The 57,671-nt window shown below is 68.8% G+C and carries 43 protein-coding genes and 1 pseudogene (1 of these 44 running past the window's edge); 18 read left to right on the top strand and 26 right to left on the bottom strand.

Going from position 1 to position 57,671, the window contains the following annotated elements; genetic code table 11:
• Positions 1-556 carry the 3' portion of a 2,3,4,5-tetrahydropyridine-2,6-dicarboxylate N-succinyltransferase gene (dapD, locus tag DQP57_RS11290; protein WP_112633057.1) on the top strand. The gene continues 398 nt to the left of window position 1, outside the view, so 556 of the gene's 954 nt are visible here — the last part of the coding sequence; the start codon falls outside the window, past its left edge; it ends in the stop codon at positions 554-556.
• Between the two features lie 9 nt (positions 557-565).
• Here the strand turns inward: dapD and DQP57_RS11285 are convergent, their stop codons facing one another.
• From DQP57_RS11285 to DQP57_RS11265, 5 genes are all read right to left on the bottom strand, one after another.
• The gene (locus tag DQP57_RS11285; protein ID WP_430918876.1) at positions 566-1,861 is read right to left on the bottom strand and encodes an MFS transporter; all 1,296 of its coding nucleotides are present in this window, start codon (positions 1,859-1,861) and stop codon (positions 566-568) included.
• 197 nt (positions 1,862-2,058) lie between these two features.
• Entirely contained in the window at positions 2,059-3,474 is a 1,416-nt protein-coding gene (locus DQP57_RS11280) for an acyl-CoA synthetase (protein ID WP_112633055.1), read from the bottom strand.
• A 29-nt stretch (positions 3,475-3,503) separates the two neighbouring features.
• Positions 3,504-4,412, bottom strand: a complete 909-nt coding sequence (locus tag DQP57_RS11275) for an alpha/beta fold hydrolase (RefSeq protein ID WP_112633054.1) — start codon at positions 4,410-4,412, stop codon at positions 3,504-3,506.
• 43 nt (positions 4,413-4,455) lie between these two features.
• Complete coding sequence (locus tag DQP57_RS11270; protein ID WP_112633053.1) at positions 4,456-6,747, bottom strand: CaiB/BaiF CoA transferase family protein; 2,292 nt, start codon at positions 6,745-6,747, stop codon at positions 4,456-4,458.
• Positions 6,744-8,204 carry an aldehyde dehydrogenase family protein gene (locus tag DQP57_RS11265; protein WP_112633052.1) on the bottom strand — a complete coding sequence of 487 codons (1,461 nt, stop codon included), beginning with the start codon at positions 8,202-8,204 and terminating at the stop codon, positions 6,744-6,746. Before DQP57_RS11265 ends, DQP57_RS11270 begins: the two co-directional genes overlap by 4 nt.
• A 194-nt stretch (positions 8,205-8,398) precedes the next feature.
• On the opposite strand from DQP57_RS11265, the gene DQP57_RS11260 reads away from it, so the two are divergent.
• From DQP57_RS11260 to DQP57_RS11220, 9 genes are read left to right on the top strand one after another with little or no spacing between them, the layout of a single operon-like run.
• Positions 8,399-9,595 carry a cytochrome P450 gene (locus DQP57_RS11260; protein ID WP_112633051.1) on the top strand — a complete coding sequence of 399 codons (1,197 nt, stop codon included), beginning with the start codon at positions 8,399-8,401 and terminating at the stop codon, positions 9,593-9,595.
• 4 nt (positions 9,596-9,599) lie between these two features.
• Positions 9,600-10,784: an acyl-CoA dehydrogenase family protein gene (locus DQP57_RS11255; RefSeq protein ID WP_112633050.1), complete on the top strand. Its 1,185-nt coding sequence runs from the start codon at positions 9,600-9,602 to the stop codon at positions 10,782-10,784.
• An 18-nt stretch (positions 10,785-10,802) separates the two neighbouring features.
• On the top strand, positions 10,803-11,348 hold the full coding sequence (locus DQP57_RS11250; protein ID WP_112633049.1) for an FAS1-like dehydratase domain-containing protein: 546 nt from the start codon (positions 10,803-10,805) through the stop codon (positions 11,346-11,348).
• Positions 11,348-11,758, top strand: coding sequence for a Zn-ribbon domain-containing OB-fold protein (locus tag DQP57_RS11245; protein ID WP_112633048.1), 411 nt, complete (start codon positions 11,348-11,350; stop codon positions 11,756-11,758). The genes DQP57_RS11250 and DQP57_RS11245 overlap by 1 nt, the downstream gene beginning before the upstream one ends.
• A 7-nt stretch (positions 11,759-11,765) precedes the next feature.
• Positions 11,766-12,887, top strand: a complete 1,122-nt coding sequence (locus DQP57_RS11240; RefSeq protein WP_112633047.1) for an acyl-CoA dehydrogenase family protein — start codon at positions 11,766-11,768, stop codon at positions 12,885-12,887.
• Entirely contained in the window at positions 12,884-13,339 is a 456-nt protein-coding gene (locus tag DQP57_RS11235) for a MaoC family dehydratase (RefSeq protein ID WP_112633046.1), read from the top strand. The genes DQP57_RS11240 and DQP57_RS11235 overlap by 4 nt, the downstream gene beginning before the upstream one ends.
• Positions 13,336-14,502, top strand: a complete 1,167-nt coding sequence (locus tag DQP57_RS11230) for a lipid-transfer protein (RefSeq protein WP_112633045.1) — start codon at positions 13,336-13,338, stop codon at positions 14,500-14,502. Before DQP57_RS11235 ends, DQP57_RS11230 begins: the two co-directional genes overlap by 4 nt.
• A gap of 10 nt (positions 14,503-14,512) precedes the next feature.
• A complete protein-coding gene (locus tag DQP57_RS11225; protein ID WP_112633044.1) occupies positions 14,513-15,583 on the top strand; it encodes a zinc-binding dehydrogenase in 1,071 nt (356 codons plus the stop codon).
• Positions 15,580-16,182: a TetR/AcrR family transcriptional regulator gene (locus DQP57_RS11220; RefSeq protein ID WP_112633043.1), complete on the top strand. Its 603-nt coding sequence runs from the start codon at positions 15,580-15,582 to the stop codon at positions 16,180-16,182. The genes DQP57_RS11225 and DQP57_RS11220 overlap by 4 nt, the downstream gene beginning before the upstream one ends.
• 163 nt (positions 16,183-16,345) lie before the next feature.
• Here the strand turns inward: DQP57_RS11220 and DQP57_RS11215 are convergent, their stop codons facing one another.
• Together DQP57_RS11215 and pruA are read right to left on the bottom strand one after the other, a co-directional pair.
• Positions 16,346-17,305, bottom strand: a complete 960-nt coding sequence (locus DQP57_RS11215; RefSeq protein WP_112633042.1) for a proline dehydrogenase family protein — start codon at positions 17,303-17,305, stop codon at positions 16,346-16,348.
• The gene (gene pruA / locus DQP57_RS11210; RefSeq protein ID WP_112633041.1) at positions 17,305-18,936 is read right to left on the bottom strand and encodes an L-glutamate gamma-semialdehyde dehydrogenase; all 1,632 of its coding nucleotides are present in this window, start codon (positions 18,934-18,936) and stop codon (positions 17,305-17,307) included. The genes DQP57_RS11215 and pruA overlap by 1 nt, the downstream gene beginning before the upstream one ends.
• Before the next feature lie 83 nt (positions 18,937-19,019).
• Between pruA and DQP57_RS11205 the strand changes: the two genes are divergently transcribed.
• Positions 19,020-20,615 (top strand): PucR family transcriptional regulator, encoded by a 1,596-nt coding sequence (locus DQP57_RS11205; RefSeq protein WP_112633040.1) that lies wholly within the window; start codon positions 19,020-19,022, stop codon positions 20,613-20,615.
• Positions 20,616-20,681: 66 nt separating this feature from the next.
• A complete protein-coding gene (fadD21, locus tag DQP57_RS11200) occupies positions 20,682-22,424 on the top strand; it encodes a fatty-acid--AMP ligase FAAL21/FadD21 (protein ID WP_112633039.1) in 1,743 nt (580 codons plus the stop codon).
• Positions 22,425-22,426: 2 nt separating this feature from the next.
• Here fadD21 and DQP57_RS11195 read toward each other — a convergent pair whose 3' ends face one another.
• The 7 genes from DQP57_RS11195 to fdxA all read right to left on the bottom strand — a co-directional run bounded on the left by DQP57_RS11195 (position 22,427) and on the right by fdxA (position 35,609).
• The gene (locus DQP57_RS11195; protein ID WP_112633038.1) at positions 22,427-22,756 is read right to left on the bottom strand and encodes a DUF6955 family protein; all 330 of its coding nucleotides are present in this window, start codon (positions 22,754-22,756) and stop codon (positions 22,427-22,429) included.
• A complete protein-coding gene (gene sat, locus DQP57_RS11190; RefSeq protein WP_112633037.1) occupies positions 22,753-24,012 on the bottom strand; it encodes a sulfate adenylyltransferase in 1,260 nt (419 codons plus the stop codon). Before sat ends, DQP57_RS11195 begins: the two co-directional genes overlap by 4 nt.
• An 80-nt stretch (positions 24,013-24,092) precedes the next feature.
• The gene (gene cysC / locus DQP57_RS11185) at positions 24,093-24,758 is read right to left on the bottom strand and encodes an adenylyl-sulfate kinase (protein ID WP_112633079.1); all 666 of its coding nucleotides are present in this window, start codon (positions 24,756-24,758) and stop codon (positions 24,093-24,095) included.
• Between the two features lie 279 nt (positions 24,759-25,037).
• Positions 25,038-31,415: a sulfolipid-1 biosynthesis phthioceranic/hydroxyphthioceranic acid synthase gene (gene pks2 / locus DQP57_RS11180; RefSeq protein WP_112633036.1), complete on the bottom strand. Its 6,378-nt coding sequence runs from the start codon at positions 31,413-31,415 to the stop codon at positions 25,038-25,040.
• Between the two features lie 330 nt (positions 31,416-31,745).
• A complete protein-coding gene (locus DQP57_RS11175) occupies positions 31,746-34,118 on the bottom strand; it encodes an amino acid permease (RefSeq protein WP_430918841.1) in 2,373 nt (790 codons plus the stop codon).
• Between the two features lie 37 nt (positions 34,119-34,155).
• The gene (dapC, locus tag DQP57_RS11170) at positions 34,156-35,241 is read right to left on the bottom strand and encodes a succinyldiaminopimelate transaminase (RefSeq protein WP_112633077.1); all 1,086 of its coding nucleotides are present in this window, start codon (positions 35,239-35,241) and stop codon (positions 34,156-34,158) included.
• Between the two features lie 41 nt (positions 35,242-35,282).
• Positions 35,283-35,609, bottom strand: a complete 327-nt coding sequence (gene fdxA / locus DQP57_RS11165; RefSeq protein WP_007773662.1) for a ferredoxin — start codon at positions 35,607-35,609, stop codon at positions 35,283-35,285.
• Positions 35,610-35,996: 387 nt separating this feature from the next.
• On the opposite strand from fdxA, the gene DQP57_RS11160 reads away from it, so the two are divergent.
• Positions 35,997-36,329, top strand: a complete 333-nt coding sequence (locus tag DQP57_RS11160) for a hemophore-related protein (protein ID WP_112633035.1) — start codon at positions 35,997-35,999, stop codon at positions 36,327-36,329.
• A gap of 24 nt (positions 36,330-36,353) precedes the next feature.
• Here DQP57_RS11160 and DQP57_RS11155 read toward each other — a convergent pair whose 3' ends face one another.
• From DQP57_RS11155 to mshB, 4 genes are all read right to left on the bottom strand, one after another.
• Entirely contained in the window at positions 36,354-37,118 is a 765-nt protein-coding gene (locus DQP57_RS11155; RefSeq protein ID WP_112633034.1) for a maleylpyruvate isomerase N-terminal domain-containing protein, read from the bottom strand.
• Positions 37,119-37,157: 39 nt separating this feature from the next.
• Positions 37,158-39,809, bottom strand: a complete 2,652-nt coding sequence (locus DQP57_RS11150; RefSeq protein ID WP_112633076.1) for a bifunctional FO biosynthesis protein CofGH — start codon at positions 39,807-39,809, stop codon at positions 37,158-37,160.
• Between the two features lie 96 nt (positions 39,810-39,905).
• Entirely contained in the window at positions 39,906-40,367 is a 462-nt protein-coding gene (locus tag DQP57_RS11145; protein WP_112633033.1) for a hypothetical protein, read from the bottom strand.
• Positions 40,368-40,459: 92 nt separating this feature from the next.
• Entirely contained in the window at positions 40,460-41,365 is a 906-nt protein-coding gene (gene mshB, locus DQP57_RS11140) for an N-acetyl-1-D-myo-inositol-2-amino-2-deoxy-alpha-D-glucopyranoside deacetylase (RefSeq protein WP_112633032.1), read from the bottom strand.
• A 96-nt stretch (positions 41,366-41,461) separates the two neighbouring features.
• Between mshB and DQP57_RS11135 the strand changes: the two genes are divergently transcribed.
• Positions 41,462-42,073, top strand: coding sequence for a TetR/AcrR family transcriptional regulator (locus DQP57_RS11135; RefSeq protein WP_112633031.1), 612 nt, complete (start codon positions 41,462-41,464; stop codon positions 42,071-42,073).
• 11 nt (positions 42,074-42,084) lie between these two features.
• Here the strand turns inward: DQP57_RS11135 and DQP57_RS11130 are convergent, their stop codons facing one another.
• The 7 genes from DQP57_RS11130 to DQP57_RS11100 form a co-directional block, all read right to left on the bottom strand.
• Positions 42,085-43,989 (bottom strand): ABC transporter family substrate-binding protein, encoded by a 1,905-nt coding sequence (locus DQP57_RS11130; protein ID WP_165821802.1) that lies wholly within the window; start codon positions 43,987-43,989, stop codon positions 42,085-42,087.
• A 45-nt stretch (positions 43,990-44,034) separates the two neighbouring features.
• A complete protein-coding gene (gene typA, locus DQP57_RS11125) occupies positions 44,035-45,924 on the bottom strand; it encodes a translational GTPase TypA (RefSeq protein WP_112633029.1) in 1,890 nt (629 codons plus the stop codon).
• Between the two features lie 59 nt (positions 45,925-45,983).
• Complete coding sequence (gene narI / locus DQP57_RS11120; RefSeq protein WP_112633028.1) at positions 45,984-46,715, bottom strand: respiratory nitrate reductase subunit gamma; 732 nt, start codon at positions 46,713-46,715, stop codon at positions 45,984-45,986.
• A complete protein-coding gene (narJ, locus tag DQP57_RS11115; RefSeq protein WP_112633027.1) occupies positions 46,708-47,376 on the bottom strand; it encodes a nitrate reductase molybdenum cofactor assembly chaperone in 669 nt (222 codons plus the stop codon). The genes narI and narJ overlap by 8 nt, the downstream gene beginning before the upstream one ends.
• Positions 47,373-48,992, bottom strand: coding sequence for a nitrate reductase subunit beta (gene narH, locus DQP57_RS11110; RefSeq protein ID WP_112633026.1), 1,620 nt, complete (start codon positions 48,990-48,992; stop codon positions 47,373-47,375). The genes narJ and narH overlap by 4 nt, the downstream gene beginning before the upstream one ends.
• 1 nt (position 48,993) lies before the next feature.
• Positions 48,994-52,692 (bottom strand): nitrate reductase subunit alpha, encoded by a 3,699-nt coding sequence (locus tag DQP57_RS11105; protein WP_112633025.1) that lies wholly within the window; start codon positions 52,690-52,692, stop codon positions 48,994-48,996.
• 460 nt (positions 52,693-53,152) lie between these two features.
• A complete protein-coding gene (locus DQP57_RS11100; protein WP_112633024.1) occupies positions 53,153-53,545 on the bottom strand; it encodes a (deoxy)nucleoside triphosphate pyrophosphohydrolase in 393 nt (130 codons plus the stop codon).
• Between the two features lie 302 nt (positions 53,546-53,847).
• Between DQP57_RS11100 and DQP57_RS11095 the strand changes: the two genes are divergently transcribed.
• Positions 53,848-54,624, top strand: coding sequence for a cell division protein DivIVA (locus DQP57_RS11095; RefSeq protein ID WP_112633023.1), 777 nt, complete (start codon positions 53,848-53,850; stop codon positions 54,622-54,624).
• An 80-nt stretch (positions 54,625-54,704) separates the two neighbouring features.
• The gene (locus tag DQP57_RS11090; RefSeq protein WP_066868689.1) at positions 54,705-54,989 is read left to right on the top strand and encodes a 4a-hydroxytetrahydrobiopterin dehydratase; all 285 of its coding nucleotides are present in this window, start codon (positions 54,705-54,707) and stop codon (positions 54,987-54,989) included.
• On the opposite strand, the gene DQP57_RS11085 is transcribed toward DQP57_RS11090, so the two are convergent.
• Positions 54,986-56,362 (bottom strand): mannosyltransferase, encoded by a 1,377-nt coding sequence (locus DQP57_RS11085; RefSeq protein ID WP_112633022.1) that lies wholly within the window; start codon positions 56,360-56,362, stop codon positions 54,986-54,988. The genes DQP57_RS11090 and DQP57_RS11085 overlap by 4 nt on opposite strands.
• A gap of 130 nt (positions 56,363-56,492) precedes the next feature.
• Between DQP57_RS11085 and DQP57_RS11080 the strand changes: the two genes are divergently transcribed.
• On the top strand, positions 56,493-57,245 hold the full coding sequence (locus DQP57_RS11080; RefSeq protein ID WP_205869095.1) for a hypothetical protein: 753 nt from the start codon (positions 56,493-56,495) through the stop codon (positions 57,243-57,245).
• Between the two features lie 45 nt (positions 57,246-57,290).
• A pseudogene (locus DQP57_RS11075) lies at positions 57,291-57,671 on the top strand (hypothetical protein); the annotation flags it as partial.

Genomic DNA, 57,671 nt, shown 5'->3' with positions numbered 1-57,671 from the left:
GTTGCGCCGGCACGGACCGGTGACCGTCTACGGCGTCGACAAGTTCCCCCGCATGGTCGACTACGTCCTGCCTGCCGGGGTGCGCATCGCCGACGCCGACCGGGTGCGCCTGGGCGCCCACCTGGCCCCGGGCACGACGGTGATGCACGAGGGCTTCGTCAACTACAACGCCGGCACGCTGGGTGCGTCGATGGTCGAGGGCCGCATCTCCGCGGGCGTGGTGGTGGGCGACGGCTCCGACGTCGGCGGTGGGGCCTCGATCATGGGCACGCTGTCCGGCGGCGGCACCGAGGTGATCTCGATCGGCAAGCGGTGCCTGCTCGGCGCCAATGCGGGCCTGGGCATCTCCTTGGGCGACGACTGCGTCGTCGAAGCCGGCCTGTATGTCACCGCGGGCACCAAAGTCATTACGCCCGAAGGCAAAACGATGAAGGCCCTGGAGCTCTCCGGCGGCAACAACCTGTTGTTCCGCCGCAATTCGGTGAGCGGGGCGGTCGAAGTGGTGGCCCGCGGCGGTCAAGGCATCGCGCTCAACGAGGACCTGCACGCCAACTGACGCGCGCACCTACAAGTCGGCGGAAACCTTCTCGGCGGCCGGAACGGCGCGCAGCGCGGTTCCCTTGGTTTCGGGCAGCAGGTAGACGGACACGAAACTGGCCACCACCAGGGTCGCCATCATGAGCCCGATCGCCCAGCTGCCGTAGGTCGCCAGCAGGGTGCCCGCCAGCAGCGGTGGCACGGCCGCGCCGAGGATGCCGGCCAGGTTCATCGCCACGGCGGCGCCGCTGTACCGGTAGCGCGTGGCGAACAGTTCGGGAACGAACGCCCCGGTGGGGCCATTGGTCACCGCCGCGCAGGCGAACGAGCCCAGGACGGCCACCACGTACATGACGGGGTTGCCGGTATCCATCAACGGGATGACGACGAACGACCACGGCAGACACGCGGCCAGCCCGCACAGCATCACGCGGCGGCGCCCGACCCGATCGGACAGCCAGGCGCCGAACGACACGAACGCGATGCTCGTCAGCCCGGCCAGCGCGCCGACCGCCCAGATGAAGCTGCGCGAGTACCCCAATTGCGAGTGGGCGTACATGACCAGAAACGTGTTGCCCAGGTAGACCAACCCCATGCCGCCCAGGAAGCAGCCGGCGACGAGCACGATCTCGCGCCGCTGCAACCGGACCAGCTCGGCCAGCGGCGCTTTGGGCACCAGGTTGCGGGCCTTCTCCTCCACGAACAGCGGGGTCTCGTCGATGTTCAACCGCACGTAGAGGGCGATGCCGATCAGCCCGCTGCTGATCAGGAACGGCACCCGCCATCCCCACTGCATGAACGCGGGGCTGCTCTCGCCCATGGTGAGGCTGACCGCGAGAAAGGTCAGGCTGGCCAGAATCCCCGCCGTCCCACCGCCCAGCGAGGTGAACATGCCGTACCAGCCGCGCCTGCCCGCGGGCGCGTATTCGGCGCTCAGCAGGACGGATCCGGCCCATTCGCCGCCGACGGCGAACCCTTGAAACAGCCGCAGGACGACCAGGATCAGGGGCGCGGCGATCCCGATCGACGCCGTGCTGGGCACCAGGCCCACGCTGACGGTCGAGGCGCCCATGATGAGCAGGGTGGCCACCAGCGTCTTCTTCCGGCCCAGCCGGTCGCCGAAGTACCCGAAGACGGCGGCCCCCAACGGCCGGGACAGGAACGCCGTCGCGAACGTCGCCATCGAGGCGATGGTGGCCACGGTCGGACCGAGGCCCGGGAAGAACACCGCGGGGAACACCAGCGCCGCCGCGGTCCCGTAGATCAGAAAGTCGTAGAACTCGATCGCCGAGCCCACCAGGCAGGCGACCGCGATGCGGCGCATGGGGGTAGGAGCGGGCGCGGCGGCGGTGACCACGGGCCGGGTGGGCTCACCCATGCCGGCCGCTCACCGTGCGGTTGCATCGATACACGGATACGACGGTAGGTGACGCTTCGCGACGACGCCCGGCGCCGAAGCTGGCAACTTGCTGCGTGTCTTGGCGCCCGGCCGATCGGGCGCCCAGTCGGCTGAGCGGGCGCTCAGCCGTCGGTCAGCAGCTGTTTTTTGAGGACCTTGCCCATGGCGTTGCGGGGCAGGGCGTCCACGATGCGCACCTCGCGGGGGCGCTTGTGCACCGAAAGTTGCTGGGCGACATGGTCGATCAGCTCGTCGCCGGACGCCGATCCGACGACGAACGCGACGATGCGCTGGCCCAGGTCCGCGTCGGGCATCCCGACGACCGCCGCCTCGTGGACGCCCGGATGCCCGAGCAGCACCGTCTCGATCTCACCCGCGCCGATGCGGTAGCCGCCGGACTTGATCAGGTCGACCGATTCGCGCCCGACGATGCGGTGCATCCCGTCGGCGTCGATCACCGCGACGTCGCCGGTGCGATACCAGCCGTCGGCGTCGAAGGCCTCGGCGGTCGCGTCCGGGCGGTTGAGGTAGCCGTCGAACATCATCGGCCCGCGCACGTGCAGCTTGCCGACGGTCTCCCCGTCGTGCGGCACCAGCCCGCCGTCGTCGTCGAGCACCCGGGTCTGCACACCGGCCAGCGGCAGTCCCACCCAGCCGGGGCGCCGCTCGCCGTCGGCGCGGGTGGACAGCGTGATCAGCGATTCCGAGGCGCCGTAGCGTTCGATGGGCTGGTGGCCGGTGAGTTCGGCCAGCCGGTCGAACACCGGAACCGGCAGGGGCGCGCTTCCGGACACCAGTAGCCGCGCCGGCCGCAGCGCTCGGGCGGCCGCCTCGTCGGTCCCCACCCGCGACCACACGGTGGGCACCCCGAAGTACAGCGTGCCGCCGTGGTCGGTGCCGGCTTGGGCGTAGCCCGCCGGTGTCGGCTTGCCGGTGTGGATGAAGCGATTCCCGATCCGCAGCGACCCGAGCAGCCCCAGCACCAGCCCGTGCACGTGAAACAGCGGCAGGCCGTGCACCAGGACGTCGTCGGCGGTCCACTGCCAGGCTTCCGCCAGGGCGTCGAGGTCGGCGGCGATCGCGCGCCGGCTCAGCACGACGCCCTTGGGCAGCCCGGTCGTCCCCGAGGTGTAGATGATCATCGCGGTGGCGTCGGGTGACGGCTCGGCGTAGCGGTGCCAGGACCGGGCGTGCAGGCGCACCGGGATGTGCGGCAGCCCCTCGGGCTGGTCGGGCGCCGGGCCCAGCCAGGCCCGCACGCCGGAGTCGGTGAGCATGTGCCGGCGCTCGGCCGCGCCGACGTCGGCGGGCACCGGGACGAAGGGCACCCCGGCGATCAGGCAGCCGGTGACCGCGAGCACCGTCGCGGCGGTCGGGGCGGCCAGGATGGCGACGCGGCCCGCGCCGCCGACCCGTTCGGCCACCGAGGTGGCGGCGCCGACCAGGTCGCTGCGGCTGAGCACGGCGCCGTCGATGCGCACCGCGTCGCCGATATCGGTGGCGGTCAGGGAGGAGGGATCCAGGGACGCCAGCAGCACGTCAGCAGGCTACCCGGCGTCCGGAACGGTCAGCCTTTCTCGTCCCAGATCTTCGTCAGGGTCGACAGGATCTCCTCGCCGCGGCCCAGCCCGCCGAGATGGCTCTCGCCGGGGAGCACGATGAGCTCGCAGTCGGGCAGCAGGGACACCACGTGCTGACCGTGGGCGAACGGCACGATGTGATCGCTGTCGCCGTGCCACCACCGGACCGGGACCTTGACCTCCTCGAGCCGGAATCCCCAGTCGCGGGTGAACAGGATGATGTCGTTGAACGGGGCCGCTAGCTGCTTGCGGCTGCCGTTGAGCAGGTCGTCGAGGAACATGGCGCCGAACTCGGGCCGGGTCAGCAGGCGCCGGTCACCCTCGGGCGATATGGCGGCATACAGATACAGCGCGGGATTGGCGACCGGGCGGATCGCCCGGACGACGAGGCTCGCGCCGATCCGCAGCGGGTCACCGCCCAGCCGCAGCAATGGCGCCACCCGCTTGCCCAGGTTCATCAGCCCGCTGGTGATGCCCTCGTCGCCGAGGAACGGCGCGACGCCGCCGAGCACGCCGCAGGCGACGACCCGATCGGACAGCACCGCGGCGGACGCGAGCGCGTACGGGCCGCCGCCGGACAGGCCGATGACGGCCATTTTGTCGATGCCGAGCGTGTCCGCGATGGTCCGCAGGTCGTCGGCGAACGCCCGGATGTTCTTGTAACGATGCGGCGTCGACGAACCGATCCCGGGCCGGTCGAGGCCGATCAACCGGATGCCGTGCTGCTCCGCGTAGACCCGGGCCTCGACCGGGATCTGCCGGCGGGCGCCGGGGGTGCCATGCAGCCAGAACATCGCGCGTCCCTGGGGGTCGCCGAACTCGGCGAAGCCGATCTGGCGGTCTTCGCCGACGGCGACGTTTCCTTCGAGTTTGGGGCGGGCGATCTCGATGACCATGTCGAGCAGCTTGGCATGGGACGCGCGGTTTACAAAAGGGCGCCTAGGCGTTAAGCACCCGTTCGCCGATCACCCGCTGGTGGCGCAGGTCGGCCACCTCCGCCTCGGACAAACCCAGCCCGCGCAGGATCTCGTCGTTGTGCTGGCCGAGCGTCGGCGGCGGGCTGCGGTGGTGGCGCCGCGGCCCGGGGGTGATGTGAAAGGGCCAGCCGGGATAGCGGTGCGGGCCGGTGATCGGGTGTTCGAGCTCCTGGTAGTAACCGCGGGCGTCGAGCTGGGCCCCGATGAGTTCGGGGTCATACATCCGGTCCCCGGTGATCACCCGCTCCGCCGCGATGCCCTGCGCTTGCAGCGTCGCGACGACCGCGGCGGCGGTCTGCGTGCGGGTCCAGGCGGCGACGAGCTCGTCGAACACGTCATGATCGATCGCCTGATCGGGCACGGACAGCGCCACCCACACGTCGTCCTCGCTGGTCGGGTAGACCCCCTGCAGGTAGCCGCGCCGGCGGTTGCCCTCCCGCGGGCGCACCACACCGTTCATCGAGTACTCGATCACCGGTTCGGCGGTCACCGCCGCGGCGACCTCGATCTGGGCGATCTCGATGAGTTGGCCGGCGCCGGTGCGGTGCCGGTGCTCGAGGGCGGCCAGCAGCGCCACCCCGGCATGGACGCCGACGATCGGGTCGGCGGGCCCCTGCGGGTTGCACGGCGGCCCGTCGGCGTATCCGGTCGCCGCCGACATCCCCGAGGTCTGTTCGAAGTTCAGCGCCCAGCCGACATAGTCGCGCCACGGACCCTGCAGGCCGTACCCGGGCATCCGGACCACGATCACGTCGGGCTTCAGCGATATCAGCGACTCGTAATCCAGGCCGAACTGCTCGACCACTCGCGGTGAGAAGTTCTCCACCACGACGTCGGCCTGCGCGGCCAGCCGCCGGGCGATGTCGAGGCCCCGCCGCGAAGTCAGGTCGAGCGTGAGGTCGCGCTTGTTCAGGTTGGTGCCCTGCCAGATGGGGCTGCGCTCGTACCAGTCGTCGCCCTCGTAGGCGAAGGCGCCCGAATAGCGGTGCCCGTCGGGCCGCTGGATCGACTCGACCTTGACGATGTCGGCGCCGAACGCCCCGAGGTAGCAGGTCAGATACGCCCCGGCCCAGAACGTGGTCAGGTCCAGCACCCGCAGACCGGTGAAGGGCAGCGGCTCCGGCGCGGCCCGCAGCGATCGACCTTCACCGGCCCACGTCAGGGGCCGCCTCTGCAAGGCCGGTGCCGGACGGGGCTGCGCCACAGGGGTTTTCGAGAACCGAAACGGTGGACCGGGGCGCCGAGCCGCCCCGGTGTGAACGAAGAACCCCCGCGCCGCGTACTGCGGACACTCAAGCACGGTCGCGCCGTCGTTGACGGGCGCGGCCGGGATGCGCAGGGCCTGAGCGAGTTCCACGAGCTCGGCGACGGTCTGGCCGGCCAGCGCGGGCTCGGCCTTGGCGAGGAAGTCGTCGCGCTCCGGCCCGCCCATCATGATCGCGATCTGGTGCTCGCCGAACTCGGGCAGGCCCAGCATGGCGCAGACGTCGAGCCAGTGCTGACCCGTCAGGCAGTTGATGCCCACCCAGCCGTCGGCGGCCCGGACGACACCCAGCATGGGCGCCGACCGCAGGTTGGCGGGCAGGCCGAGGCGCTGCATCCGCTGTGCCATCAACATCGGATAGGGCAGCGTCGAGAGCAACGATTCGGATTGTGCGACATCGACTTCCGTGACCCTGCCGTCGGGTCGCCGTCGCAGCGCGGTCAACGCGCCCAGCGCACCGTAGGCACCCGCGACGTACTCGGCGATCCGCGCGCCGACCTGAACGGGCGGGCGCTGCGGGTCCCGGGAGCTGACCCAGCCCGATGCCGCCTGCAGGGTGAGCGCCGTGGCGGGGCGATGACGGGATGGACCACACTGACCGAACGCGGTGATGCGTAGTACCACCAGGTTTGGGCTGATGCGCTGCAGGTCGCCGGCGCCCAGCCCCCAGCCCTCCAGCGTGGCGGGCGGGCAGTCTTCGATCAGAAGATGCGCCCGCGCGATGAGCTCGCGCGCGGCTGCCAGGTCCTGTCCATCCGAGAGATCAAGTGCGACACCGCGTTTGCCCGCATTGAGGTACTCGAACAAACCGCACCGATCCGGGTCGAGGACGCCGTCGGGGAACGGGCCCCAGCGCCGCAGCGGGTCTCCGGTGGGCGGCTCGATCTTGATGACCTCGGCGCCCAGGTCGACCAAAAGCTTTGCCGCGTACGGACCCGAGATCTCGCTCGCGATGTCGACGACGTGCAGCCCCGCAAGGGGTCCCGTCACGCGGGGACCCCGATGGCCATCGGTTCCATGTATTGATACAAGCCGCCGATCCCGCCCCCCTCGCGGCCCAGCCCGCTGAGTTTGAAGCCGCCGAACGGCGCGCCACCGGGACTGACACCGTTGACCGCGATCTGACCGGTACGGATGCGGCGCGCCACGCCGACGGCCCGGTCCACGTCGCCGCCCCACACCGCACCGGAGAGCCCATATTGCGAGTTGTTCGCGATGGCGACCGCGTCGTCGTCGTCGCGGTAGCGCAACACGGCCAACACCGGACCGAACACTTCCTCTTGCGCGAGAGTCGAATTCGGGTCCACTTCGGACAGGATCGTCGGTTCGAAATAGAACCCGGCGTCCAACCCGGCCGGCCGGCCCCCGCCGGTCACCAGCCTCGCCCCGTCACTGCGCGCGCCGGCGACATGTGATTCCACCCGGTCGCGCTGGGCCGCACTGATCAGCGGACCCATCTGCACCTCGGGGTCGGTGGGGTCGCCCACCTTGACCTCACGGGCCAGGGCGGCGAGCCGGTCCACGACGTCGTCGTGCAGCGAGTCGGGAAGCAGCAGCCGGCTGTGCAGGATGCAGGCCTGCCCGGCATGCAGCGAACAGGATTCGAACAGCATCTGGCGCAGCATGTCGTCGGTGACCTGCGCGTCGTCCAGGACGATGCTGGCGGACTTGCCGCCCAGCTCCAACAGGATCCGCTTCATCGTGTCCCCCGCGGCGGACATCACCTGGCGGCCCACGACCGAGCTGCCGGTGAAGCTCACCATGTCGATGCGCGGATCGGTGGTCAAGAGCTTGGCCGCCTCGACGCCCGAGGGCGTGACGACGTTGACCACCCCGGGCGGGATGTCGGTGTGCTCGTCGATCAGCCGTGCCAACGCCAGACCGGCCAGCGGTGTCAGCGGTGACGGCTTGAGCACGACCGTATTGCCTGCCGCCAGAGCGTGATTCAGCTTCATCACGTTGAGGCAGTGCGGGAAGTTCCACGGCGTCAGCACCGACACCACACCCAGCGGGGCGTGCCGCAACACGGTGGTTCCGGCGCTGATGCCGGACACCTCCTGGTCGACCAGCTGGGTGGCGAGCTGTGCGGCGTGCATGGACATGAACCCGGCGCCGTCGATCTGCATGATGCGCTCGTTGGCGATGCAGCCCCACTCCGCCTGGGACAGCGCGAAGAAGTCGTCGGCGTGCTTGGTCAGTGCCTCGCCCAACTGGTTCAGGCACCCGGCGCGCTGCTCGGCGGTCATCGTGCCCCACGGTCCGCTGTCGAAGGCGCGGCGCGCGGCCGCGATGGCGTCGCCGACCTGGGCGACGCTGGCGTCCGGGGCGGTGGCCAGGACGGCCTCGGTGGATGGGGACACGTCGTCGTAGCGGCCGTCGGCCGGCTCGACCCAGTTGCCGTCGATGTAGAGCTGGTAGGTCTGGACAAGAGCGGGCGAATCGGCCATGTGCTTCCTCCGGTCATCTGATCACTTGGTGTACACCCCCGCGTCGCCCTCGTCAATCATCAATCGCGTGAATTACGAGCTCTAGCAATATGTACGTGTCGTATTGACAGCGTGCGACGGCACGGAGTAGACACAGTCCGCAGGACAGATTGCGTCAATCTGTCGGATCGGGTGTCCTGCGAGAGGGGCTTGCCGTGCAGACTCATCCGCCGCTGCGCCCGCCGAGCTTCCCGCTGCACTCCCCCGACTTCTACGCCGGCGATCCCTACCCGGCCTACCGGGAGCTGCGCGCCACCACACCGGTGCGCTGGAACGACGTCACCAACTTTTGGGCGCTGCTGAAGTACGAGGACATCCGGTTCGTGTCGAGCAACCCGGCGCTGTTCTCGTCGACGAAGGGCATCACCATTCCGGACCCGGCGAATCCGAACCCCGTGCAGGCGGGCAACCTGATCTTCAGCGACCCGCCCCGGCATCGCCAATTGCGCAAGCTGATCAATTCGGGCTTCACCCGGCGGCGGGTTGCCGTGTTGGAGCCGAAGATTCGCGAGATCGTGCGCGGGATTCTGGACGGCATCGAACCCGGCTCGGTGCACGAGTTCGCCGAGGAGGTGGCGGCGCCGCTGCCCACCCGGATGATCGCCGAACTCATCGGCGCCCCGCCCGACGACTGGGAGCAGTTCCGGGCGTGGTCGGATGCGGCCACCGGGACCGCCGACCCCGAGATCGAGCTCGACTCGTTGGTGGCGATGGGACAGCTCTTCGAGTACTTCCAGGCGCTGATCGCCGATCGGCGGGTGCACCCACGCGACGACCTGCTGTCCGTCCTGGCCGAGGCCGAGATCGACGAGCACCGGCTGACCGATGAAGACCTGCTCAACTTCGCCTTCCTGCTGCTGGTGGCCGGCAACGAAACCACCCGCAACCTCATCGCCCTGGGCACGTGCGCGTTGATCGCGCATCCCGACCAACGCCGCCTGCTGGTCGAGGACCCCGCCCGCATCCCGCTCGCCGTCGAAGAGATGTTGCGGTGGAACAGCCCGGTGGTGCACATGGCCCGCACCGCGACGGCCGATGTCGAGATCCGCGGCCAGCGGATCCGGGCCGGCGAGGTGGTGGTGATGCTGTACGGGTCGGCCAACCGCGACGAGGACGTGTTCGGTCCCGACTCCGAGGAGTTCATCGTGAGCCGCCACCCGAACCCGCACATCGCCTTCGGCTGCGGTGAACACTCCTGCGTCGGTGCGCAGTTGGCGCGCCTGGAGGCGACGGTGCTGTTCGACGAGCTGCTGCGCCGCTTCCCCACCATGGAGCTGGTGGGCGACGTGGACAGGATGCGGGCCACCATGGTGCCCGGCGTGAAACGCATGCCGGTGCGGATGGGCGGGTGAGCCGATGGACCTCGAATACACGCCAGAGCAGTGCAAGCTGCGCGCCGAGATCCGCGTGAGCCTGGAAACCGTGATGACGCCCGAACGCGTCGCCGCGGTCAGCGAGCACATGGAGGGCGGGCCCGCGGTGCGCGAATGCGTCCGCGCCCTGGCCGCGGCCAATCTACTCGGCGTCGGCTGGCCTAAAGAATATGGCGGACAAGGGTTCTCGGCCATCGAGCAGTTCATCTTCTCCGAAGAGGCGCGCCGGGTCAGCGCGCCCATCCCGCTGGTGACACTCAACACCGTCGGGCCGACGCTGATGCACTACGGCACCGACGAGCAAAAGCGGCGGTTCCTGCCGGCGATCTTGGACGGCACCGTGGAGTTCGCCATCGGATACTCCGAACCCGGCGCGGGCAGCGACCTCGCCTCGGTGCGGACGACGGCCGTCCGTGTCGGTGACGAGTATGTGATCAACGGCCAGAAGATGTTCACCAGCGGCGCGGCCTACGCCGACTACATCTGGCTGGCCGTGCGCACCGATCCGGAGGCCAAGAAGCACAAGGGCATTTCGATCCTCATCGTGCCGACCTCGTCGCCGGGATTCTCCTGGCAGCCGCTGCACACCATGCCGGGCATCTCGACGTTCTACACGTTCTACGACGACGTTCGGGTGCCGGTCAGCGCGCTGGTGGGTGCCGAAAACCAGGGCTGGCAGCTGGTCACCACGCAGCTGAACTTTGAACGCGCGGCGCTTGGCAACCTGGGCGCGCTCGAGCCGCTGTTCGAAAAGACCCTGCACTGGGCGCTTTCCACCGAACTCGACGGCGGCCGGGTCATCGACCGGCCGTGGGTGCAGCAGGCCCTGGCCCGCGTCGAAGCGCAAGTCGCCGCGTACAAACTGATCAATTTGCGGGTGAACGCGGCGATGACCAAGGGCGCGCTCAGCATGGGAGAGGCGTCGGCGGCCAAGGTGTTCGGCACCGAGCTCACCGGACAGGTCGCCCGGGAACTGCTCGAAGTGCTCGACGGCAACGGAGTGCGGCGCGGCGGCGACGCTCCGCTGCGCGGCGCGCTGGAATCGGCCTACCGGCAGGCCGTCATCAACACCTTCGGGGGCGGGGCCAACGAAATTCAGCGTGACATCATCGCCATGGCCGGGTTGGGCATGCCCCGGGCACCGCGCGACCTGCGGGCCGCGAAATAGTCAGGAGGACAGTATTCAGTGAGCGACTCAGACACGGTCAGCGCCAAAGTGCGGGCCCTCGTCGGGCAGCCGACCGGTGGCACCGGGAAACCTTCGGTGGCTCCAGACCCGGTGAACCAGCCGATGATCCGGCACTGGGCGTACGCCATGGCCGACATGAACCCCGTCTATATCGACCCGGAGTTCGCCGCCTCGTCACGGTTCGGCGGCATCGTGTCGCCGCCGGTGATGCTGCAGTCCTGGACCATGCCTTCGCCGAAGCTGGAGGGAATCGGGGAACGGGGCGGGGCGCCGATCGAGATCACCAGCAACCCGACGGCATTCCTCGACGAGGCCGGATACACCAGCACGGTGGCGACCAATTCGGAGTTCGAGATCGAGCGTTACCCCAGGCTGGGCGACGTGATCAGCGCGACGACGGTCTACGAGTCGGTCTCCGACGAGAAGAAGACGGCGCTGGGCAGCGGCTTCTTCCTGACCTGGCTGACGACCTACACCGATCAGCACGGTGAGGTGTTGGGGCGGCAGCGATTCCGGGTCCTGCGATTCAGGCCGGCAAGCTGATGGCGGCCCGTCTGGCACCGGCGATCACCAAGGACACCGAGTTCTTCTGGAACGGCTTGCGGGAGAACAAGCTTTTGATCCAGCGTTGTGGCGGCTGTGGGCAGCTGCGTCACCCGCCCCGGCCGATGTGCCCGCACTGTCGCTCGCTGGAATGGGAGGCGATCGAGTCGTCGGGTCGTGGCACCGTCTACAGCTACGTCATGCCGCACGAGCCGAAGTTTCCGTTCTTCGAATACCCCTACGTCGTCGCACTGGTGGAACTCGAGGAAGGGGTGCGAATAGTCTCCAACCTGACCGGCATCGATCCGGCCGACGTGACAACCGGAATGCCGGTCGAGGTCTACTACCAGGCGTTCGACGGTTCCGGCCCCGAGGACCTGGTGTTGCATCAGTTCCGGCCGAGCGCGTAGGCCTGCCATGGATTTCAGCTTCACCGAAGAGCAGGAGACGATCGCCACGCTGGCCCGCGACCTGTTGCAGCGCCGCGCCACGCCGGAACGGCTGGCCGAACTGGAAGCCGGCGATGTCCGCTACGACGCCGAGCTCTGGGATGAGCTGGCCGCCGCCGACCTGCTCGGCACCGCCCTGTCCGAGTCGGTGGGCGGCAACGGGGGCGGCTTCGTGGAACTCGGGGTGCTGCTGGCCGAGGTCGGCTACAGCGTCGCGCCCGTGCCGGTGTACGCCACGCTGGTGCTGGGCGCCGACCCGATCGCCCGGCACGGCAACGACGAACAGCGACGGCGGTTCCTGCCGGCCGTGGTCAGCGGATCTTGCATCCTGACAACGGGATTGGCCGAGCCCGGCCGCTCGTGCCCGGCTCACCCGGGCACCACGGCACGCCGCGACGGTCCGAATTGGCGCCTCGACGGCGTCAAGGAGCTGGTGCCGGCCGCGCAGCTCGCCGACACCATCCTGATCCCGGCCGCCCTCGACGACGGCACAGTGCGCCTGTTCCTGCTCGGCGCTGACGCCGCCGGCGTCGAAATCCGCTCCGCCCCGACCACCAATCGTGAACCGCACGCGGACGTATTCCTGGACGGCGCAATCGTTTCCGAGAAAGACACGATCGCCGGCGACGGACTGGTCGAGTCACTGCACACCCGGGCACTGGTGGCGCTGTGCGCGATCCAGCTCGGCGTCACCGAGCGGGCCCTGCGCATCGCCGCCGAATACACCACGGGCCGCGAGCAATTCGGCCGGCCGATCGGCAGCTTCCAGGCGGTGCAGCAGCGGATGGCCGACGCCTTCATCGACGTCGAGGCCATTCGGTGGACCACCTGGCAGGCGGCCTGGCTGATCGCGCGGGAAAGGCCCCCCGAGGAGGCCCAGCGGGCGGCGCGCATCGCGAAGTTCTGGGCCGCCGAGGCCGGCGCCCGCGTGGCCGCCACCGCCCAGCACGTCCACGGCGGCATCGGCATCGACGTCACCTATCCGCTGCACCGCTATTTCCTGTGGGCCAAACACAACGAGCTGACCCTCGGCCCGGCATCGGCGCAGCTGGCCCACCTCGGCGCAACCTATTCGGAAGGATCCGCATGACGACCACCTCCAGCCGGACCGCGACCCTGCGCTGGCGCGACATCGCGGAGGGCGACGAGGTCACGCCGCTCGAAATCCCGATCACCACAACGATGATCGTCGCCGGCGCGATCGCCACCCGGGACTTCATGCCCGTGCACCACGACCGCGACTACGCCAAGCAGCAGGGTTCGCCCAACCTGTTCATGAACATCCTGACCACCAACGGCTACTGCGTGCGGTTCCTCACCGACTGGGCCGGGCCCGAAGCGATGGTGAAGAACCTGTCGATCCGCCTCGGGGTGCCGTGTTTTCCAGACGACCCGCTGCGGTTCACCGGCAGCGTCACCGGCAAGACGGAAGGATCGGGCGGTGAGAACTTCGTCGAGGTGACGTTCAAGGGCTCCAACAGCCTGGGCGACCACGTCTCGGGCACCGCGGTGCTCAGCCTGCTCGACGGGGTGGGCGCGTGAGTCGGCTCCCCGGTAGTTGCGCCATCGTCGGGATCGGCCAGACGGAGTTCTCCAAGGAATCCGGGCGCAGCGAGCTGCAATTGGCGTGCGAGGCGGTCAGTGCGGCGCTCGACGACGCGGGCCTGGCGCCCGGCGACGTCGACGGCATGGTCACGTTCACCATGGATTCCAGCGACGAGATCGACATCGCCCGCAACGTGGGCATCGGGGACCTGAGCTTCTTTTCCCGGGTACACCACGGCGGTGGCGCGGCCGCCGGCACCGTCGTGCACGCGGCGATGGCGGTCGCCACCGGCGTCGCCGACGTGGTGGTGTGCTGGCGCGCCTTCAACGAGCGCTCCGGCTTCCGGTTCGGCGGCAGCGGCCGCAGCATGGCCGAAACACCGTTGTTCATGGCGCATTACGCCCCGTTCGGACTGCTGACCCCGGCGTCCTGGGTCGCGGTGCACGCCCAGCGCTACATGTCGACGTACGGCGTCACCAACGAGGACTTCGGCAGGGTCGCGGTCGTCGACCGCAAGCACGCGGCGACCAATCCGGATGCCTGGTTTTATCAGCGACCGATCACCCTGGAGGATCACCAGAACTCGCGCTGGATCGTCGAACCCGTACTGCGCCTGCTGGATTGCTGCCAGGAGAGCGACGGCGGCGTCGCGCTGGTGATCACCAGCGCCGAACGCGCCCGGGATCTGCGGCAACCGCCTGCCATCATCGCCGCGGCCGCCCAGGGCGCGGCCCACAACGGCGAGATGATGACCAGCTATTACCGCGACGAGATCACCGGGCTGCCGGAGATGGGTGTGGTGGGCCGTCAGCTGTGGCGCGACTCGGGCCTCAAACCGCAAGACATCCAAACCGCCTTCATCTACGACCATTTCACGCCGTTCGTGTTCGCCCAGCTCGAGGAGCTCGGGTTCTGCGGGCGGGGTGAGGCCAAGGATTTCGCGACCATCGAACGGCTGTCGCTGGGTGGCGAGTTCCCGATCAACACCAACGGCGGACTGCTCGGCGAGGCCTATATCCATGGCATGAACGGCATCACCGAGGGGGTGCGCCAGGTGCGCGGCACGTCGTACAACCAGGTCGACAACGTCGAGCACGTGCTGGTCACGTCCGGAACCGGGGTGCCGACCAGCGGCCTGATTCTGGCGCCGGCCGGCTGAGGGGACCGTCATGCCCAGGCTCGCGCTCCTGACCGCCCACGGCGGACCCATCGAACTGGCCGAATTCCCGTTGTCCACACCGGCGCCGGGCACCGCGGCGCTGCGGTTGCGGATGGCCGGTATCTGCGGATCCGACCTGCACATCTTTCGCGGCGAACTGCCGCTGCCGTGCCCGTTCGCCATGGGCCACGAAATGGTCGGTGAGATCGCCGAACTCGGCGAGGGCCTGACCACCGACGCGACCGGTAAGCCGTTGGCGGTCGGCGATCGGGTGGTGGCGCCGTATTTCTGGTTTTGCGGCAGTTGTCACGCGTGCGCGCGCGGACGCTCGTATGCCTGCCAGAACCTGATGGCCGGCGAGTACCGCAGCCACGAGCAGGCGCCGCATTTCGTCGCCGCCTACGGTGAGTACTACTACACCAGCCGCCGGCAGCCGCTGTACAAGGTGCCCGACGAGCTGCCCGACGAGGCGGTCGCCCCGTTGAATTGCGCGCTGGCTCAAGTGCTTTTCGCCCTGCGCGACGTGCGTCTCGGGGACACCGTCGTCATTCAGGGCGCCGGCGGGCTGGGCATCAACGCCGCGGCCGTAGCCCGGACGACGGGCGCCGCGGCGGTCATCGTCATCGACAAGATCGCCGAACGACTCGACGTCGCCGCCGACTTCGGCGCCACCCACTGCATCGATGCCGGCGCGATCTCGGCGGCCGAGGTCAGCGAGCACGTACGCACACACACCGACGGCATCGGTGCGGACTGGGTGCTCGAGGTCGTCGGCGTGCCGGGCGTCATCCCGGAGGGGATCGGGTTTCTCAACAATGGCGGGACGCTGCTCGAAGTCGGCAACGTCGGGATGGGGCGCACCTTCGAGCTCGACCCCAGCGCGCTGGTCTACGGCAACAAGTCCGTGCGCGGCGTGATGCTCTATGACCCGGTCACCCTGGCCACCGGACTGAAGTTCCTGCAGCACACCAGCTTTCCGTTCGAGCGGCTGATGCCCACACCGTTCCATCTGGCCGACGTCAACGCGGCGTTCGCCTCGGCCGATGCCGGGCTGGTGCCGCGGGGGGCGCTGATCCCGTGACGACTCAGGCGACCGCGGTGACCGACACCCGCGAGCTCATCGTGGAGTCGGCGTTCGCGTGCTTCGGCAAGCAGGGTTTGCAGAAGGCGACCATCGTCGACATCGCCAAACACGCCGGCGTGTCCCGCAGCACCATCTACGAATATTTCTCCGACAAGGCCTCGATCGTCGAGGCGTGCGCCGAGCACGCGTCGCAGCGGTTCTACCGCGAGATGACCAAGGCCATGGACCCCAGCGGCACGCTGGAGGACAAGCTGTGTGCCGCGGCGGTTTTCGTGACCCAGGCGCGCCGGGTCATCGCCTCGGAGAAGTATTTCGACGAGGATGCCATCAGCCTGCTGCTGACCAAGGACGCCGCCGTGCTGCTGCGCGAGTGCGTCGAGTTCTTCGCCCCCTACCTGTCGGCCGCCCGGCTCACCGGTGAGGTGCGCAAGGACCTCGACATCGAGGCCGCCGGCGAGTGGTTCGCGCGCATCCTGTTCTCATTGTTCAGCACGCCGTCCTCGACGCTGGACATGGACGATCCCGAGGTCGCGGCGGAATTCGTTCGGGCCCACGTGGTGCGCGGCTTCGCCAGCGACCGCCCCCGGCGGCGTTGAGGACGGCGTCGGTGGTGAATCCTGGGTTTCGCGCGTGAATCCTCGGCGGTAATTATCGGCGTGTCACCGCCCGGCGTTCACACTGGCCGCCGACGATTCCCACTCAGTGACGGCGGCAGTAATCACCGGGCCGCCGCGCCCCGCTTCGCCGCGCTTGCGACCGTCACGGCCGCGCCAGAGCCCGCAGGAAGAACGCTAAATTGGCGGGCCGCTCGGCGAGTCGGCGCATGAAGTAGCCGTACCACTGGCCGCCGAACGGGACGTAGACCCGCAGCTGGTTGCCGGCGGCCGCGAGACGCCGCTGCTCGTCGTCGCGAATGCCATAGAGCATCTGGTATTCGAATTCGTCGCTGCGACGCCCTGTTTCACGCGCCATGGCGGGCACCGCGCCGACGATCTCGGGATCGTGGGAGGCCACCATCGGGTAGCCGGACCCGGCCATCAGCACCCGCAGGCACGCCAGATAGGAGTCGGTGACCTCGACGGGTTTCGGGTAGGCCCTCGAGGCGGGTTCGTCGTAGGCGCCCTTGCACAGCCTGACCCGGGCGCCGGCGGCCGCGAACTCCTCGCAGTCGTCCAGGGTGCGCCGCAGGTAGGCCTGCAAAACCAGGCCCAGCCAGGGAAATTCGGCCCGCAGGTCGCGCACGATGGACAGCGTCGACTCGGTGGTGGTGTGGTTCTCGGCGTCCACGGTCACCCACACGCCGGCCCGCCGGGCGGCGTCGCAGATCGACCACGCGTTCTCCCGGGCGATCTTGTCGCCATCGCGCTCGAGCGCCTGCCCCAGCGCCGACAGCTTGACCGACACTTCCAGCGGCCGGACCGCCTCGCCCGCCGTAGCGAGCCCACCCAACGCGTCGATCACATCCAGGTAGGTCCGCACGGCCGCGTCGGCGCCGTCGGCGTCGACGACGTCCTCGCCCAGATAGTCGACGCTGACGAAGCGTCCCGAACCCCGCAGCAAGGCAACGCTGTTCAGCGCCGAATCGATCGTCTCGCCGGGGACGAAGCGTCGCACCACGCGACGGGTGACCGGTAAGCGCTCGGCGGTGCGGCGCAGGGCTTCGCGGCGGCTGGCGGCCATGATCGCCGGGCGCAGGGTGCTGGCGAACAGCCCGGCCATCAGTCGGCGCCCATGTGGGGATAGGTGTGGTCGGTTGCCGGGACGAAGGTCTCCTTGATGGTGCGCGCCGACGTCCAGCGCAACATGTTCAGCATCGACCCGGCCTTGTCGTTGGTGCCCGAACCGCGTGAGCCGCCGAACGGTTGGCGCCCGACCACCGCGCCGGTCGGCTTGTCGTTGACGTAGAAGTTTCCGGCGGCGAATCGCAGCCGGTGCTGGGCGGTCAGCACGGCGTCGCGGTCGTCGGCGATGACCGCGCCGGTGAGCGCGTAGCGGGATCCGGTGTCGACGACGTCGAGGATCCGCTCGTAGTCGCCATCGGGGTACACGTGCACCGACAGCAGCGGGCCGAAGTATTCCGTCGCGAACGACTCGTCGGTCGGATCGTCGGACAGCAGCACCGTGGGGCGCACGAAATAGCCTTCGCCGTCGTCGTATTCGCCGCCGACCGCGACGGTGACGTGCGGCGCGCCCTTGGCCCGCTCGATGGCGTCGACGTTCTTGATGAAGGCGCGCCGGTCGATCAGCGCTCCCCCGTAGTTGGTGAGGTCGGTGACATCGCCGTAGCGCAGGGTGGCGGTTTTCCCCAGGAAGTCGTCGCCCATGCGCCGCCACACGGACTGCGCGATGAAGGCCCGTGACGCCGCCGAGCATTTCTGGCCCTGGTAGTCGAACGCGCTGCGAATCAAGGCCGTGCACAACACCTCCGGTCGCGCCGAGGCGTGGGCGACGACGAAGTCCTTGCCGCCGGTCTCGCCGACCAGGCGCGGATAGCTCTGGTAGCGACCGACGTTGGCGCCCACCCGCTGCCACAGGTGCTGGAACGTCGCCGTCGACCCGGTGAAGTGGATGCCGGCCAGCCGCGGATCGGCCAGCGCCACATCGGAGACGGCGAGCCCGTCGCCGGTCACCAGGTTGATCACCCCGGGCGGCAACCCCGCCGCCTCGAGCAGTTGCATGGTCAGGTAGGCCGACAACGTCTGGGTGATCGACGGCTTCCATACCACGGTGTTGCCCATCAGCGCCGGCGCGGTCGGCAGATTGCCGGCGATGGAGGTGAAGTTGAACGGCGTGATCGCATACACGAAGCCATCCAGTGGGCGGTAGTCGCTGCGATTCCACTCACCCGGCCCGCTGATCGGCTGCTGGGCCAGGATCCGTTGCGCGAACGCCACATTGAAGCGCCAGAAATCGATCTGCTCGCACGGCGAGTCGATCTCGGCCTGGTAGACCGACTTGGACTGGCCGAGCATCGTGGCGGCGGCGATTTTCTCCCGCCATGGCCCGGCGAGCAGGTCGGCGGCGCGCAGGAAGATCGCCGCCCGCTCGTCGAACGGCATTGCCGCCCAGGCGCTTTTCGCAGCCATCGCGGCGCCGATCGCCGCCGCCGCGTCGGCGTGCGACGCGTTGGTCAGGGTGCCCAGCGTCGCGGCATGCCGGTGCGGTTGAACCACATCGATGCGTTCACCGTCGCCCATCCGGTGGGTATCGCCGATGACATGCGGCAGATCGATCGGGTTATCGGCCAGCAGGGCCAGCTCGGCGAACAGTCGGGCGCGTTCCGGGGAGCGTGGCGCATAGTCGTGGACCGGCTCGTTGGCCGGCATCGGGACCTGGGTGATCGCGTCCATGTCGCCAGGATCCTCGCCGTGGCGGCGCAGAGAATTAGCCGATCGGACAAGGTAGAGCGGGATCGATAGTAAAATCGGACAACATGGCCGGTGTGGGGCTGGGGCAGCTGCTACTCGCGCTGGACGCGACCCTGGTGAGCCTGGTCGACGCGCCCCGGGGCCTGGACCTGCCGGTGGCGTCGGCGGCGCTGATCGACAGCGACGACGTGCGGCTGGGGTTGGCGGCCGCGCCGGGTTCCGCCGACGTCTTCTTCCTGTTGGGCATCGCCGACGACGAGGCGCTGCGCTGGATGGACAAGCAGGCGCGCGACCGCGTGCCGGTGGCCATCTTCGTCAAGGGGCCGTCGGATGCGCTGGTGGCCAGGGCCATCGCGGCCGGGTCGGCGGTGGTGGCGGTCGAGCCGCGGGCCCGCTGGGAGCGGCTCTATCAGCTGGTCAACCATGTCCTGGAACATCACGGGGAGGGCCCCGACGCCCCGGAGGACTCGGGCACCGATCTCTTCGGGTTGGCCCAGTCGCTCGCCGACCGGATCCACGGCATGGTCAGCATCGAAAACGCCCAGTCGCACGTCTTGGCCTATTCGGCGTCCAACGACGAAGCCGACGAGCTGCGCCGCCTGTCCATTTTGGGCCGGGCCGGCCCGCCCGAGCATCTCGAGTGGATCGGCCAATGGGGCATCTTCGATGCGTTGCGCTCGGGCGGTGAGGTGGTCCGGGTCGCCGAGCGGCCCGAGTTGAGCCTGCGTCCCCGGTTGGCCGTCGGGATCCATCGGCCCGCCCCCGACGCGCGGCGACCGCCGGTGTTCGCCGGAACCATCTGGGTGCAGCAGGGCTCGCAACCGCTGGCCGACGACGCCGAACAGATGTTGCGCGGCGCCGCCGTGCTGGCCGCCCGCATCATGTCGCGGCTGGCGGCCCGGCCCTCCACCCACGCCCGGCGGGTGCAGCAACTGCTCGGCCTCGCGGACCCGGAATCCGTTGCGCACGTGGACATGGCCGCGATCGCCCACGAGCTCGGTCTGGCCCCCGACGGCGACGCGGCCCTGATCGGTTGGGACGTGGCGGACGGCTCACCCCGTCGCGCTCGGCTCGCCGACGTCATTGCGCTGAGCGCCAGCGCTTTTCGACGCGACGCGCAGGTCGCGTCGTCCGGCTCGCGAATCTATGTGCTGCTCCCCCAGACTCAGAACCGCTCGGTCGCCTCGTGGGTCCGTGGCACCATCGGCGCCATGCGCACCGAACTCGGGGTGCAGCTGCGGGCGGCCATCGCCGCACCGGTGGCGGCCCTTGCCGGAGTGGCCGCGGCCCGCGTCGAGGTGGACCGCGTGCTGGACAGCGCTGAGCGGCACCCGATTTCGTTCGGTCAGGTGACGTCGCTGGCCGAAGCCCGCACCACCGTCTTGCTCGACGAGATCGTCACGCTGATCGGCGGCGACGAACGGCTGGTCGATCCGCGAATCGTGGCACTGCGCGACGACGACCCGGCGCTGGCCGAGACGCTGCGGACGTATCTGGACGCGTTCGGCGACGTCGCCGCGGCCGCCCAATCGTTGCGGGTGCATCCGAACACGGTTCGCTACCGGGTGCGCCGGATCGAGAAACTGTTGTCGACGTCGCTGGCCGATCCCGAGGTGCGGCTGCTGTTTTCCCTGGGATTACGGGTGCTGGAAAGCCGTTGACCCGCTCGCCTTCCCGGGTCCAGCGATCGGGCGGCGTGAAAAGCCCGAGGCGGTAACCTAGCCCGCATGCAAAGTTCGTCGGTGGTCGCCCTGCTGCGGGAGCGCGCCGGCCTGCAGCCCGACGACTTGGCGTTCCGGTACACCGATTACGAGCAGGATTGGGCCGGCGTCACCGAGACCCTGACGTGGGCCCAGTTGTATCAGCGCACCCTGACCGTGGCGCACGAGGTCGCGCGGCACGGCAGCACCGGGGACCGCGCCGTCATCCTTGCGCCCCAGGGCCTCCCCTACATCGTCGCGTTCCTGGGCGCGATCCAGGCCGGGCTGATCGCGGTCCCGCTCTCGGTGCCGCAGCCGGGCTCGCACGACGAACGCGTCGCCGCCGTCCTGGCCGACACCGCCCCCACCGTCGTCCTCACCACGGTCGGGGCCGCGGCGGCCGTCGACGAGTGCCTGCGCCGCACGGCCCCGGCGACCGGAGGCGCCGCCCCGGCCGTCATCGCCGTCGATGCGCTGGACCCGCCGCGGTCGTCGGGCATCCGGATCAGCGGCGCCCCGAGCATCGCGTACCTGCAATACACGTCGGGTTCCACCCGCGTGCCGGCCGGGGTGATGGTGTCGCACCGCAATCTTGCGGTGAACTTCCAGCAGCTGATGGCCGCGTACTTCGACGACTTCAACGGTGTGGCCCCCCGCGCCACCGTGTGCGTGTCGTGGCTGCCGTTCTACCACGACATGGGTTTGATGCAGGGCGTCATCGCGCCCATCCTGGGTGGCTACCTGGGCGACGTGACGAGCCCGGTCGCGTTTCTGCAACGTCCCGCGCGCTGGATTCGCGCGATGTCGCAGACCAATCCGGTCTTCTCGGCCGCCCCGAACTTCGCCTTCGAACTCGCGGTCCGCAAGACCACCGAGGCGGACGTGGCCGGGGTCGACCTGGGCAACGTCATCAGCATCGTCAGCGGCGCCGAGCGGATCCATCCGGCCACGCTCGACCGGTTCTGCAAACGCTTCGCCCCGTACAACTTTCGCGAAGAGATGATGCAGCCCTCCTACGGTTTGGCCGAGGCGACCGTGTATGTGGCCAGCCGCGCCAAGGCGGGGGCCCCGCGCGTCGTCCACTTCGAACCGGAGGCGCTGTCGGAGGGCAGCGCGCAACCGTGCTCGCCGGAAACCGGCACGCCGCTGCTCAGCTACGGCACGCCGGCGTCGCCGTCGGCGCGGATCGTCGACCCCGACACCCGCACCGGATGCCCGGCGGGAACCGTCGGTGAAATCTGGGTCAACGGCGCCAATGTCGCCGACGGCTACTGGCGCAAGCCGCAGGACACCCAGCGCACCTTCGGCGGCGTGCTGGCCGACCCGCCGCCCGACACCCCCGAGGGCCCGTGGCTGCGCACCGGCGACCTCGGCTTCGTCTGGGACGGCGAACTGTTCATCGTGGGCCGGATGAAGGACCTGCTGATCGTCTACGGCCGCAACCACTATCCCGAGGACATCGAGTCGACGGTGCAGCGCATCACCGGCGGCCGGGTCGCGGCGATCGCGGTCCCGGTCGACGAGACCGAAAAGCTGGTCACCATCATCGAATTCAGCGGGCGCGGCGTATCCGACGAGGACGCGCGCCACGAGCTCGACGTCGTCAAGAACGACGTCACCGCGGCGATATCGAACTCACACGGGCTCACCGTCGCCGATCTGGTGCTGGTCGAACCGGGATCGATTCCCACCACCACGAGCGGCAAGATCCGGCGGGCGGCGTGTGTCGAGCAGTACCGTCGCCGGCGGTTCACCCGGTTGGACGCCTAGCCCTATTGGCTGTTGGCCGTCTGGGCTTCCTCGAGGAAGTGACCCACGACGTCGGGGCCGTTGGAGTGCAACTTGATGGACAGCTCGAGCAGCCTGTCCTTGACCTGCTTGGGCAGCAACTCGATCGACCGCGTGGTGGCCGAGTCGTATTTGGCTCCCGGAAACTGCTGCAGGAGAACATCTTTCTGTGCTTCGGTGGCGTAGATCTCGAGCAGCTTCATGCCGGCGAACGCCTCAATCGCCCGGTCCGCCATTCCGGCGTTCGCCAGCGCTTCCAGCCGTTCCTCGTTGATCCAGACGTTGACCTTGATGTTCTTTTCGGCCGTGCTCATGAGTTCTCCAAAGGGTTCAGCGTGAAGACCGGCAGCCTGTCTTTCAGGTACTCCTCGGTGACGAACGGCGACCCCTGCCCGTACTTGGCGGCGCTGTCCATCACGACTTCGAACACCTCGTGCCGCATCACCTTCTGGGTCGGCTTGACCTCGTCGGTCAGGATGCTTCGAATCAGGCTGCCGCTGAAGCTTTGTGACTGATCGTCATGTCCGCACAGGGCCGAGTTGGTGACCTCCTGGCAGACCGGGCAGTACCAGTTCTCCCGCAGGAACACCGGTTTGATCCCCAGCCCGCTGCGGTATTGCTTGAGGATGTTCTGGGAATCGTAGGGGTGGTAGAAGTCGCCCACGCCCGCGTGGTCGCGGCCGAACATGTGATGCGTGCAGCCCAGGTTGGTCCGCAGGATCGCGTGGAAGATGGCCTCCCTGGGCCCCGCGTAGCGCATGTCCCACAGCGTGAACGACACCAGGTGGACTTCCTCGCGGAAATACCCGCTGGCCCGCAATTCGTTCTGGGCCAACAGGATCGCCTCGTCGATGTAGTCCCCGACGCGCTTCTGGCCGATGATGGCGTTGACCAGTACGCCGGTGTTCAGGCTGTCGACGGGCTGGTCCTCGTTCGCCGCCAGCCACGCCTGCTTCATCAACGCCTCGTGGCCGGTGTGCGGAACGTTTCGGGTCTGATGGGCGACGGCGCGCTTCCAGTCTTTTTTCGCCAGCGCGTCCTGGTGCTGCCGCGGTGTGAGCCAGAAGCTCTTGAAGGGTTCGTTGAACACCGGTTCGTTGATGAGCGTGATGTCGCCGCCGATGAAACGATCCGCATACGCCCGCGTCTTCTTGACACCAGGATGCCGGGAATCGTTGGTGCCGTAGGTCTTTTCGGCCATGCGCTCCAAGTCGTACTCGTAGATCTCGGAGACCTCGAACAGCGCCATCGGGGCGTCGAGATATTCCAGGACGACGCTTTCGCCCTCCTTCACGCCGAATTTCTCGATGTCTTCGGCGGAAAGGTCGAACACGATCGGGATGCTCCACAGCGTGCCGTCGGGCAGCGCGAAGTCGTCCAGCGTGCTGTCCACTTCGCGCCGGCCCATGAACCCGCTGAGCGGGGTGAAGAAACCGTAGGAGAGGCTGATCACCTCGTGCGCGGTGGCTTTCGAGATCGGGATGCGCGGCAACCCGTCGATCCGGCTCGCCGCACCTTCGGTGGATACTCGTTCCACGATCGGCTTGCCGTTATGACCCTGGTAGCTCATGTGAGTGACCTCGTTTCGCGTAATCGGCGGTTGCCCGTGCGGTGAACGGCTCCCGCGGCCGTCCTTGCCGAACCAGGGCGCTAAGCGTCCCGGACCGCGCCCGAGATGACGCCCACCCGTTCGAGATGGGCGATCACTTCCTCGGCCAGCGTGTCCGCGTCCTTGTTGCCGCCGTCGAGCCGCAGCTCGGGCCGCCCCGGCGCCTCGTAGGGGTCGTCGATCCCGGTGAATCCCTTGATCTCGCCGGCGCGGGCTTTCTTGTAGAGGCCTTTGGGATCGCGCTGCTCGCAAATCTCGATCGGGGTGTCGATGAAGATCTCCTGGAAATCGCCGTCGTTCAGGGTGGCCCGGATCGCGTCGCGATCGCGGACGTAGGGGCTGATGAAGGCCGTCAGCGCGATGACACCGGATTCGCAGAACAGCTTCGCGACGGCGCCGATGCGGCGAATGTTCTCCTCGCGATCCTGGGCGGAAAAACCGAGGCCGAACCGCTTCGCGAACTCCGATCCGTGCCGCTCTTCGAGCAGTTCCGGGGCGGCGTTGAGGCCATAGCGGACGTTGTCCCCGTCCAGCAGGAAGCTGCGGATGCCCCGTTCGTAGAGCTTCTGTTCGACGACGTTGGCCACGGTGCTCTTGCCGCTGCCACTCAGCCCGGTGAACCAGACGACGCAGCCTCGGTGCCCGTTGAGGCTCTCGCGCTCGGCGCGGCTTATCTGATGCTCGTGCCAAGTGATGTTGTTGGCCATTCCCAGCTCCTGTTCACCACGTTTCAGCCGCGCATGGACGCATGCGCACGGATTCACACCGGCCGCATCGATCCTGGCCACCCACCTTCACCATATTGTTTATCAATCAATCCGGATCAGAACCAGTCCACCAGTAAAGATGGCCAACTTACGGAAGTTTGTCGCTGGACGGCGGTGACGCGGCGAGCGGCGGCGGTGGCGCGGCGGGCGGCGGCGGTGCGGCCGCCGGGGTGCAGACCGACGGGGTCTTTCCCTGTGTCACCCGCAACGCGGGGCGGGTCAGGGTGTCGAGGGCGCGGCTTCGAGGTCGGCCAGCTCGTCACACAGATGCTCCGCCAGCCCGCGGACGGTGGTGATCTTCGCGGGGCTGATGCGCACCCCCGTTTCGGTTTCGATGCGGGTGCGCAGCTCCAAGTTCCCCAGCGAGTCCAAGCCGTAGTCGGACAACGGCCGGTCCGGATCGATGGTGCGCCGCAGCAACAGGCTGATCTGTCCGGACACCAGTCGCCGCAGCGCCGACGGCCACTCCTCGCGCGGCAACGCCTGCAACTCGGCGAGGAACTTGCCGGTGTCCGGCTTGCCGTGGCCCGTCGAGCCGAACGCCTCGGCGAAGCGGCTGCGTTGCGCGAAGGAGGTCAGCCAGGGTGTCCCCGTGATCGGCGCGTAGCCCGAGTACGGGCGGTCGTAGCGCAGCAGCGTTTCGAATGCGCGGAACCCCTCGGCGGGCGAGATCGCGATGCCGGCGTCGCGGGCCAGGGCCGTGGCGCGGCCGACCTCCGACCACGCCCCCCACGCGATGGAGGTGGCCGGCAGGCCGCGGGCCCGCCGCCAGTAGGCGAATGCGTCCAGCCAGCTGTTGGCCGCGGCGTAGGCACCCTGCCCCGGCGAGCCCACCAGCGCGGCGGCCGACGAAAACGCGCAGAACCAGTCCAGGCACCGCCCGGTCTTTTCTTCCTGCAGCGCTTGATGCAGGTTCCATGCGCCGTAAGCCTTTGGCGCCCAACACCGATCGATGAGTTCATCGGTGACGTTCGCCAACGTGGCGTCCTCGACCACCGCCGCCGCGTGCAGCACGCCCCGCACCGGCAGCCCGGTCGCGGTGGCACACGCCACCAGCCGCTCGGCCGTGTGCGGCTCGGCGATGTCCCCGCATTCCACCGCGATGTCGGCCCCCGCGGCACGCAGCCGCTCGATCGCCTCGCGCGCGCGCTCGTCGGGTTGCGAACGCGAATTGAGCACGATCCGCCCGCAACCCGTCCCGGCGGCTTGAGCCGCCATCTGGCCGGCCAGAAACAGGCCCAGCCCACCGATTCCGCCGGTGATGATGTAGGCGCCGTCGGCGCGGAAGGGACGCACGGTTTCCGGCGGGACCACGGCCACACTGCTTCCCACCCGCGGCACGTCCAGCACCACCTTGCCGGTGTGCCCGGCGGCGGCGACCAGGCGCACCGCGGCGGCGGCGTCGCGAATCGGATAGTGCGTGGTGCTCGGCAACGGCAGTTCCCCGGCGGCGGTGCGCTGGTACACGGTGGTCAACAGGCGCCGAACCGTCTGCGGGTGGCTGGCCGTCAGCAGCGCGAGGTCGACGGCGAACATCGACAGGTTCCGGCGAAACGGGAACAGCCCCAGATGGGTATCGCCGTAGATGTCACGCTTGCCCAACTCGACGAAGCGTCCGCCCACGGCGAGCAGTTCGATTCCCGCGCGTTGCGCGGCGCCGGGAAGCGAGTTGAGCACCACGTCGACGCCGTATCCCGAGGTGTCCCGGCGGATCTGGTCGGCGAATTCCGTACTGCGCGAGTCGTAGACGTGCTCGATACCCATGTCCCGCAACAGTTTCCGGCGCTCGGGGCTGCCCGCGGTCGCGAAGATCTGACACCCCACAGCCCGGGCGATCGCGATGGCCGCCTGGCCGACGCCGCCGGTGCCGGAGTGGATCAGCACCTTGTCGGTCGGCGAGATGCGGGCCAGGTCGTGCAGGCCGTACCACGCGGTGGCGGCCGCGGTCGGGACCGCGGCGGCGTCGTCGAACGGCACCTCGGGCGGCAGCGTGATCGCATGCCGGGCGTCGGCGATGACGAAGGTTCCCCAGCATCCGTTGGGCGAGACGCCGCCGACGTGGTCGCCGACCCTGTGCTCGGTGACGTCCGGTCCGACGGCGGTCACCACCCCGGCGAAGTCACCCCCCAGCCGCTGCTGGTAGCCCTCGAACGTGGGATAGCGCCCAAACGCGACAAGAACATCCGCGAAGTTGACGGTCGACGAGGTCACCGCCACCTCGATCTCGCCCGGGCCGGGCGGCACCCGGTCGAACGCGGTGAACTCCAGCGATTCGAGGTCACCGGGAGCGCGGATCTGCAGGCGCATGCCGTCACCCCCGTGATCGACGACGGTGGTGCGCCGCTCGACCGGGCGAAGCGGGCCGGGCCGCAACCGCGCGGCGTACCACTGCCCGCCGCGCCAGGCGGTCTCGTCTTCCGCCGACCCGGTTTTCAGCTGCAGCGCAATGTGTTCGGGGTCGGTCGCGTCGTCCACATCGATCTGGGTCGCGCTCAGATGCGGGTGCTCGGAGTCAATCACCCGCATCAGCCCACGCAGCCCGGCCTGCGCCAGGTTGGCCGCATCGCCGGCGGTCACGCTCGCCGCGTTGCGGGTCACGAGGTAGAGCCGTGGCGATTCCCCGGGCAGCTCCGAGAGCTCACGGGCGACGGCCGCCAGGTGCGAGACATGATCCCGGCCGGCGTGCGCCTCGCCCACCGCGCCCTCCGCTGCCCCGGCCACCACGACGACCCCCGTCAGTCCCTTCAGCGGCGCGTGACCGTTGGAGACGGGCTGGCCGCCGCCGGACAGCAGGGCACGCAGCCGCGCGGTGTTCGGCGACCCGACGGGATCGGCGATCGAGACACATTGCCCGCCATCGGAATTCAGGGCCTCGGCAAGTCGCGCGGCAAACGGGTCGTGACCGTCGGACGCACCGAGCAGCACCCAGGAGCCCGGCTCGGTCTGCGTGGCCTCGGGCGCTTCCCGGGGTTCCCAGTCGATGGTCAACAGTCGCTCGTTGAGCAGCCGCTGGGCGTGTTCGGATTCGGAGGCGCCGCCGGCGAGCCGCAGTCCCTCGACGGTCAACAGCACCGTCCCGGACTGGTCCAGCACGTCGAGGTCGGCCTCGCATTCGCCGGGGCGCGAGGAGGTGACCCGGGCCAGGCAGTACTGCGCGTGGCGGGTCGAGTGGTAGGTGCGCAGCCTGCGCACCCCGACCGGCAACAGCAGACCGGCGCCGGCCTTGTGTACCTCGGGCGAGACGACGACCGACTGGAAGCACGCGTCGAGCAACGCCGGGTGCGCGGCATAGGCCGACTGCTGCGAGCGGATCGCGCCCGGCAGTGTGACTTCGGCCAGCACCGTGGTGATCTCCCCGTCGGCGACAAGCACCGCGGCCAGACCCGAAAATGCCGGCCCGTATTGAATCCCTACGGCGTCGAAGGCTTTTCGCAACTCCGCACCGTCCAGGCGGGACGGGTGGGCGGCGATCAGCGTCGCCATGTCGTGCGCGGGCGGCTGATCGGGCTCGGGTGAATCCGCGTTGTCACCGGGGAGAGCGCACAGGACCGCGCTCGCCCGGCGGACGCGTTCGCCGTCCTCGTGGGTGTCCACGGTGAAGTCGAGAACACCGGGGCCGGCGACCGTCGCGACCGAGGAGGCCTGCGTCCGGTCGTCCAGTAACAGGGTCTGCTCGAACCTGACGTCGCGGACCTCGGCGCGTTCCCCGAGCGCCGCGCGGGCGGCCCCCAGCGCCATCTCGCAGTACGCGGCACCGGGAAATGCTGCGACACCGTGGATTTGGTGATCGGCAAGCCACGGGTGCGCCTCGGTGCCCACCGCGCCCTGCCAGACGTGGCGCTCGGGTTCCTCCCGCAGATGCACGTGCGCTCCGAGCAGGGGATGGACGGCCTGGACCGCCGCGCCGTGGGCGGCGTGCTCGTTCCCCTCGCGACTCAGCATCAGCCGGCGATGCGTCCACGTCGGCAGCGGGGCGTCCACCAAACGCCCGGTCGGGTATTGGACGGAGAAGTCGATCACCGCGCCCGCGCTGTGCACGTCGGCGACGAAGCCGCGCAGACCACCCGGCAGCTCTCCCCCGCGAGCGGGTGGTGCGCCCGGCTCGCGTCGGCGCATGGCCGCCACGGCGGCGATGGGCATGTCCAGGCTGGCGGCGTTCTGCTCGACGGCGTGCGTCAGCAGCGGATGCGGCGCCAGCTCACCGAAGACGCGGAAGCCGTCCTTGAGGGCGGCCTGAACGGCGGACGCGAATCGGACGGTGTAGCGCAGGTTTTCGGCCCAGTACTCGCCGGTGAACGAGGGCCGTTCCCGCGGGTCCCAGAGCGTCGCGGAATAGTACGGAACCTCGGGCGCCATCGGTCGCAGGTCGGCGAGGACCTCGACCAACTCGTCGAGGATCGGCTCCACCTGCGGCGAATGCGAGGCGACGTCCACCGCGACCTCGCGGGCCAGCACGTCCTGCTCCTGCCAGGCCGCCACCAGATCGCGGATGGTCTGGGTGTCGCCGCCGACGACGGTCGACGTCGGCGACGCGACCACGGACAGCACGACGTCGGAGATGCCGCGAATCGACAGTTCCGACAACACTTGCTGCCCCGGCAGTTCCACCGATGCCATCGCGCCGCTGCCCGCGATCCGCGCCATCAGCTTCGAGCGACGGCAGATGACGCGCACACCGTCGGCCACCGACAACGCGCCCGCGACGACGGCGGCCGCGGATTCGCCCAGCGAGTGCCCGATGACGGCGCCGGGGCGCACGCCGTAGGACTTCATCGTCTCGGCGAGCCCGACCTGCATGGCGAACAGCGTGGGCTGCACCCGGTCGATGCCGGTCACCGCCTCGGGCGCCGCCATGGCCTCGGTCACCGAAAAGCCGGATTCCGCGGCGATCAACGGTTCGACGGCGGCGATCGTGGCGGCGAAAACCGGCTCCGTGGCCAGCAATTCGGCGCCCATCCTCGGCCACTGCGAACCCTGGCCGGAGAAGACCCACACCGGCCCGCGGTCGCCCTGCCCCACCGCGGGCCGGTACGGGATGTCGCCGTCGGCGACCGCGCGCAGCTCGGCGCCCAACTCGCCGAGGGTGCCGGCCGAGATCACGGTGCGCACCGGGCGGTGCGCGCGCCGGCGAGACAACGTGTAGCCCAGATCCGTCAGGCGCACCCCACTGTCGCCGTCCGGAGCACCGTGTTCGTCGATCCAGGCCGCCAGCCGGGCGGCCGTGACGCGCAGCTGCTCGGCGGAGGTGGCCGACAGGGGAAACAGCAGCGGCCCCACCGGTGGATCGGATGCCTGCGCCGGCGGCTGTCGCGGCGCCTGTTCCACGATGGCGTGCACATTGGTGCCCGACATCCCGTAGGACGACACCGCGGCGCGGCGCGGGTGGCTCCTGAGGGGCCATGGCGTATTGCTCTGCGGCACAAACAGATCGGTCTCGATCCGGGCCATCTCGTCTGGTAACCGGGTGAAGTGCAGATTCTGCGGGATCACGGCGTGCTGCAGCGCGAGGATCGCCTTGATCAGTCCCAGCGGACCCGACGTCGACTGCAGGTGACCGAAGTTCGTCTTCACCGATCCCACGGCGCAGGGAGCGCCGACGCCGTATACCGCTGCCAGGCTGGCGAATTCGATCGGATCGCCGACGGGAGTGCCGGTGCCGTGCGCCTCGACGAAGCCGACCGTGGCCGCGTCGACGCCGGCGATCTGCAAAGCCTTCCGGTAGACGGCGACCTGAGCCGTCTGCGAGGGCGCCGCGATGTTCACGGTGCGGCCATCCTGGTTGGCCGCGGTGCCGCGCAGCACCGCCAGGATGCGGTCGCCGTCGCGGTGCGCATCGTCGAGCCGCTTGAGCAACAGCATGACGCAACCTTCGCCGGACACGAAGCCGTCGGCGTGCACGTCGAAGGCGTGGCAGCGGCCGGTCGGCGACAGCATGCCCTGCAGCGAGCCCGAGACGGACTTGCGCGGTTCCAGGGTCACCACGACGCCCCCGGCCAGGGTGAGGTCCGATTCCCCGCTGCCAAGACTGCCGCACGCCTGGTGGACTGCCATCAGCCCCGACGAGCACGCCGTGTCGACGGTGACCGCCGGACCGTGCAGCCCCAGGGCGTAGGCGACTCGCCCGGACGCGAAGCTGTTGGACGTGCCGGTGAATCCGTACGGTCCTTCGGCCGCGCCGCAGTCGGCGGACAGCAGTTCGTAGTCACCGTGGGTCAGGCCGACGAACACACCGGTCTGCGATTGGGAAAGCGACGCGGGGTCCAGGCCGGCATGCTCGACGGCGTCCCACGACGTTTCGAGCAGCAGGCGGTGTTGCGGGTCGATCGCGATGGCCTCGCGCTCGGTCATCCCGAAGAAGTCGCAGTCGAACCCGCCGACATCGTCGAGGAACGCCCCCCACCGGGTCACCGATCGACCGGGCACACCGGGCTCGGGATCGTAGAACAGGTCGGCGTCCCACCGGTCGGCGGGAATCTCGCCGACGAAGTCGTCACCGCGCAGCAACGCCTGCCAGAGGCGGTGCGGGGAGTCGATCCCGCCGGGAAGTCGGCAGGCCATCCCGATGACGGCGACCGGTGTGGCGTTCACGGCACGCACAGTGCAAGTCCCCTATCTTGCCCGATCACTGAGGCGCGCGCGCCCGTGAGCATCGGCGCGCACCGTCTGGTCTCACGTTTTCAGCCTTATTATGCAGATGTCTGTTTAGCTTCGAACCAGGTCAGCTTAGCGGGAGTAAACAATTTCCGGTCGGCCTTGCAAAAACGGGCCGCGCCGGCCGAGCGCTCGCGAAACCCCCGCCGTCAGTGCGGAATTCCGGCAGCGCCTGATCCCGCCGGGGCGCCGCGACGTCCGGGCGCCGCGGGCGGCCGCCCAGGCGGTCGGAAACGCCTGATTCGCAAGGCGATTCGTGGCGAGCGCGCCGGCCGGCTACGTGTCGCTGGTCTGTTCGGAGTCGTCGGACTCGGCGTCGTTCGCGGGGTCCTCGATGACCTGATAGGCCGGATCGCTCAACAACATGGGCCGGTTGCCGCTCTGCTTGGGCTTGCCGGTGATCCGCAGCAACTGCCCGGGCGCTATGTCGGCCCCACCGCGTTCCGAACGGAACGTGACGCAGATTTCGCCGGTATTGTCCCCGACGACCACCTGGCGGCGCGTCCGCCTGCCATGGTTGATGTCCTCGACTTGATTGACCCGTCCCTCAAAGGTGGCCCGCTGGCCGGGTATCAGGCCCGACACCGTGATCGGCGCGGGCCCGCGGTCGGGGTGCTCATAGGCATCGACGTTCTGCTGTTCGTCTCGACTGATCCAGGCTTCCACCTTGTCGAGTTCGCGCGCGACCCGTTGCTCGAAGTTGTCCGGGTAGGCCTGCTGGATCCGGCTCTGCACGTCATAGGGCACGATCGTCGCCGCGGCATCGGGTATCAGGCTGACCGCGCGGGAGACCTTGTCCGCGGTGCGGTCGTGCAGCAGCCGCCCGAGCAGCGGCGCGTACGTGCGGCGCGGCAGCAACACCGTGACGTTGGTGTTGCGCTCCTCGTCGCGGGACTTGGCGACCAACACCTGCGCGGCCCGGGTGATCCGCCGGTCCGGGCAGTCCACCACCCGCAGCGGAGTGTCGAGTTCGAAGTGATCCCAACGCGTTCGGATCAACTGGGCGTGCGCTTCATCGACCATGAAGTGGACCGCGACCAGCTCATCGGCGCGCAATCCGCGGCCGTACCGCAGCGCTTCTATGACCGCGAGGTCAACCGAGTTCACGAACACGAAGACCTTGTGCCGGGCGTACTTCACCAGCTCGGGGCGGTCGGTGCGGAACATCTCGAGAATGGCTGCCTCGGCGCGATATTCACGGTTGAGTCGCATCAGCACGAACACCAGCAGCGGGAATACGACGACCACCAACCACGCGCCCTCGGTGAACTTGGCCACCGCGAAGATGCCGACCACGATCGTTGACAGAATCGCCGCGGACAGGTTGATCGCCAGCCGCCGCCGCCAACCCGGCTCGCGCCGCGTCAAATGGTGCTTCGTCATTCCGTAGCCCGCCATCGAGAACCCGGTGAACACGCCGATGGCGTAGAAGGGCACCAGGGCGTTGACCGAACCGCCCGTCGCCAGTAGCAGCGCCACCGACAGCGCGGTGAGCGCGATGATGCCGTTCGAAAACACCAGGCGGTGACCGCGTTTCATGAGCTGGCGCGGCAGGAAGCGGTCTTCGGCGACGAAACTCGCCAGCGCCGGAAATCCGTTGAAACTGGTGTTGGCACCGGTGTACAGGATGGCCGCCGTCGCGACCTGGACGAGGGTGTACAGGACGTTGCCGATCGGGCCATTGCCGAAGACCGCACGGGCAACCTGCGACAGCACAGACGGATATCCGGCCTCATACGGCGTCGCGTGGGTGACAAACGTCAGATACGCGACACCGGCCAGCAGGAAACCGAGGATGCAGGCCATGGTGGTGAGCACCCGGCGGGCGTTGCGGCCCTGCGGCTTACGGAAGACGTTGACCGTATTAGAAATCGCTTCGACTCCCGTCAGCGAGGACCCGCCGTTGGCGAACGCACGCAGCAGCACCAGCACCGTCGCACCCATCACCAGCCCGTCGCCCCGATGAATCGGCACCGTCCCGGCAATGTGTTGGGCATCGTAAGTCGGTAAATGCCAGAACAATTGGCGGATGACGCCGGTCACGATCGTCAGGCCGATCATCGTGACGAAAAAGTAGGTCGGGGCCGCGAACTGCACGCCGGCTTCTTTGAGCCCGCGCAGGTTCGCGTAACAGATGACCAGCACCACGCCCACCGTGATCGCGAGGCTGTAGGGCCCCAGCACCGGGAGGGCCGACGCCACCGCGACCGTCCCGGCCGCCGCCTGCACCGCCACCGTGACGACATAGTCGATCAGCAGCGCCGCCGCGGCCACCTGAGCCACCCGGGGTCCGAAATTTTCCCGCGCGACGATGTAGGAACCGCCCGCGCGCGTGTAGGCCATCACGACCTGCCGGTAAGACGCGGCCACCAACACCAGAATCACCAAAATCGCCGCGTTGATGGGCAGCAACAGGGCAAAGGCCGCGAGCCCGGCGTTGGGCAGCAACTCGATCAAAATCTGTTCGGTGCCATACGCGGTGGACGAGATCGCGTCCGGTGACAGAGCGCCCAGCGCAATCGGATTGGACAACTTCTCGGTCGACAGGCTCTCGTTGATCAGCGGTTTTCCCAGCAAGATGCGCTTGGCGATGTCCCCGACCGAGGTTGGGATGTACGTCTTGCCCGCCGTCGTCGTCACGACATGCATTCTGCCGGTCGCCCGGCCGGCGCGGCAGGCAGTCGGGCTAAGTCAGTCGCTGCACGGCGGCGGCGATCCGCTCGTCGGCGGCGGTCAGCGCGACCCGCACGTGTCGCGCACCGCGCGGGCCGTAGAAATCGCCCGGCGCCACCAGGATGCCGCGCTGCGCCAGCCAGGCGACGCTGTCGTGGCACGGCTCGCCGCGGGTCGCCCACAGGTAGAGGCCGGCTTCGGAATGGTCGACGGTGAACCCGGCCGACACCAGCGCGGGCAGCAGTGCCGCGCGGCGCCGCTCGTAGCGTTCCCGCTGCGCCAGCTCGTGGGCGTCGTCGTCCAGGGCCGCCACCATGGCCGCCTGCACCGGCGTCGGCACCATCATCCCGGCGTGCTTGCGCACGGCCAGCAGCTCGGCGACCAGCTCGGGGTCGCCCGCCACGAAACCGGCCCGGTATCCGGCCAGTGACGAGCTCTTCGACAGGGAGTGGATGGCGAGCAGGCCGGTGTGGTCACCGTCGCAGACCGAGGGGTGCAGGACCGACAGCGGCTGGTCGTCCCAGCCCAACCCCAGGTAGCACTCGTCGGAGGCCACCAGGCAGCCCCTGTCGCGGGCCCAGCCGACCACCTTGCGCAGGTGGTCGACGCCAAGCACACGTCCGGTCGGGTTGCTCGGCGAGTTCAGGTAATACAGCGACGGCGACTGCGGACCCAGCTGGGTCAGCGAGTCGGCGCGCAGCACCCGCGCCCCGGCCAGCCGGGCCCCGACGTCATAGGTCGGATACGCCAGTTCGGGCACCACGATCACGTCCGCGGGGCCCAGCCCCAGCAGCGTGGGCAGCCAGGCGATGAGCTCCTTGCTGCCGATCACCGGAAGCACGGCCGCCTCGCCGAGCCCGGTGATGCCGAACCGGCGGTCCAGCGCGGCGACCGCCGATTCGCGCAGCCGGGCGGTGCCGGCGGTGGCCGGATATCCCGACGCGGCCGCGGCGCCGACCAGCGCGTGCTGGATCACCGGGGCGACCGGGTCGACCGGGGTGCCCACGGAGAGGTCGACGATTCCGCCCGGGTGGGCGCCGGCCAGCGCCTTCGCGTCGGCCAGCGTGTCCCAGGGGAACGCCGGCAGCGCCGCCGACACCGCGGGCCGGCGTTTTTTGAGCTGGTGGGGCACCGGGTCGCTCAGTCGCCCTCGCCCTGCGGCGGCAGGTCCTTGACCACCTGCGGGTCGTTCTCGGTCATGCCGACCTTGGCCGCGCCCCCGGGCGATCCCAGCTCGGCGAAGAAGTCGGCGTTGATCTGCGTGTACTGGCTCCACTGGTCCGGCACGTCGTCTTCGTAGTAGATCGCTTCGACCGGGCACACCGGCTCGCACGCCCCGCAGTCGACGCATTCGTCGGGGTGGATGTAGAGCATCCGAGCGCCTTCATAGATGCAGTCGACGGGGCATTCCTCGATACAGGCTTTGTCCTTGATGTCGACACAGGGTTCGGCGATCGTGTACGTCACAGACGTTCCTCCATGTACTAGGCCATCTTTTGGGCTCAACTGTGGGCTGCTGTTCAGCTCGCACCGGCGCGTCCGACCGATTCCGATGAAGCTTTCGGTTACTGATACTAGACGTTGCAGATACAGGTCAACCATTTGGCGCGCCTGTCCGAGCACCGATTTAAGACCGACAGTCTCGGAGCTGTCGGCCGGCGCCCGTTTCGCCGACGGCGAACACCGCTGACACGCCGCTGACCTGCGAAGAGTAACGCCCAGGCGGTGGCCGGCGATAACCGTTGCGTTGCAAGCACGCTCGCGGGGCCTGGTAATCTCAACCGAAAGACGGCAACCGCTGGGCAGACGTTCTCGCCGTAATAGCGGTGCATTAACTGGGGAAGGTGTCCACACATGAGGCTGTCGTTGAGCAAATTGGGCGTTGCGGTTGGCAGCGCGGCGGTGGCGTTGACCGCCGGGGCCGGGATCGCGTCCGCGGATCCCACCGACGCGATCATCAACACCACCTGCAACTACGGGCAGGTCATTGCGGCGCTGAACGCGACCGACCCGGCCGCTGCCCAACAGCTGAACTCGTCGCCGGTGGCGCAGTCCTACATCCGCAACTTCCTGGCCTCGCCGCCGCCGAAGCGTCAGCAGATGGCCCAGCAGATCCAGGCCATGCCGTCGGCGCAGAAGTACTACGACGACATCAACCAGGTCGCGGTCACCTGTAACAACTACTGAGCCGACCGCTTCGCACGAAGCGGTTCAGTAGCCGCCGAGCAGGCGACGCACGCGCCCGAGGGTTTCCGGCCCGACGCGGCTGCGAATGCGTGACGGGTCGGCGGGCCTGCGGCCCCACAACAACAGCACGCGCGCGGCCGCGTCGGTCTCCAGGGTGGCCGGGCCTTCCGGCTTGGCGAGCCCGATGGTGATCTGATCGGGGCCCGCGGCCAGCACGACGTCGTCGCTGCCGTCGGCCCGCAGCCGGGCATCGATGCGCTCACCCTCGTTCAGTTGCTTGGCGCCCTTCATCAGCAGCGGCCTGCCGACCGCGAGCACGCTGTGCGTGGTCATCCACGGCTCGGCGAGCCGGGCCCGGGCGTCCGGTTCGTCGCCGGTGATGTCCCAGCTGTGCAGCACCAGCTCCTCGCGCATGTGCTCGGCGAACCAGGGCACCTTCATGGTGCGGCCCGTCCAGGCGACGTCGGTGTCGTCCGGGAGCGCCTCGGCGGCCACCGCGACCTCCTCGAGGCTGGCCATCCGGTCCAGCAGCGCGTCCCACAGGTCGGTGTCGTTGAGGGCGCGCAGGGGGCCCTCGCGTTCCTCGAAGCCGCGGGTCGCGACGGGTTCACCGGCCAGGTGGGCGCCGAGCACCCGCGCGAGCTCTTCGGCGTTTCCGGCCTGGTGAACGACGATGTCGCGCACCGTCCAGGCCTCACACCACGTGCCGGCGTCGGGTCCGTGCCGGCGCACCGCATCCACGAACGGCCGCCACTCGGGGAACCGATCGTCGTCGATATGTCGCTTCACGGCCTCCGGTATACCCGACGGCCCCGACACGCAAGCGAGCTACGCGGCCAGCGTCGTGTAGTCGGTGGTGCGTTGCCGCGCCGGGCGGCCGATGCCCTCGGCGATCGCGACGAGCTCCGCCACCGTCTTGGCCGACCCGTGCTCCGAACCCGCCATCCGGGAGATGGTCTCCTCCATCAACGTGCCGCCCAGATCGTTGGCGCCACCGTTGAGCATCACCTGCGTGCGTTCGACACCGAGCTTGACCCAGCTCGTCTGAATCTGAGAAATGCGACCGTGCAACATGATTCGCGCCAGCGCGTGTACCGCGCGGTTGTCGCGATGGGTGGGGCCGGGACGGGAGGCGCCGGCCAGGTACAACGGTGAGCTCTGGTGCACGAACGGCAACGGCACGAACTCGGTGAAGCCACCGGTGCGGTCCTGGATGTCACGCAACACGTTGAGGTGGCCGACCCAGTGCCGCGGACTGTCCACGTGGCCGTACATCATGGTCGACGACGACCGCAGCCCCACCTCGTGTGCGGTGCTGACGATTTCGATCCACAGCGATGTCGGCAGCTTGCCTTTGGTCAGCACCCAGCGCACTTCGTCGTCCAGGATCTCGGCGGCGGTGCCGGGGATGGTGTCCAGGCCCGCCTCGCGCAGGCTGATCAGCCACTCGCGAATGCTCAAGCCGCTCTTGGTGACCCCGTTGGCGATCTCCATCGGGGAAAACGCGTGCACGTGCATCGACGGCACCCGCGCCTTGACCGCGCGGACCAGGTCGGCGTAGCCGGTGACCGGCAGCTCGGGGTCGATGCCGCCCTGCATGCACACCTCGGTGGCGCCCTGGACGTGCGCCTCCCAGGCGCGGTCGGCGACCTCTTCGGTGGACAGCGAGTACGCGTCGGCGTCGCCCTTGCGCTGCGCGAACGCGCAGAACCGGCAGCCGGTGTAGCAGATGTTGGTGAAGTTGATGTTGCGGTTCACCACGAACGTCACGTCGTCGCCGACGGTTTCGCGGCGCAGCGTATCGGCAAGGGCGGCAACGGCTTCCAGTGCCGGGCCGTCGGCGGTGGCCAGCGACAGGTATTCGCTGTCCGAGCAGCCGGCGGGGTCGCGTTCGGCGGAACGCAGCGCGGCTAGCACGTCGGTGTCTAGGCGTTCTGGCGCTTTGGCGCCCTGCGCGGCCAGCTCGTGCACGTGGGCGCGGATCGATTCCCAGTCGCCGAAGGCGCTGTCGATGTCGCTGCGGGTTTCGGTGTTGCGGCCCTCGCTGTCGATGGCAGCGTTCAGGTCGACCCGGCCCGAGGAGCCGACGTCGTCGGGCTCCTGCCACGGCAGACCCACCGGGTTGACGTCGCGAGCCAGACCGGTCGCCGGATCGGCCAGCGCCGTCACGTGTCCTTGCACCCGCGGGTCGATCCAGGCCGCGGGTGCCTGCACGTATTTCGGCTGCGCGGTCAGCCGCTGGACCAGCTCGTAACCGGCTTCGGCGGTGACGGCGGCCAATTCGTCGAGCGCCGGCCACGGCCGCTCGGGGTTGACGTGGTCGGGCGTCAGCGGTGAAACACCACCCCAGTCGTCGACTCCGGCGCCGAGCAGCGCCAGGCACTCGTCGCGCGAGACCAGGTTGGGCGGCGCCTGAATCCGCATCCCGGGACCGAGCACCAGCCGAGCGACCGCCACCGTCGCGAGGTAGTCCTCGATGCCGGCGTCGGGGACGGCGGCCATCGCGGTGTGTTCCTTGGCCCGGAAGTTCTGCACGATCACTTCCTGGACATGACCGAACTCCTTGTGCGCCTTGCGAATCGCATGCAGGGTGTCGGCGCGCTCGGCGAGGGTCTCGCCGATGCCGACCAGCAGGCCGGTGGTGAACGGGATCGACAGCCGGCCCGCGTCGGTCAGGGCGCGCAGCCGCACGGCCGGGTCTTTGTCCGGGCTGCCATAGTGCGCAAGCCCTTTCGTCTCGAACAGGCGCCGTGACGTCGTCTCGAGCATCATGCCCATCGAGGGGGCCACCGGCTTGAGCCGGGCCATCTCTGACCAGCTCATCACGCCGGGATTGAGGTGCGGCAGCAGCCCGGTCTCTTCGAGCACCCGGATCGCCATCGCGCGCACGTAGGACAGCGTGGAGTCATAGCCCCGTTCGCTGAGCCACTCAACCGCCTCCGGCCAGCGATCCTCTGGCCGGTCGCCAAGGGTGAATAGCGCTTCCTTGCAACCCATTTCGGCACCGCGCCGGGCGATATCGACAATCTCGTCGGGTTCGAGATACATGCCGGCGCCCTGAGCGCGCAGCTTGCCCGGGACGGTGACGAAGGTGCAGTAATGGCACGTGTCGCGGCACAGGTGGGTGACCGGTATAAATACCTTGCGCGAGTACGTGATCGGCAGCCCACCGCCCGGGCCGCGCCGGCCGGTCGACTCCAGACCCGCATCGCGTACCCGGGCCGCACTGGCGCACAGATCGGCGAGGTCCGCACTGCGCGCGGTCATGGCGAGCGCCGCCTCATCGATGTTCAGAGCCACGCCGTCTCGAGCCCGTCGCAGCACCCGCCGCAGCGCCGATGAGCCGGCCTTCGGCGGGGCTTCCGGAGAAACCTTGGCCGGAACCACAGGGTGGGGCAGAGCGGTAGGCTCCTCGCCCGGAGTCAACAGCACTTTGGTGTAACTTCCCCACGATCGAATTTCATCCACGCGTCCCAACATGTGAAATCGTGGCACCCGTTGGCGGGTCCCGTATGGGCAACAGTCAACAGTAGCGGCACCCCCGCGTCGGCAAGCGGGCGACATCCCGGCCGAGCGTCAGACGCCCTGCCCGCGCCGCCACAGCACCCATACCGGCGGCACGACCCCGAGGACCAGCAGCAACAGGGCCCCGTAGGCCATCAGGCCGCGGCCGCCCAGGATGACGTCGTCGGCCGGGCCGCCCATGCTGATCACCGCCACGGTCAACAGCCACGTCCACAACGGCAACGCCGCCAACCGCGGCGCGCGCGTCCAGCGGCCGGCGGCCCACACCAGGGCGGCGTTGACCAGTCCCGAAATCAGTCCGCTGATGGGAAACGGAACCGTCCCGATATACAGAGGCAGCAACAGAGCTCCGGCAAGTGCGGAGAGCACCCCGTCGACCGCCAAAAGGGCCAACACGACGAAACGGATCGCGGGGTCGGTCGCGTCGGCGTCGTCAACGGACGCGACGCGTGGCTTGGTTTCGGTCAGGTCGGGACGCTGTCGAGGTTGGACATGATGGAGCCGATAACCCACTGCAGGCTGTCCAGCCGGTCCTGCCAGTGTTGCTGATTAGGGTCCAGGTCGGGGTCCATGCGAATTCCTTCCGTGGCTGCCTGATTGGCAGCCTACCGGGTCGGGGCCGATGGAAAACCAAGCCCTGCGAGCAGGTCCGTTTCCCAGCCCCGCTCGTCGCGCTCCCCCGCCGCGCCGCCGGCCAGGACGTAGTGCTCTTGCCCCAGAATCGGTATGGCGGCGTTGTTGGACAGCGCGCAGGCGCGCCCGGTCGGCCCGACCACCACCTGCGTGGCGTGCGCGGCGAGGGCCGCCCGCTTGGCGGCCACGGCCTGCGGGGCGGTGTCGACGACGGCGTCGATGTCCTCGTCGGCGTAGCCGAAGGTGAACTCTTCCTTCGGCGGGATCGACCATTCGGGCCGCAGATCCGCGGGCGTCAGCGCGTCCATGGCCGCCTCGAAGGCGCTCGTCGCGAAGACCGACCAGTAGAACTTCGGCACGACCCAGGGCTCGCCGGCAAAGCCGGCCCCGGCACCCGCCGCCTCGATCGCGGCCACCGTCACCCGGTGCGCGTGGACGTGATCGGGATGGCCGTAGCCGCCGCCCGGATCGTAGGTCACCACGACGTGCGGGCGCTGCCGGCGAATGACGGCCACCAGGGCGCCCACGGTGTCGCGTTCGTCGGCGTCGATGAAGCGTTGCCGGTGTCGCCTCGGCGTGCCGCGCATGCCCGAATCGCGCCACCGGCCGGCGCCGCCGAGATAGTGGGGTTCGCCCACGCCCAGCGCGTGCAGCGCCGCGGTCAATTCGCCGATCCGGTAGCCGCCGAGTTGGTCGGCGCGATCGACGGCGAGTTCGGCCCAGCGATCGCCGATCACCTCGCCCTCCTCGCCCAGCGTGCAGGTGATCACGCGGACATCCGCCCCGCGGGCGGCGTAATGGGCGATGGTGGCGCCGGTGCCGAGGCTTTCGTCGTCGGGGTGCGCGTGGACGAACAGCAGCCGCGGCGTCTCAGGCATGGACGGCACCCTACCGGCAGCCGCGGCGGCTTCGGCAGCCCGGCGGCTACCCACCGGTACGCGGCAGATAGGAACGCGCACGGCTACTATCAAGGGGTGCCTCAGCTCACGGACGCAGACCACACCGGCAGCCGAAGCCGCCGGCGCGGTGAGGTCCTCGAACGCGCCCTCTACGAGGCCACCCTGGCCGAGCTGACCGAGGTCGGTTACGGCGGCCTGACCATGGAGGGCATCGCGGCGCGCGCCCATACCGGCAAGGCCGCCCTGTACCGGCGCTGGGACACCAAGTGCGAGCTGGTGCACGCCGCTCTGGTATTCGCGCTACCGCCGCTGCCCGAGCTGCGTTCCGGGCGTTCGGCCCGCGAAAATCTGCTCGCGATGTTCACCGCGCAGCGCGACCTGCTGGCGGGAAAGACCGGCTTTCCGGGTCTGGACGTCATCCATCAGCTGTTGCACGAGCCCGAGATGCGGGCCATCTTCGCCGACGCGGTGGTGCGGCCGCGCATGAAGATCGTGGAATCGATCCTGCAGGCCGCCATCGACGACGGTGACCTCGACCCGACGACGGTCACCCCCCTCACCGCCCGCATCGGGTCGGCCCTGATCAACCAGCACTTCCTGCTGAACGGATCGCCGCCGAACCGGCGCGAGCTGGCGCTCATCGTCGACACCGTGATACCGCCGCGCGCGGCGCGTCCCGCCGACTGACGGCCCCGGCGCTACGGCCCGGTCTTGATCCATTGGCCGGCGTCGCCGACGATGCCGACCGGTACCGCACCGGAGAGGCTGACGTTCTGCACGCTCGGGCCGGCCCCGACGATCGTCGTGTCCTGCAGGATCGGCAGCACGGTGGACATGTTCCACAGGCGCGGTTCCACGGCGGTGATCACGTCGTTGATGTTCTTGGTGCCGTTGAGGGCGGCGTCGATGTTCGACTGGATGCTGCGATCGCAAATCCCGGTGAGGTTCGACGGCGCCTGCACGAGGGCGTTGGGGTCGGCCGGGCGGCTGGGCGGCGGCGTGGTCGTCGGTGTCGTCGACTTGGCGGGCGGCCCAGTGGACGGCGTGGGACCGGCAGGGGCCGACGGCGCGGGCGCCGGGCCGTTGGAGATCGGGACCTGCGTCGATTCCAGTGCGGGACAACCGTATCGGGAGGCGAGCCGGGTCGCCAGGTTGCCGCCCGCCTGATGCCACCCGACGATCGCGTCCACCCGGTTGTCGTTCAGTGCGTCGTGATAGAGGGTGACCGGGTCCAGCGCCAGCACGGTCGCGGCGATGCCGACGTTGCGCAACCGGTCGGCGGCGGTGTTGGCCACCGCGACCGAGGTCGGGTCGTTCGCCGCGACCCCGATCACCAGTGAAAGCTGTTGGCCGTCTTTGCTGATCCGGCCGCGGATGACCTCGGGCGGCCCGGTGTTCGGCGGGGCCGGCGCGGGTGGGGCCGCTGAAGCCGAAGTGTTGGGTTCGACCTTGTAACCGGCCGCCTCCAGCAGCGCCAGCGCCGCCGGAGTCGTCATCGCAGGCGGGGCGGTCGGCTCGTAGCCCGGGTCGCTCGGCGCGCGGATCTGGGCCTGGTCCAGGGTGACGGTGTTGTCGCTGCCCGCGCCCACGGCCGCGAGCAGGTCGACGTCGAGCAGCCCCAGGATCGCCTTACGGACTTGCGTGTCAGCCAGTTTGGGCTCGGTGGCCCGCAGCGTGAGCTGCATGACCCGCGGCGTCACGATCCGCGCGGTGCGGACGTCGGGAATGGCGGACAGCTGCGCGAACGCCGCCGAGCCGCCATGCACCTGCGCCACCTGGGTGTCGCCGTTGCGCACCGAATCGGCCAGCGCGGCCGGCGCACCGGCGCGGCGGAACAGGATGAGCGCGGGTTTGGCCGGCGGCCCCCAGTACCGGTCGTTGCGGGCCACCAGGATCTCGTCGCGCTGCGGGTCGATGCTTTCCACCCGGAACTGGCCGCCCGTGACCGGAAGCGTGCGGGCCAGGCCCGCGGCGAAACCGCCGGGCACGTCCTTGACGATGTGCGCCGGAAGGATGTTGGCGAACAACTCCTTCCACGCCGGATACGGTTCGGCGAAGGTGACCACCGCCTGCTTGCCGCCCTCCAAGGACTGCACGCCGGTGATGAGGTCGTACCCGGCCGGGTCGACGACGCCGGGCTGGCTGACCATCTGGTGCCATAGGTACCAGAAGTCGTCGGCGGCGATCGGCGCGTTGTCGGTCCACTGCGCCTCCGGTCGGATCTTGTAGGTCACCGTGAACGGGTTCTGGCTGGTCACCTCGGCCGACACCAGCAGGGTCGGGTCCATCTCCCAGCGGGAACCGGTCGGCGTGTTGGGGTCGGGCACCGGCCGGAAGGCGCTCGGCAGCACCAGCGCGCTGATCGCCGCGTTCACCGGGGACAGGTCGGAGAGCAGGTGCGGGTTGAAGCCGGCCCCGATCGAGTCGATGCCCATGATGATCTCGCTGACCCGGGGCGGCGGCGGCACGGAGTTGTGCGGCGTGTCGGTGCTCTGCGGCGCCGGTGGCGGGTTGACCGTACAGGCCGAGAGCACGAGTCCGACCAGGAAGATCAGTCCGCCCAGCACCATGAACCAACGGCGGACACGTCTCGGCACGCTGATCAGGGTATCGAGCAGCCGCCCAGCGGCCCGTCCGACCACCAGGTGTTAACCCCGGGCCTTGGCGCGCGACCGGCTGCGGGCCCGGGAGGTGGCGTCCAGCTCGACCTTGCGCACCCGCACGATCTCCGGGGTCACCTCCACGCATTCGTCTTGCGCGCAGAATTCCATGGCCTGCTCGAGATCGAGTTCGAGCGGCCTGGCCAACGTTTCGATGACATCTGCGGTCGACGACCGCATGTTGGTCAGCTTCTTCTCGCGGGTGACGTTGATGTCGAGATCCTCTGCGCGCGGGTTGATCCCGACGACCATGCCCTCGTAGGTGTCCTGGCCGGGCTCGACGAAGAACTGGCCCCGGTCGGCGAGCTGGATCATGGCGAAGGGGGTGATGGTGCCCGCGCGGTCGGACACCAGCGACCCGGTGTGGCGGGCGCGGATCTCCCCGGCCCACGGCCGGTAGCCGTCGAACACCGCGTTGGCGATGCCGGTGCCGCGGGTCAGCGTGAGGAAGTCGGTGCGGAAGCCGATCAGGCCGCGGCTGGGCACGATGAAGTCCATCCGGACCCACCCGGCGGCGTGGTTGGTCATCTCTTCCATGCGTCCCTTGCGGGCGGCCATCAGCTGGGTGATGGCGCCGACGAATTCCTCGGGGCAGTCGATGGTCATCGCCTCGAAGGGCTCGTGCAGCTTGCCGTCGATCGTTTGGGTGACGACCTGCGGCTTGCCCACCGTGAGCTCGAAACCCTCGCGGCGCATCTGTTCGACAAGGACCGCCAGCGCGAGCTCGCCGCGGCCCTGCACCTCCCAGGCGTCGGGCCGGTCGATGTCGACGACCTTGATGGAGACGTTGCCCACGAGTTCGGCGTCCAGGCGCGACTTCACCATGCGAGCGGTCAGCTTGTGCCCCTTCACCTTGCCCGCCAACGGCGAGGTGTTGGTGCCGATGGTCACCGAGATGGCGGGCTCGTCGACGGTAATGCGCGGCAACGCGTGCGCGTGGTCCGGATCGGCCAGCGTGTCGCCGATCATGATCTCGGGAATGCCCGCGACGGCGACGATGTCCCCGGCGACGGCCTCGTCGGTCGAGGAACGCTCGACGCCCTCGGTCACCAGCAGTTCGGTGATCTTCGCGTTGGTGATGACGGGGTGGCCGTCCACCTCGCGCATCCAGGCCACCTGCTGGCCCTTGCGGATACGGCCCTTGTAGATGCGGATCAGCGCGAGCCGGCCCAGGAACGCCGACGCGTCCAGGTTGGTGACCAGCGCCTGCAGCGGGGCCTCGGGATCACCCTGCGGCGGCGGGATGTGCTCGAGCAGGACGTCGAACAGCGGATCGAGGTTGTCGCCCTCGGGGTTCTCGCCATTGGCCGGTTCCGTCGTGCTGGCGATGCCGGCCCGTCCCGAGGCGTACAGCGTGGGCAGGTCCAGGGCGGCCTCGGCGGCCTTCTGCGCGTCCTCGTCGAGGTCGGAGGCGACGTCGAGCAGCAGGTCGTGGCTTTCGGAGACGACCTCGGAGATCCGGGCGTCCGGCCGGTCCGTCTTGTTGACGACCAGGATCACCGGAAGGTGGGCGGCCAGGGCCTTGCGCAGCACGAACCGGGTCTGCGGCAGCGGCCCCTCCGAGGCGTCGACCAGCAGCAGCACCCCGTCCACCATCGACAGGCCGCGCTCCACCTCGCCGCCGAAGTCGGCGTGGCCCGGGGTGTCGATGACGTTGATGACGGTCGTCGTTCCATCCGGATTCTTGCGATGCACGGCCGTGTTCTTGGCCAGGATCGTGATGCCTTTTTCCTTCTCCAGGTCCCCGGAGTCCATCAGGCGTTCGACCGCGTCGTCGCCCCGGTGGTGCAGCGCGCCCGACTGCCGCAGCATCGCGTCGACCAGGGTGGTCTTCCCGTGGTCGACGTGGGCGACGATGGCGACGTTGCGAAATAGCACGTCGGTGATTGTGGCAGCGGGGGCCCCGGATAGCGAACCGGCTGGTGACCGGGCGCCCTTTACCAGCCCCGCCGGCGCGGCGCCGTGCCGACGAGCTGACCCTTACCCGCCGCCTCGCGGCTGCGGTAGACGATGTACGGCCGGAACAGGTAGACGACCGGCGCGCTGAACGCATGCACCAGCCGGGTGAACGGCCACAGCGTGAACAGCACCATGCCGATCAGGGCGTGCAGCTGGTAGTCCAGCGGGGCGTTGATCATCACCTCGCCGTGCGGCTGGAATATCCAGATCCGGCGGAACCACAAGCCCACCGTGTAGCGGTAGTGGAACTCCCCGCCGTGCGGGCCTGTGCCGATCAGGTCGCAGTACAGGCCCACCACGATCGCCAGCACCAGCACCACATACATCACCTTGTCGCTGCGGCTGGTGGCCACGGACACCGCGGGGCGGGTGAACCGCCGGTAGATCAGCAACCCGATGCCGACCAGCGTAGCGATGCCGGCCACCGACCCGGCGATGACCGCCTGCAGGTGGTAGAAGTGGTCGCTCATCTTCAGCATGTGGGTCACCCGGGGCGGAACAAACAGCCCCATCACGTGTCCGGCGAAGACCGCCAGGATGCCGAAATGGAAGATGGGGCTGGCGATGCTCAGCAGTCGCGACTCGTAGATCTGCGACGACCGCGAGGTCCAACCGAACTTGTCGTAGCGGTAGCGCCACCAGGTGCCCACGATCAGCACCGACAGCGTGACGTAGGGCGCGATGTCCCAGAACAGGACGTTGCTAAACACTTGGCGATCCTTTGCGGGGTGGCACGGTCAAGGTAAACGGTTGCAGTCCAACGGCTTCCGCCGGCGGGCCGGCTTGCGCCAGCCGCTCGGCCCGGCGCACTTCCTGATCGGTCGCGTCCGGCAGGGTCTCGCAGACCGCCGCCACCGTCGGTTCGTAGGGTGACTTCGCGTCGGCCAGGGCGCCGCGCAGCACGTCGATCGGCACCCGATGCTGGTTCAGCAGTCGCCGCCCGGCGTCGGGGTCGACGGTGGCGGCGAATTCGAGCACCACGGCCAGATGATCGGGCGCCTCACCGCCCGGCGGTTGCACCCCCGCCTCCCGGTAGGCGGTGGCGAACGCCAGCATCTCCCGGCCCCGGTTGCGGGTGTCGCCCGCGGTCCAGTAGGTCAGGTACATGGTGGCGCGCCGCCGCATGTCGAACGTCGCGACGTAGTCCATCGCCGCGGTCATCGGCTCGGTCGCACGCAGCGCCGCGACCGTCTGCCCCAGCAGCGCCGCCGGCGCACCGCTGACATGCCCCAACAGCTCCTCGACGGCGTCCAGGCGCCCGGCCAACCCGTCGTCCGGGTAGGCCAGCAGCAGCGACGCCGCCTGCCACACCAGGCGATCCTGCATCGCCCGGGTGGTGGACCGCTCGCGCAGCGCCGACAGCAGCTTCATCGCTGCCGCCCCTCGGGAAACATGCCGGCGGGCACCTGGCCGCCGTCCCAATTCAGCAGGTTCACCCGGCCCGACCGCCGCGCGTTGGCGGGATCGTCACCGCGCTGCTTGAGGGTGTGGAAGGTCTCGACGGACACCGGCACCGGATCCGACTCGTACATGCCCGGCCCGCCGTCTCCGGTCAACGAGCAGCCCGCCATCTCCTCCAGGTCGCGGGCCTGCGGTGCGAAGGCCGTCGGAATGACATAGCGCTCTTCGTATTTCGCGATGGCCAGCAGCCGGTACATCTCGTAGATCTCTTCTTCGGTCAGGCCGACCGAATGCGGGATGTGCGGCTGGGTTTCCCGGCCGAGGTTGATGTCGCGCATGTAGGAGCGCATCGCCGCCAGCCGGCGCAACACGCCCTCGACCACGGCGGTATCGCCGGCGGTGAACAGTTCGGCCAGGTACTGCATCGGGATCCGCAGCGCATCCAGCGCACCGAACAGGTTGCCGAGGTCCTCACCGTCGTGCCCGTCGCGGCTGACCGCGTCGACCACCGGCGAGAGCGGCGGGATGTACCAGACCATCGGCATGGTCCGGTATTCCGGGTGCAGCGGCAGCGCCACCTTGTAGGTGTGGATCAGCGCGTAGACCGGCGAACGCTGGGCCGCCTCGATCCACTCGTCCGGTATCCCCTCCGCCCGCGCACCGGCGATGACGTCGGGATCGTTGGGGTCGAGCAGGATCTCGCACTGCGCCGGATAGAGATCGGTCTCCTTTTCCACCGACGCCGCTTCCAACACCCGGTCGACGTCATAGAGGACCACACCCAGGTAGCGCAGCCGGCCCACACAGGTCTCCGAACAGATGGTCGGCAGGCCGACCTCCATCCGCGGATAACACAGCGTGCACTTCTCGGCCTTGCCCGTCTTGTGGTTGAAATACACCTTCTTGTAAGGACATCCGGACACACACATCCGCCAGCCGCGACACCGGTCCTGGTCAACCAGCACGATGCCGTCCTCGCTGCGCTTGTACATCGCGCCCGACGGGCACGACGCCACGCAGGACGGATTGAGGCAGTGCTCGCAGATCCGGGGCAGGTAGAACATGAAGGTCTCTTCCAGCGAGAGCTTGACCTCCTCGCTGACCTTCTTCAGAATCGGGTCCCCAGCCAGGATCTCCGGCGACCCGGCCAGGTTGTCGTCCCAGTTCGGCCCCCACGAAACCTTCATCGGCTCACCGCTGATCAGGCTTCGGGGCGCGGCCGTCGGGAAGGTGTCACCCGCCGGGGCGGTGGTCAGGTTTTCGTAGTCGTAGGTCCAGGGCTCGTAGTAGTCGCCGATGACGGGCAGCTTCGGATTGGCGAAGATGCGCAGCAGCTTTTGCAGCCGGCCCCCGTCGCGAAGCCGCAGGCGGCCCCTCTTGTCGCGAATCCACCCGCCGCGCCAGCGCTCCTGGTCCTCATAGGTGCGCGGATAGCCTTGTCCGGGACGGGTTTCGACGTTGTTGAACCACACGTACTCCGTACCGGGTCGGTTGGTCCACGCCTGCTTACAGGTCACCGAGCAGGTGTGACAGCCGATGCATTTGTCGAGGTTCATCACCATCGCCAACTGGGCCATGACCTTCATGTCAGTACACCACCTCTTGGCTACGACGACGGACGATCGTCACCTCGTCGCGCTGGTTGCCGGTCGGACCCAGGTAGTTGAACGCGAACGCGTGCTGTCCGTAGCCGCCGGCCAGGTGGCTGGGCTTGATGCGGACCCGGGTCAGCGCGTTGTGGTTCCCGCCGCGCTTGTTGTTGGTCTCCGAGCGCGGGGTATCCACCGTGCGCTCCTGGACGTGGTAGACGTAGACCACGCCGTCGGGCATCCGGTGCGAGACGATCGCCCGGCACACGTAGATGCCGTTGACGTTTACCGCCTCGACCCAATCATTGTCGCGCACATTGATTTTCGCCGCATCGCCCGGGCTCATCCACATCGTCGGGCCACCGCGGGACAACGACAGCATGTACAGGTTGTCCTGATACGTGGAGTGGAACGACCACTTCGAATGCGGGGTCAGGTAGCGCACGGTGAGGCCGATGCCGTCCTCGGTAGCGCCGAGCGTGGGTGCGCCGAACAGCCGCGCCATGTCCAGCGGCGGGCGGAACACCGGCAGGTGCTCGCCGAGTTCCTCGACCCAGTCGTGGGCCAGATAGAAGTGCATCCGCCCTGTCAGGGTGTGGAACGGCTTGAGGTTTTCGATGTTGATGGTGAAGGGCGCGTAGCGACGGCCACCAGTTTCGCTGCCCGACCACTCCGGGCTGGTGACCACGGGGACGGGCCGGGCCTGGGTATCGGCGTAGCTGATGCGCTTGTCCTCGCTGCCCTCGGCCAGATGCACCAGCCGCTGACCGGTGCGCTTCTCCAGTTCGTGGAAGCCCTCGACCGCCAGCCGTCCGTTGGTGGTGCCGGACAGCAGCAGCAGCACGTCGGCCATCCGCGACGCGGTGGTGACGGCCGGACGCCCCGCCGCCACACCGGAATTCAGCACACCGAACTTGGCGGCCAGCTCCTCGACCTCACGGAAGGGGTGCACCGTGACGCCCTTGGTGGTCAAACCGAACTTGTCGACCAGCGGCCCCAGGGTCAGCCACTTGTCGTAGATGGCGCCGTAGTCGCGCTCCACCACGGTGAGCTTGCCCATCGTGCGGCCGGGCACCGGCATCGCACCGGACTGCAGCCAATCCTGTTCGGTGCCATCGGGATAGGCCATCGCATCCGGGGTGTCGTGCTGCAGCGCGGTGAGCACCACGTCGGTGCGGGTGCCCAGATGGTCCTTGGCCATGGCGCTGAAGGCACGGGCGATCGCACCGAAAGCGTCGAAGTCCGAACGGGTTTCCCACGGCGGATCGGTCGCCGCGCTGAACGCATGCACGTAGGGGTGCATGTCCGTGCTGGAGATGTCGGCCTTCTCGTACCAGGTGGCCGCCGGCAGCACGATGTCGGACACCAGCGTGGTCGAGGTCATCCGGAAATCGATCGACATCATCAGGTCGAGCTTGCCCTCGGGGATGTCGCCCTCACACGTCACGCCGGTGGGCCGCACCCCGTCCTCCGGGGGCAGCGCCGAGGCGTTGGAATCGGTACCCAGCAGATGACGCAGGAAGTATTCGCCGCCCTTGCCCGACGAGCCGATCAGGTTGGCGCGCCAAACGGTAAGCACCCGTGGCCAATTCACCGGGTTGTCGGGATCGGTCACGGCGAGCTTGAGCTTGCGCTGGCCCAGCTGTTCGGCGACGTAGTCGGCGACGTCGCGATCGGCGGCGCGCGCCTCGTCGGCGACGTCGAGGCTGGATCGGTCGAACTGGGGGTAATAGGGGCTCCACCCCATGGCCACCGAGGAGGCCAGCAGGTCCATGGTGTGCTTGCCCGCGAACCTGCCGCGGCCCACCGGGCTGGCCAGTTTGTCCGCGCCGTATCCGTCGTAGCGCCACTGGTCGGTGTGTGCGTACCAGTAGGAGGCGCCGGGCACCTGCCGCGGCGGGCGCACCCAGTCGGTCGCCATCGCCATCGTCTGGAATCCGGTGAGCGGGCGCACCTTTTCCTGGCCGACGTAGTGGGCCCAGCCGCCGCCGTTGCGGCCCATCGACCCGGTCAGCATCAGCAGCGCCAGTACCGCACGGTAGATCGCGTCGCTGTGGAACCAGTGGCAGATACCGCCGCCCATGATGATCATGGAGCGGCCGCCGGATTCCTCGGCGCTGTGCGCGAATTCCCTTGCCACCCTGATGGCCTGGGCCGCCGACACGCCGGTGATCGCTTCCTGCCAGGCCGGGGTGTTCTGCTGGGTGGCGTCGTCATAGCCGGTGGGCCATTCGCCGGGCAGGCCGGGGCGTGCCACACCGTATTGGGCGAGCATCAGGTCGAAGACGGTGCACACCACGTGCTTGCCGATCCGGCGCACCGGGACGCCGCGCGCCACGGTGGTGCCCTCGCCGTCGACCGTGTCGAAGCTGGGCAGGTGAACCAGCGCGGTCTCGGCGTCACCGTTGCAGCCCTGCGCGTCTCGCACGCTGAGCGCGGGCGTCAGGTCACCGAGATCGAGGTTCCACTTCCCCACACCCGACTCGCCGTACCGGAATCCCAGCGAGCCGTGCGGCACCACCACCGAATCGGTGATCTGGTCCAGCACAGCGGGTTTGAGCGAGGCGTTCTCGACGGCCTCCCCCAGATCCGCCGCCGTGAGGTTCTTTCCTGGCACCAGCATGTCGCCGCGTTCTTCGAGCTTGATCAGGAAGGGCAGGTCGGTGTAGCGGCGGGAATAGTCGGTGAAGAACGGAACCTGCTTTTGCACATAGCATTCCGAGAGGATCACGTGGCCCATCGCCATGGCCAGTGCACCGTCGGTGCCGGCGGCACACGGCATCCACTCGTCGGCGAACTTGGTGTTGTCGGCGTAGTCCGGGCTGACGGTCACCACCTTGGTGCCGCGGTAGCGCGCCTCGGCCATCCAGTGCGCATCGGGCGTGCGGGTGATGGGGACGTTGGAACCCCACATCATCAAATACGCTGCGTCCCACCAGTCCCCGGATTCGGGCACGTCGGTCTGGTCGCCGAAGACCTGCGGCGAGGCGACCGGCAGGTCGGCGTACCAGTCGTAGAACGACGTCATGGGGGCGCCAATCAGCTCGAAGAACCGCGAGCCCGCGGTGTAGGACACCATCGACATCGCCGGGATCGGGGAGAATCCGGCGACGCGATCCGGTCCATAGGTCTTGATGGTGTGGACGTGGGCGGCCGCGATCAGCTCGGTGGCCTCGGCCCAGGTGACCCGGACCAGACCGCCCTTGCCGCGCGCCCGCTGATAGCGACGACGCCGCTGCGGATCGGACTGGATGTCGGCCCAGGCCAGCACCGGGTCGCCGAGGCGCGCCTTGGCTTCCCGGTACATCTCGATCAGCACCCCGCGGGCGTAGGGGTAGCGCACCCGGGTGGGCGAGTAGCTGTACCACGAGAACGACGCGCCCCGGGGACAGCCGCGCGGCTCGTACTCGGGCCGGTCCGGGCCCACCGACGGGTAGTCGGTCTGCTGGGTCTCCCAGGTGATGATCCCGTCCTTGACGTAGATCTTCCATGAGCACGATCCGGTGCAGTTCACCCCGTGCGTCGAGCGCACCACCTTGTCGTGGCTCCACCGGTCCCGGTAGAACACGTCGGCTTCACGGCCGCCCTCCCGGGTGACCGTGCGCAGGTCGGCCGAGATCTCTCCGGGGGTGAAGAACCGCCCGCTGCGCTCCAGGAGCTCCTCGAGCACTCCGCCGATGTGAGGTGTGACAGTCAAGAAGTGGTCCTCCGATTCGGTAGCGTCGCGCCTCGTCGCCGGGCCCCGCGGTCGACCCGGCCTGCGTCGTGATGGGCAGTCAGCCCGCTGATCCGCCCGCCCGCACCAGCTCGGATCGGCTCAGCGCTCGGCATGTCTGGCCCGCGGGCTGGGCGGCGATACAGCACCAGCATAGGTCTGGGTCGAGGGTGAAACCGGCCTCCCCGCGCGCGGGCGATTGTTCGAAAAAGGCGTCATGAGCAGTCGTTTTTGCGCACCGGGAGACCCGCCGTCCCGGCACCGCGGCCGCGACGGCCTGGTCTGCACAAGCGTTCGGCTCGCTATCGGCACGCACATCCAGGGCAGCTTCGTGTGGCGTCGTTATTACACGTCATATTGTTGTCTTCAGTTCACTGCGAAGACCTGCAACGCGGCTGTACATAAGCTGCCGGAACTCTGTGTACTTGTTATGAGGTAGCTCCTAGAGAGCTTTGGCCAGGTCCGCCAACCAGCCCCGATCGGCCGGGACCCAGTCGAGATCGTGCAGCTCAGCGGCGGTTATCCAGCGCAACGCCCGATGGTCGCGGGCATCGGGTTCGCCCCGGACCAGGCGCACGCGGTAGGCGCGCAGCGTGAACCCGCCGTCCACCACGATGTCGCCGCCGAGCCGGCCACCCACCGCGACGTCGCCATCGCCAAGACCCAGCTCCTCGGCCAGCTCGCGGGCCAGCGCGTCGCGCTCCGTCTCATCGGGCGCGACCTTGCCGCCCGGCAGCTCCCACCGCCCGGCCAGCTCCGGCGGACGGACGCGCTGTGCCACCAAGACCTTGGCGTCGCGGATGAGGGCGCCGGCGACGACGATCTGGGTCGGCATGGCCAGTCACGGTATACGGCGCCCGTTGCGCAACACCACCGCTCGGCAACGCCTGGGCGCAACGCCGGTGGGATCCGGACGGCTGCGCGCCCCCGCCTGCGAGGGCGAACGTCTTCGCGCGCCGGAGCAAGGGCCGTGCAGCCGCACACTGCGAACTGCCGCCGAGACGGCTCCACCGGTCGATTTTGCTATCGAATTACCTTGGGACACAACGACTCTCTTACGGTTTAGGCGCCCCCGTGGAATACTCGACCCTAGTCGGTCACGACCACGACAGGCACTTCCAATGAGGGGAGTTGGCAATGATCACCGAACCCGCAAAATCGTTCACTCGGATCTTCCGGGGCTATGACCCGGCTCTGGTCGACCCCTACATCGAGGCGTTGCTCGCCAAGGAGAAGTTGCTCATCGACGAAGTCCTGAACCTCAGGAACCAGCGCGACGAATCCAGCAATGAAGCGGCCGGGCTTCGGATCGAGGTCGCCTGCCTGCGGGATGAGGTCGCCGCACTCTCGGACACGTCACCGACGCCCTATGCGATGCAGCATCGGATGGCGAAGCTGTTGCGGCGCGCGCTCGATGAGGTTTCCCGGATGCAGGCCGACGCACGCGCCGAGGCGGATGCCCTGATCGCGGATGCCGCGGCCGAGGCGGAGGCCGCGCGGCGAGAACACCGAGAGTTGTTGGAGCACATGGCCGCGCAGCGAAAAGCGCTCGAAGTCGAGTGTGAGGAAACCAGGAAAAAGCTCGACGCCGACCTCGCCGGGATGCGGGCCGAAGCCCAGTCATTGATCGATGCGGCCTGGCAGGACGCCCAGCACGAGCGTGAGCAGCTGCTCGCCGACGCAAAGCAGAAGGCTCACGAGTTCGATGAGCGAGCCCACCGGGCGATGGACGAGGCGAATCAGCAACGGATCATGATCCTGGAAGAACTGATGGGCGTGGCCCGCGACCTACAGGACGTTCCCGCCAGCCTGGAGTCCGCTTACCAGCAACGACAGAGCCTCCCGGACGCGGGCGTCGTCGTGGCCTTGGACCAGAAGAGTCAAGCACCGGGTAATCCCGCCGTAGCCTCGTAGGTGACCACCTTCGCGGGGAGGTCACGGCAAGGGCCGCCCGTCGATCACCCCGTTATCCGACAGGAGAGGACGAGTCCGGTATGGCCGTGTTAACGGATGAGCAAGTCGACGCCGCACTGCCCGAGCTGGACGGATGGGAGCGCGCCGACGGCGCCCTGCGCCGCTCGATCAAATTTCCGAGTTTTCTCGCCGGCATCGATGCCGTGCGCCGGGTGGGCGAGCACGCGGAGAGCAAAGACCACCATCCGGACATCGATATTCGTTGGCGGACAGTGACTTTCGCTCTCGTCACCCACTCCGAGGGTGGCATCACCCAAAACGATATCGACATGGCACGCGACATCAACGGGATCGTCGACAGCTAGTCCCTCGAGCCCTCGCCCCCGTCGGCGGTCGCGCCGGCGTGATGCTCGGCGCCGACGGCCACGCCGGGGTGACGCTCGGCGCGGTCCCCGCGGCCCGCGGGGCGAGTGGCCGCGATCCAGAGCAACGTCGCCACCGCCGCGACGATGTAGATCAACCCGGCCCAGGCCAGATACCACGGGCGGCCGATCTGCCAGATGGTCGGTTGGGCGAAGCTCAGCAACCACGGGACGCCGATCAGCGTGAGGGCCAGCCAGCCCCAGCCCACGAGGCGCGCTCCGCGTCGCTCGCGCACCGGCCCGTGGATCGCCCAGATCATCAGCGGTACCAGCCACACCCAGTGATGGGTCCAGGAAATCGGTGAGAGCAGCAGCCCGAACAGTTCCACCACCAAGAGCCTGCCCAGCCGATCGGCGGGGTCCAGGGCGCGCCAGGCCAGCACGGCCAGGACGGCGGTGACGGCAAGGGCGGCCACCAGCAGCGGGCCGAATCCGACGTCGTGGCCCAGAATCCGCGAAATGCCCCCGCGCCAGGACTGATTGAACGACGTCGCGATGGGGCCGACCCGGTGGGCGTCGCCCAGCAGGTCGGTGAAGTAGTAGCGCGTCTGATCGCCGACGACCAGGACCGAAATCCCAATGGTGGCAAGGAAAACGACCGCCGAGAACGCCGCGGCGCCCCAGCGCCGCGCGCCCGCCAGATAGACGCCGGAGATCGCGGGGGTCAACTTGATGCCCGCCGCGACGCCGACCAACAACCCCGACAGCCACCACCGCGTGCTGCACACCGCCCACAACACCGCGGTCATCAGCAACACGTTGACCTGCCCGTAGTCGAAGGTGCTGCGCAGCGGCTCGATCCAGATGGCCACCGCCGTCCACGACATCGCGACACGCCGGCCGGTGCCGCCGGCCGCCCCGCCGATCAGGCGTTGGCTGAGCCGGATCGCGCCGTACAGCGCGGCCATCGTGGCGATCTGCCACAGGAAGGCCACGAGGCCGAACGGCACCAGGTGCAGCGGGTAGAACACGACGGCCGCGAACGGCGGGTAGGTGAACGGCAGCGGGAAGTCCGGCGTCTGGTCGGCGTAGACGTAGCTGTACAGGCTGCCGGGATGGTCGATCGCGGCGGATCCGCCCAGGTACACGTGCAGGTCGACGAAGTTCGCGCCGTTGGGGGCCAGATAGGTCCAGGCCAGCCGCGCGGCGATGCTCGCGACGAGCAGCATCGGCGCGGCCGCCTGCAGCAGACTCGCCAACCGCCGGGTATTGGGCGCCGCCACTGCGGCCGAGGTGGTGTCTATCCGCCCGACTTTAGCGAGCGCGAGGCGCGGCACGGCGCCGTCGGTCCGCACATCAGCCCTAGGGCCGCACATTTCGCGCGTTCGGTCACCGGTCTCACTCGTATCAATAACGAGTTCATAAATGCCACACGTGTCACTTGAGTCCCATCTGCATCAAAGTAACTTCAGCCCCGAACCTGTAGTCGATCAATCAGGGAGAGTCATGCCAACCATCTGGACTTACATGCGTGCAGCCGCCGTCGTGGTCGGTTCGTCCGCAGCACTATTGACGGGCGGTATCGCCCATGCCGACCCCGTGCCGGCCCCGGCCATGCCGAACATTCCGCAGCAGCTGATCAGTTCGGCGGCCAACGCACCGCAAATCCTGCAGAACCTCGCGACCGCACTCGGCGCCACACCGCCGGCGGCTCCGGCCACTCCGGGCATCAGCTTCCCGGGTGTCCCGGCGGCCACCTCGCCGGCAACCCCGGCGGCTCCGGTGGCCGGTCTTCCGTCGATTCCCGGACTGACCGCGCCGACCAGCCCCGCCGCCCAGGTGCCTTCTCCGGCGGCCAACCCCTTCCTTCCGGGGCTGGCGCAGTCGGCGACGCCCGCCGCGCCGTCTTCGGCGACGGGTGGCATTCCCGGGATGATCCAGGGCCTGACGGGTGCGCAGCCTGCTGCCGCGGGTCCCGCCGCTCCGGCCGCTCCGTCGATCCCGGGCCTCCCCGCGATCCCGGGACTGTCGGCACCGGCGGCACCGGCCACTCCGGCCGCTCCGCAGCTGCCGCAGGCGCAGGTCAACATGCCGGCGATGCCGGCTGGCCTGCCGGTCAGTGTGCCTCCGAAAGTGATGCTCCCGCAGGACCTGCCGGCGCTCGCTTCGGGACAGGCTCCGGCCGCACCCGCGGCACCGGCGGCACCGGCGGCCAGCCCCGCCGGACCGGCAGCGCCGCTGCTGGCCGCCCTGCCCTGATCAGTTCCTAGACAGCTAAATCACCACTGAGAACCGGAGGACACCGTGGCAACCACTTGGAATCTGTCCAAAGGTTTGGCCGCTGTCGTCACGGCATCGGCTGTCGCGTTCGGGTTCTGCCCGAGCGCGGCAGCCGACCCGGCGGCGCCGCAGCCGATACCGCAACCGAATGCGGCCCCAGGGCTGCCGGGTCTGCCTGCCCTGTCGCAGCTGAGCCCCCTCATCCAACAAGCGGCCACCGACCCGCAGCAGGCGACACAGCTGCTGATGGCCGCAGCGCAAGCCTTCGCTCACAACCCGACCACGCCCAACGAGTCGAAAAACGTTGCGGCGGCGGTCAATCAGTTCGTCGCCGAGCCCAGCGCACCGGTGCAACATGTGCCCGCGGCCGGGGTGGAACCCGGTCTGCAGGCCCACCTGCCGGCC

The sequence above is a fragment of the Mycobacterium colombiense genome (genome assembly GCF_003284935.1).
GTDB lineage: Bacteria > Actinomycetota > Actinomycetes > Mycobacteriales > Mycobacteriaceae > Mycobacterium > Mycobacterium arosiense_A.
Note: the sequence above shows the minus strand (reverse complement) of the source record. Positions and strands in the feature narration are given on the sequence as shown.

What these genes read in the sequence shown, in the direction of transcription:
- DQP57_RS11235 (WP_112633046.1), top strand. Translation starts at nt 12,884, where the DNA reads ATGACGACCACCTCCAGCCGGACCGCGACCCTGCGCTGGCGCGACATC.
- DQP57_RS11080 (WP_205869095.1), top strand. Translation starts at nt 56,493, where the DNA reads ATGCCAACCATCTGGACTTACATGCGTGCAGCCGCCGTCGTGGTCGGT.
- DQP57_RS11150 (WP_112633076.1), bottom strand. Translation starts at nt 39,809, where the DNA reads ATGTTGGGACGCGTGGATGAAATTCGATCGTGGGGAAGTTACACCAAA.
- DQP57_RS11205 (WP_112633040.1), top strand. Translation starts at nt 19,020, where the DNA reads ATGGCCGGTGTGGGGCTGGGGCAGCTGCTACTCGCGCTGGACGCGACC.
- DQP57_RS11175 (WP_430918841.1), bottom strand. Translation starts at nt 34,118, where the DNA reads ATGCATGTCGTGACGACGACGGCGGGCAAGACGTACATCCCAACCTCG.
- DQP57_RS11195 (WP_112633038.1), bottom strand. Translation starts at nt 22,756, where the DNA reads ATGAGCACGGCCGAAAAGAACATCAAGGTCAACGTCTGGATCAACGAG.
- DQP57_RS11240 (WP_112633047.1), top strand. Translation starts at nt 11,766, where the DNA reads ATGGATTTCAGCTTCACCGAAGAGCAGGAGACGATCGCCACGCTGGCC.
- narH (WP_112633026.1), bottom strand. Translation starts at nt 48,992, where the DNA reads ATGAAGGTCATGGCCCAGTTGGCGATGGTGATGAACCTCGACAAATGC.
- DQP57_RS11265 (WP_112633052.1), bottom strand. Translation starts at nt 8,204, where the DNA reads ATGGCCGATTCGCCCGCTCTTGTCCAGACCTACCAGCTCTACATCGAC.
- DQP57_RS11100 (WP_112633024.1), bottom strand. Translation starts at nt 53,545, where the DNA reads ATGCCGACCCAGATCGTCGTCGCCGGCGCCCTCATCCGCGACGCCAAG.
- DQP57_RS11245 (WP_112633048.1), top strand. Translation starts at nt 11,348, where the DNA reads ATGGCGGCCCGTCTGGCACCGGCGATCACCAAGGACACCGAGTTCTTC.
- DQP57_RS11215 (WP_112633042.1), bottom strand. Translation starts at nt 17,305, where the DNA reads ATGGCCGGGCTGTTCGCCAGCACCCTGCGCCCGGCGATCATGGCCGCC.
- DQP57_RS11095 (WP_112633023.1), top strand. Translation starts at nt 53,848, where the DNA reads ATGATCACCGAACCCGCAAAATCGTTCACTCGGATCTTCCGGGGCTAT.
- mshB (WP_112633032.1), bottom strand. Translation starts at nt 41,365, where the DNA reads ATGCCTGAGACGCCGCGGCTGCTGTTCGTCCACGCGCACCCCGACGAC.
- DQP57_RS11255 (WP_112633050.1), top strand. Translation starts at nt 9,600, where the DNA reads ATGGACCTCGAATACACGCCAGAGCAGTGCAAGCTGCGCGCCGAGATC.
- DQP57_RS11225 (WP_112633044.1), top strand. Translation starts at nt 14,513, where the DNA reads ATGCCCAGGCTCGCGCTCCTGACCGCCCACGGCGGACCCATCGAACTG.
- pruA (WP_112633041.1), bottom strand. Translation starts at nt 18,936, where the DNA reads ATGGACGCGATCACCCAGGTCCCGATGCCGGCCAACGAGCCGGTCCAC.
- narJ (WP_112633027.1), bottom strand. Translation starts at nt 47,376, where the DNA reads ATGAAGCTGCTGTCGGCGCTGCGCGAGCGGTCCACCACCCGGGCGATG.
- sat (WP_112633037.1), bottom strand. Translation starts at nt 24,012, where the DNA reads ATGAGCTACCAGGGTCATAACGGCAAGCCGATCGTGGAACGAGTATCC.
- fadD21 (WP_112633039.1), top strand. Translation starts at nt 20,682, where the DNA reads ATGCAAAGTTCGTCGGTGGTCGCCCTGCTGCGGGAGCGCGCCGGCCTG.
- DQP57_RS11085 (WP_112633022.1), bottom strand. Translation starts at nt 56,362, where the DNA reads ATGTGCGGCCCTAGGGCTGATGTGCGGACCGACGGCGCCGTGCCGCGC.
- DQP57_RS11285 (WP_430918876.1), bottom strand. Translation starts at nt 1,861, where the DNA reads ATGCGCCGCATCGCGGTCGCCTGCCTGGTGGGCTCGGCGATCGAGTTC.
- DQP57_RS11160 (WP_112633035.1), top strand. Translation starts at nt 35,997, where the DNA reads ATGAGGCTGTCGTTGAGCAAATTGGGCGTTGCGGTTGGCAGCGCGGCG.
- cysC (WP_112633079.1), bottom strand. Translation starts at nt 24,758, where the DNA reads ATGGCCAACAACATCACTTGGCACGAGCATCAGATAAGCCGCGCCGAG.
- DQP57_RS11275 (WP_112633054.1), bottom strand. Translation starts at nt 4,412, where the DNA reads ATGGTCATCGAGATCGCCCGCCCCAAACTCGAAGGAAACGTCGCCGTC.
- DQP57_RS11090 (WP_066868689.1), top strand. Translation starts at nt 54,705, where the DNA reads ATGGCCGTGTTAACGGATGAGCAAGTCGACGCCGCACTGCCCGAGCTG.